This window comes from Streptomyces sp. NPDC058335, assembly GCF_042723915.1.
Classification (GTDB): Bacteria; Actinomycetota; Actinomycetes; order Streptomycetales; family Streptomycetaceae; genus Streptomyces.
This window is the reverse complement of the sequence record NZ_JBHXHX010000023.1, coordinates 1-46747: the sequence shown is the minus strand read 5'-3', so window position 1 is coordinate 46747 and position 46747 is coordinate 1. Positions and strand designations below refer to the sequence as shown.

Annotated in this window: 42 protein-coding genes and 1 pseudogene; 39 read left to right on the top strand and 4 right to left on the bottom strand. The window is 71.2% G+C overall.

Going from position 1 to position 46747, the window contains the following annotated elements:
- Window positions 1-94: 94 nt before the first annotated feature.
- Window positions 95-1756: a hypothetical protein gene (locus tag ACFWJX_RS34090; protein ID WP_383250200.1), complete on the bottom strand. Its 1662-nt coding sequence runs from the start codon at window positions 1754-1756 to the stop codon at window positions 95-97.
- A 187-nt stretch (window positions 1757-1943) separates the two neighbouring features.
- On the bottom strand, window positions 1944-4139 hold the full coding sequence (locus tag ACFWJX_RS34085; RefSeq protein WP_383250199.1) for an elongation factor G-like protein EF-G2: 2196 nt from the start codon (window positions 4137-4139) through the stop codon (window positions 1944-1946).
- A 256-nt stretch (window positions 4140-4395) separates the two neighbouring features.
- Between ACFWJX_RS34085 and pgsA the strand changes: the two are divergent.
- The 22 genes and pseudogenes from pgsA (at window position 4396) to ACFWJX_RS33975 (ending at window position 25682) form a co-directional block, all read left to right on the top strand.
- Window positions 4396-5132, top strand: a pseudogene (gene pgsA / locus ACFWJX_RS34080) (phosphatidylinositol phosphate synthase).
- Window positions 5129-6037 carry a phosphatidylinositol mannoside acyltransferase gene (locus tag ACFWJX_RS34075; protein ID WP_383250198.1) on the top strand — a complete coding sequence of 303 codons (909 nt, stop codon included), beginning with the start codon at window positions 5129-5131 and terminating at the stop codon, window positions 6035-6037. Before pgsA ends, ACFWJX_RS34075 begins: the two are co-directional and overlap by 4 nt.
- Window positions 6034-7200 (top strand): glycosyltransferase family 4 protein, encoded by a 1167-nt coding sequence (locus ACFWJX_RS34070; protein WP_383250197.1) that lies wholly within the window; start codon window positions 6034-6036, stop codon window positions 7198-7200. Before ACFWJX_RS34075 ends, ACFWJX_RS34070 begins: the two co-directional genes overlap by 4 nt.
- A 166-nt stretch (window positions 7201-7366) precedes the next feature.
- Entirely contained in the window at window positions 7367-7912 is a 546-nt protein-coding gene (locus tag ACFWJX_RS34065; protein WP_383250196.1) for a hypothetical protein, read from the top strand.
- Between the two features lie 244 nt (window positions 7913-8156).
- On the top strand, window positions 8157-8297 hold the full coding sequence (locus ACFWJX_RS34060) for a lasso RiPP family leader peptide-containing protein (RefSeq protein ID WP_383250195.1): 141 nt from the start codon (window positions 8157-8159) through the stop codon (window positions 8295-8297).
- A 33-nt stretch (window positions 8298-8330) separates the two neighbouring features.
- Window positions 8331-10166: a lasso peptide isopeptide bond-forming cyclase gene (locus tag ACFWJX_RS34055; protein WP_383250194.1), complete on the top strand. Its 1836-nt coding sequence runs from the start codon at window positions 8331-8333 to the stop codon at window positions 10164-10166.
- Window position 10167: 1 nt separating this feature from the next.
- Window positions 10168-10401 carry a lasso peptide biosynthesis PqqD family chaperone gene (locus tag ACFWJX_RS34050; RefSeq protein ID WP_383250193.1) on the top strand — a complete coding sequence of 78 codons (234 nt, stop codon included), beginning with the start codon at window positions 10168-10170 and terminating at the stop codon, window positions 10399-10401.
- Window positions 10398-10829, top strand: a complete 432-nt coding sequence (locus ACFWJX_RS34045; protein ID WP_383250192.1) for a lasso peptide biosynthesis B2 protein — start codon at window positions 10398-10400, stop codon at window positions 10827-10829. Before ACFWJX_RS34050 ends, ACFWJX_RS34045 begins: the two co-directional genes overlap by 4 nt.
- Before the next feature lie 139 nt (window positions 10830-10968).
- Window positions 10969-11874, top strand: coding sequence for a pyridoxal 5'-phosphate synthase lyase subunit PdxS (gene pdxS, locus ACFWJX_RS34040; protein WP_073493637.1), 906 nt, complete (start codon window positions 10969-10971; stop codon window positions 11872-11874).
- A 4-nt stretch (window positions 11875-11878) separates the two neighbouring features.
- Window positions 11879-12487 carry a pyridoxal 5'-phosphate synthase glutaminase subunit PdxT gene (pdxT, locus tag ACFWJX_RS34035; RefSeq protein WP_383250191.1) on the top strand — a complete coding sequence of 203 codons (609 nt, stop codon included), beginning with the start codon at window positions 11879-11881 and terminating at the stop codon, window positions 12485-12487.
- A gap of 48 nt (window positions 12488-12535) precedes the next feature.
- Window positions 12536-13288 (top strand): YebC/PmpR family DNA-binding transcriptional regulator, encoded by a 753-nt coding sequence (locus ACFWJX_RS34030; protein ID WP_383250190.1) that lies wholly within the window; start codon window positions 12536-12538, stop codon window positions 13286-13288.
- Between the two features lie 117 nt (window positions 13289-13405).
- Window positions 13406-13936 carry a crossover junction endodeoxyribonuclease RuvC gene (ruvC, locus tag ACFWJX_RS34025; protein WP_383250189.1) on the top strand — a complete coding sequence of 177 codons (531 nt, stop codon included), beginning with the start codon at window positions 13406-13408 and terminating at the stop codon, window positions 13934-13936.
- Entirely contained in the window at window positions 13933-14538 is a 606-nt protein-coding gene (gene ruvA, locus ACFWJX_RS34020; RefSeq protein WP_383250188.1) for a Holliday junction branch migration protein RuvA, read from the top strand. The genes ruvC and ruvA overlap by 4 nt, the downstream gene beginning before the upstream one ends.
- A gap of 26 nt (window positions 14539-14564) precedes the next feature.
- Window positions 14565-15659 (top strand): Holliday junction branch migration DNA helicase RuvB, encoded by a 1095-nt coding sequence (ruvB, locus tag ACFWJX_RS34015; RefSeq protein WP_383250187.1) that lies wholly within the window; start codon window positions 14565-14567, stop codon window positions 15657-15659.
- Between the two features lie 187 nt (window positions 15660-15846).
- Window positions 15847-16380: a preprotein translocase subunit YajC gene (gene yajC / locus ACFWJX_RS34010; RefSeq protein ID WP_383250186.1), complete on the top strand. Its 534-nt coding sequence runs from the start codon at window positions 15847-15849 to the stop codon at window positions 16378-16380.
- 136 nt (window positions 16381-16516) lie between these two features.
- The gene (gene secD, locus ACFWJX_RS34005; RefSeq protein WP_383250185.1) at window positions 16517-18271 is read left to right on the top strand and encodes a protein translocase subunit SecD; all 1755 of its coding nucleotides are present in this window, start codon (window positions 16517-16519) and stop codon (window positions 18269-18271) included.
- Between the two features lie 3 nt (window positions 18272-18274).
- Window positions 18275-19390, top strand: coding sequence for a protein translocase subunit SecF (gene secF / locus ACFWJX_RS34000; protein ID WP_383250184.1), 1116 nt, complete (start codon window positions 18275-18277; stop codon window positions 19388-19390).
- Window positions 19387-19935: an adenine phosphoribosyltransferase gene (locus ACFWJX_RS33995; protein WP_383250183.1), complete on the top strand. Its 549-nt coding sequence runs from the start codon at window positions 19387-19389 to the stop codon at window positions 19933-19935. Before secF ends, ACFWJX_RS33995 begins: the two co-directional genes overlap by 4 nt.
- Before the next feature lie 203 nt (window positions 19936-20138).
- The gene (locus tag ACFWJX_RS33990) at window positions 20139-22691 is read left to right on the top strand and encodes a RelA/SpoT family protein (protein ID WP_383250182.1); all 2553 of its coding nucleotides are present in this window, start codon (window positions 20139-20141) and stop codon (window positions 22689-22691) included.
- Between the two features lie 43 nt (window positions 22692-22734).
- On the top strand, window positions 22735-24135 hold the full coding sequence (locus ACFWJX_RS33985) for a protein kinase (RefSeq protein ID WP_383250181.1): 1401 nt from the start codon (window positions 22735-22737) through the stop codon (window positions 24133-24135).
- Window positions 24128-24559, top strand: coding sequence for a hypothetical protein (locus ACFWJX_RS33980; protein WP_383250180.1), 432 nt, complete (start codon window positions 24128-24130; stop codon window positions 24557-24559). The genes ACFWJX_RS33985 and ACFWJX_RS33980 overlap by 8 nt, the downstream gene beginning before the upstream one ends.
- Entirely contained in the window at window positions 24543-25682 is a 1140-nt protein-coding gene (locus ACFWJX_RS33975) for a caspase family protein (RefSeq protein WP_383250179.1), read from the top strand. Before ACFWJX_RS33980 ends, ACFWJX_RS33975 begins: the two co-directional genes overlap by 17 nt.
- An 89-nt stretch (window positions 25683-25771) precedes the next feature.
- Here ACFWJX_RS33975 and ACFWJX_RS33970 read toward each other — a convergent pair whose 3' ends face one another.
- Both ACFWJX_RS33970 and ACFWJX_RS33965 read right to left on the bottom strand, forming a co-directional pair.
- Window positions 25772-27001: a DUF349 domain-containing protein gene (locus tag ACFWJX_RS33970; protein WP_383250178.1), complete on the bottom strand. Its 1230-nt coding sequence runs from the start codon at window positions 26999-27001 to the stop codon at window positions 25772-25774.
- Window positions 27002-27144: 143 nt separating this feature from the next.
- Window positions 27145-27960: a peptidylprolyl isomerase gene (locus ACFWJX_RS33965; protein ID WP_383250177.1), complete on the bottom strand. Its 816-nt coding sequence runs from the start codon at window positions 27958-27960 to the stop codon at window positions 27145-27147.
- Between the two features lie 179 nt (window positions 27961-28139).
- Here ACFWJX_RS33965 and ACFWJX_RS33960 point away from each other — a divergent pair, with 179 nt between their 5' ends.
- From ACFWJX_RS33960 to nusB, 17 genes are all read left to right on the top strand, one after another.
- The gene (locus ACFWJX_RS33960) at window positions 28140-28847 is read left to right on the top strand and encodes an MBL fold metallo-hydrolase (protein ID WP_383250176.1); all 708 of its coding nucleotides are present in this window, start codon (window positions 28140-28142) and stop codon (window positions 28845-28847) included.
- A gap of 13 nt (window positions 28848-28860) precedes the next feature.
- Window positions 28861-30123 carry a histidine--tRNA ligase gene (gene hisS / locus ACFWJX_RS33955; protein ID WP_383250175.1) on the top strand — a complete coding sequence of 421 codons (1263 nt, stop codon included), beginning with the start codon at window positions 28861-28863 and terminating at the stop codon, window positions 30121-30123.
- Between the two features lie 220 nt (window positions 30124-30343).
- Entirely contained in the window at window positions 30344-31003 is a 660-nt protein-coding gene (locus tag ACFWJX_RS33950) for a vitamin K epoxide reductase family protein (protein WP_383250174.1), read from the top strand.
- Between the two features lie 64 nt (window positions 31004-31067).
- Window positions 31068-32423, top strand: coding sequence for a replication-associated recombination protein A (locus ACFWJX_RS33945; RefSeq protein ID WP_383250173.1), 1356 nt, complete (start codon window positions 31068-31070; stop codon window positions 32421-32423).
- A 301-nt stretch (window positions 32424-32724) separates the two neighbouring features.
- Window positions 32725-33339 (top strand): 30S ribosomal protein S4, encoded by a 615-nt coding sequence (gene rpsD, locus ACFWJX_RS33940; protein WP_073497279.1) that lies wholly within the window; start codon window positions 32725-32727, stop codon window positions 33337-33339.
- Window positions 33340-33551: 212 nt separating this feature from the next.
- On the top strand, window positions 33552-33986 hold the full coding sequence (locus tag ACFWJX_RS33935; protein ID WP_383250172.1) for a DUF948 domain-containing protein: 435 nt from the start codon (window positions 33552-33554) through the stop codon (window positions 33984-33986).
- A 10-nt stretch (window positions 33987-33996) separates the two neighbouring features.
- Window positions 33997-34344, top strand: coding sequence for a hypothetical protein (locus tag ACFWJX_RS33930; protein WP_086766749.1), 348 nt, complete (start codon window positions 33997-33999; stop codon window positions 34342-34344).
- Window positions 34344-37016, top strand: coding sequence for an alanine--tRNA ligase (gene alaS, locus ACFWJX_RS33925; RefSeq protein ID WP_383250171.1), 2673 nt, complete (start codon window positions 34344-34346; stop codon window positions 37014-37016). The genes ACFWJX_RS33930 and alaS overlap by 1 nt, the downstream gene beginning before the upstream one ends.
- Window positions 37017-37024: 8 nt before the next feature.
- Window positions 37025-37489: a Holliday junction resolvase RuvX gene (ruvX, locus tag ACFWJX_RS33920; RefSeq protein WP_383250170.1), complete on the top strand. Its 465-nt coding sequence runs from the start codon at window positions 37025-37027 to the stop codon at window positions 37487-37489.
- Window positions 37490-37611: 122 nt separating this feature from the next.
- Entirely contained in the window at window positions 37612-39312 is a 1701-nt protein-coding gene (gene mltG, locus ACFWJX_RS33915) for an endolytic transglycosylase MltG (RefSeq protein WP_383250169.1), read from the top strand.
- Window positions 39312-40142 (top strand): shikimate dehydrogenase, encoded by an 831-nt coding sequence (locus tag ACFWJX_RS33910; protein WP_383250168.1) that lies wholly within the window; start codon window positions 39312-39314, stop codon window positions 40140-40142. Before mltG ends, ACFWJX_RS33910 begins: the two co-directional genes overlap by 1 nt.
- A 180-nt stretch (window positions 40143-40322) precedes the next feature.
- On the top strand, window positions 40323-41507 hold the full coding sequence (gene aroC, locus ACFWJX_RS33905) for a chorismate synthase (RefSeq protein WP_383250167.1): 1185 nt from the start codon (window positions 40323-40325) through the stop codon (window positions 41505-41507).
- Window positions 41504-43147, top strand: coding sequence for a 3-dehydroquinate synthase (aroB, locus tag ACFWJX_RS33900; RefSeq protein ID WP_383250166.1), 1644 nt, complete (start codon window positions 41504-41506; stop codon window positions 43145-43147). The genes aroC and aroB overlap by 4 nt, the downstream gene beginning before the upstream one ends.
- 236 nt (window positions 43148-43383) lie before the next feature.
- Window positions 43384-44301 carry a Pro-rich N-terminal domain-containing protein gene (locus ACFWJX_RS33895; protein ID WP_383250165.1) on the top strand — a complete coding sequence of 306 codons (918 nt, stop codon included), beginning with the start codon at window positions 43384-43386 and terminating at the stop codon, window positions 44299-44301.
- Window positions 44302-44404: 103 nt separating this feature from the next.
- Window positions 44405-45511, top strand: a complete 1107-nt coding sequence (locus ACFWJX_RS33890; protein WP_383250164.1) for an aminopeptidase P family protein — start codon at window positions 44405-44407, stop codon at window positions 45509-45511.
- Window positions 45512-45563: 52 nt separating this feature from the next.
- A complete protein-coding gene (gene efp, locus ACFWJX_RS33885) occupies window positions 45564-46130 on the top strand; it encodes an elongation factor P (RefSeq protein ID WP_073493489.1) in 567 nt (188 codons plus the stop codon).
- Between the two features lie 2 nt (window positions 46131-46132).
- Window positions 46133-46564: a transcription antitermination factor NusB gene (gene nusB / locus ACFWJX_RS33880; protein ID WP_383250163.1), complete on the top strand. Its 432-nt coding sequence runs from the start codon at window positions 46133-46135 to the stop codon at window positions 46562-46564.
- The last annotated feature ends 183 nt before the right edge of the window (window positions 46565-46747 follow it).

The following is a 46747-nucleotide window of genomic DNA, read 5'->3' as shown; positions in this document are numbered from 1 at the left end:
ACACCGGCCCCCGGCACACCGGCCCCCGGCACACCGGCCCCCGGCACACCGGCCCCCGGACCCGTACGAGTGACCCCGCCCCACCGCCGGAGGCCTACGCGTCGTAGGTGTCGGCCTTCTTCGGTGTCAGGTCCTGGATCGCGCCGCTGAGCGCCGAAGAGCGGGAGCTGAACTTCTCGGTGTCCACGTCGTGCTCCTTGAGCACCCTGAGCGCGGCCGTGTGCACCACCCTCAGCACCGGTGTCGCCGCGCGCAGCGCGTCGTCGGCCATGAAGCGGTGCCGCCACGGCTGGTCGGCCCAGGCGTGCCGCAGGCCGAACGGCTCGGGCAGGCCTATGGAACCGCCGAGCCAGTTCAGCAGCGGCGGGTACCAGCTGATCGTGGCGCGCGCGGCCACCCGTACCACCTCGTCCGCGGTGACCAGCGGCAGACTGATCTTGCGGGTCTCCCAGAACCGGACGGTCTTGGCGACCTCCTTCGTGGGAGCCTCGGGCTTGCTGGTGAACAGGGAGTTCACCGGGCCCAGCGCATGGCCGGTGACCTCGATGCGCAGCGTCTCGTGCAGCACGGTCACGGTGATCAGCATGGTGATGATCAGCTGGCCGTCCCACAGCGGCCACTGGACACCGAGGTAGTGCCGGTCGCCGCCGCCGAACTGCTGGTTGTTGCAGATGTCCTCCACGGCCCTCGGCTTGACCTGGTACGCCTCCACGTCGGTGCCCTCCGGCCGGGCCACCGCCTTGGCGTTCTCACCGACCGGCGTGACGATCCAGTGCCGTACCGAAGGAGGCGGGAAACCGCCGGTCTTCAGGCTCTGCCGGTGCAGCAGCTGGAGCTGGTCGTGGATGGCCCGCACGACCGTCCAGCTGCGGAACTCGTGGACGCCCTTGACCGGGTCGACCGGGGTCAGTTCCTCCGCGAGGTGCCAGGCGCCCCAGCGGGTGCCCATGCCGAGTATCCCCTTGGGGCCGGCGTAGAAGACGGAGTTGGACTGCTGCTCGGCGCTCAACCGGGCCAGGGACTGGCGCAGTTGCTCGGCCGCCGTCTGGCTGGGGCTGGTCGGCACCGCCTCGGGGACCTTGGCACCGACGCTGCTGCCGGACAGCAGGCTGTCCCAGCGCTCGCGCAGGTCCTTCGCGGTGCCCTCGCAGATCCGCTTGGCCAGGAACCAGCCGGCCACCGGGGCGACGACCGCACCGCGCGCGTACCACCCGGCCAGGCCGGAGAACGGCATGCGGAGCAGGAAGAGAGCGGCGAGCGCGCCGACGGCCACGAGCAGACCGGTGGCCAGTCCGGAGACCCGCCTGTTGTCCGCCTTCACCATGGTGGCCCGGAGCTGGAAGACCAGCAGCCACACCAGGAGGCCGGGCAGGAACAGCAGACCGCACAGGACCATGACGCCGGTGAGCTTCCGGTCGCGCTCGCGGCGGATCCGGTTGGCGGCCAGGCAGTGTTCGACGACCGCCTGCGGGTCACTGCCGAACGACTGGATGAGCGGCTTCCGTCCGACGCCCAGCATGCGGTCGATCACCGCCTGGGAGAACGCCTCGCCGAGGTTGGGCCGGAAGATCTTGGCCCAGCCGCGGCCGGGGTCGACCGTCGACTGATGCCATTCGTTGTCGGCCTTCTTGATGTCCTCGACGGGGTTGTCCCGGTAGGCGGCCGAGGCCAGCGCGACGGTCGGCGTCTGCCCGCCGTCGCCCTGCTGCGGCACCTGTGGCCCGAAGAAGTCCGCGTAACCGCTGCCCACGGTCATTCCCGCCCCCGATCGCCGCCACTCTCGCTTCTGCGGCCTTCCCGACTTCCGTACTCCGCACACCTGTTGATCAGGTCATCAGCGTATATCCAGGCACGGACATCCGTCGGCGGACGGCCGAAGCCGCCCGCCGTATCGGAGGAACACGTTCCACACCGGCCACTCGAGGGTGGCCGCGCCCCAACCTCTAGCCGTCCTGCTCCTGTTGGCGGATCCGCTCGGCCACCTGCGCCGGCATCGGTTCGTGCCGGGCGTAGGCGCGGTGGAAGCGGGCCGTGCCGTGCGAGAGGGAACGCAGGTCGACCGCGTACCGGCCGATCTCGATCTCGGGCACCTCGGCGCGCACCAGCGTGCGACCGCCGCTCGTCTGCTCGGTGCCCAGGACCCGGCCGCGCCGCCCGGACAGGTCGCTCATCACGGCGCCCACGTACTCGTCGCCGACCAGCACGCTCACCTCGGCCACCGGCTCCAGCAGATGGATCCTCGCGTCGGTGGCGGCCTCGCGCAGCGCGAGCGCCCCGGCCGTCTGGAACGCGGCGTCGGAGGAGTCCACCGAGTGCGCCTTGCCGTCGAGCAGGGTCACCCGGACGTCGACGAGCGGATGGCCCGCGGCGACGCCCTTGGCGGCCTGTGCCCGTACGCCCTTCTCGACGGAGGGGATGAACTGGCGCGGCACCGCGCCGCCCACGACCTTGTCGACGAACTCGATGCCCGAACCGCCCGGCAGGGGTTCCACCTCGATCTCGCAGATGGCGAACTGTCCGTGCCCGCCGGACTGCTTGACGTGCCGTCCCCGCCCGGTGGACCTGGCGGCGAACGTCTCCCGGAGGGAGACCTTGTGCGGGACGACGTCGACCTGCACGCCGTAGCGGCTGCGCAGCCGCTCCAGGGCGACGTCCGCGTGGGCCTCGCCCAGGCACCACAGCACCACCTGGTGGGTGCCCTGGTTCTGTTCCAGCCGCATCGTCGGGTCCTCGGCGACCAGCCGGGACAGTCCCTGCGAGAGCTTGTCCTCGTCGGCCTTGCTGTGTGCCTGGATGGCCAGCGGCAGCAGCGGGTCGGGCATCTGCCACGGCTCCATCAGCAGCGGGTCGTCCTTGGCGGAGAGCGTGTCGCCGGTCTCCGCGCGGCTCAGCTTCGCCACGCACGCGAGGTCGCCCGCGATGCAGTGCGTCAGCGCCCGCTGCTGCTTGCCGAAGGGCGCGGACAGGGCGCCGACGCGCTCGTCGACGTCGTGGTCCTCGTGGCCGCGGTCGGTGAGCCCGTGGCCGGAGACGTGGACGGTCTGGTCGGGGCGCAGGGTGCCGGAGAACACGCGGACCAGGGAGACCCTGCCGACGTACGGGTCGGAGGCCGTCTTCACGACCTCCGCGACCAGCGGGCCGTCCGGATCGCACAGGTCCAGCGTGCGTGGCTCGCCGTCGACCGTGGTGACGCGGGGCGCCTCGCGCTCCAGGGGCGTCGGGAAGCCCCTGGTGACCAGTTCGAGCAGTTCGACGGTGCCGATGCCCTGCCGGGCGCCCTCGGCGGCCGGGGCCGCGGCCAGGACGGGGAAGAACGTGCCGCGCGCCACGGCCCGTTCCAGGTCCTCGATCAGCGTCTTCACGTCGATCTGCTCGCCGCCGAGATAGCGGTCCATGAGGGTCTCGTCCTCGCTCTCGGCGATGATCCCCTCGATCAGCCGGTTGCGGGCCTCCTCGATCCCGGGCAGCTCGTCCTCGCCCGGATCGGACTCCTTGCGCTCGCCGGAGGCGTAGTCGAACAGCTTCCGCGACAGCAGCCCGGTCAGTCCCGTCACGGGCGCGTGCCCGTCCGGGGCCTGCGGGCCGTGCAGCGGCAGGTACAGCGGCAGGACGGCGTCGGGGTCGTCGGCGCCGAAGGCCTCCGCGCAGATCCGCGTCATCTCCTCGAAGTCCGCGCGTGCGGCCTCCAGATGCGTGACGACGATCGCGCGGGGCATGCCGACGGCCGCGCACTCGTCCCACACCATGCGGGTCGAGCCGTCCACGCCGTCCGAGGCCGAGACGACGAAGAGGGCCGCGTCCGCGGCACGCAGACCGGCCCTCAGCTCCCCGACGAAGTCGGCGTACCCGGGGGTGTCGAGAAGATTGATCTTGATGCCGTCCCATTCGACCGGCACCAGGGAGAGCTGCACCGAGCGTTGCTGACGGTGCTCGATGTCGTCGTAGTCGGAGACGGTGCCGCCGTCCTCCACGCGGCCCGCCCGGTTCACCGCTCCCGCGGTCAGCGCGAGAGCCTCCACCAAAGTCGTCTTGCCCGATCCGGAGTGGCCGACCAGCACCACATTCCGTACGGACGCGGGGTGGTCGGCCGCCGTAGCCCTGCCGGCGGCTCCGGGGTGTGTGTTCGCCTTGTCGCCCATTTCTCTGCCTCCCGTGCACGGTGAGGTCATCGGGGCGCGGACACGGCGGCTCCGCGTGCGGTGGCGGCTCCGGCGACGCCCGCGGTCCTTCGAGCTTTCCACTCCCGTCACGGTGCGTCCATACGAAGGACGCGACGAGGCCATCGGCACGGCCGGCGTGCGGGCGGGCGCGCGACCCCGCCGTGACCCGGATGCGGCCGGGCCGTGACCCCGGCCCCGGGTGCCCGACGGTCGCACACCCACGCGCGTGGCTACGATGGGCCAGCCGGTGGCCAGCAGGGGCCGCGCGGCCATACAACCTTCGGGAAGGCCATGCTGAACAAGTACGCGCGTGCATTCTTCACGCGTGTCCTCACACCGTTCGCCGCGTTTCTCATCCGCCGGGGCGTGAGCCCCGACACGGTCACGCTTCTCGGCACCGCCGGCGTGGTCGCGGGCGCGCTGGTCTTCTACCCCATGGGCGAGTTCTTCTGGGGCACGGTCGTGATCACGCTGTTCGTGTTCTCCGACCTCGTCGACGGCAACATGGCCCGCCAGCTCGGCCGCTCCAGCCGCTGGGGAGCCTTCCTGGACTCCACGCTCGACCGGGTCGCCGACGGTGCGATCTTCGGCGGTTTCGCCCTCTGGTACGCGGGCCACGGCGACGACAACGTCCTGTGCGCCGTCTCGATCTTCTGCCTGGCCAGCGGCCAGGTCGTGTCGTACACCAAGGCGCGCGGCGAGTCGATCGGGCTGCCGGTCGCGGTCAACGGGCTCGTCGAGCGCGCCGAGCGGCTCGTGGTGTCCCTGGTCGCGGCCGGGCTCGCGGGCCTGCACGCGTTCGGCGTGCCGGGCATCCAGTACCTGCTGCCGGTCGCCCTGTGGCTCGTCGCCGTCGGCAGCGTGGTCACGCTGATCCAGCGCGTCGTCACCGTCCGCCGCGAGGCGGCGGAGGCCGACGCGGAGACCGCGGCCGGCCGACAGGGCTCCGAGGGGCGTGAGACGGCCCAGTGAGCGCACGTGACCAGCTGACCGACGGGCTGTACGGGCTCGGCTGGAGCACCGTCAAGAAGCTCCCCGAGCCGGTGGCGGCCCGCCTGGGCCGTTCCGTCGCCGACCTCGCCTGGAAGCAGCGAGGCAAGGGCGTGCAGCGGCTGGAGAGCAACTACGCGCGCGTGGTGCCGGACGCGAGCCCCGAGCGGCTGGCCGAGCTGACGCGCGCGGGCATGCGCTCCTACCTGCGCTACTGGATGGAGTCGTTCCGCCTTCCCTCCTGGAGCCCGGAGCGGGTCGCGTCGGGGTTCGAGCCAAAGGACCTGCACCACCTCACCGACGGCCTCGCGGCCGGCAAGGGCGTCGTCCTCGCGCTGCCGCACCTGGCCAACTGGGACCTCGCCGGCGCCTGGGCCACCACGAAGCTGAAGATCCCGTTCACCACGGTCGCCGAGCGGCTCAAGCCCGAGACGCTCTACGACCGCTTCGTCGCCTACCGCGAAGGCCTCGGCATGGAGGTCCTGCCGCACAGCGGCGGCAGCGCCTTCGGCACCCTCGCCCGGCGGCTGCGCGAGGGCGGCCTGGTCTGCCTGGTCGCCGACCGCGACCTCTCCGCGTCCGGCGTCGAGGTCGAGTTCTTCGGCGCCACCGCGCGCATGCCCGCCGGACCGGCCCTGCTCGCCCGGCAGACCGGCGCGCTGCTGCTCCCCGTCACGCTCTGGTACGACGACTCGCCCGTCATGCGGGGCCGCATCCATCCCCCGATCCAGGTACCCGAGTCAGGCACGCGGGCCGAACAGACGTCTGTCATGACACAGGCGCTGGCAGACGCCTTCGCCACGGGTATCGCCGACCATCCGGAGGACTGGCACATGCTCCAGCGACTGTGGCTCGCCGATCTCGACCCCGCGAAGGGACCCTCGTGAGAATCGGCATCGTCTGCCCCTACTCCTGGGACGTGCCCGGTGGCGTCCAGTTCCACATCCGCGACCTCGCCGAGTACTTCATCCGGCTCGGCCACGAGGTGTCCGTCCTCGCCCCGGCCGACGACGACACCCCGCTCCCGCCGTACGTCGTCTCGGCCGGCCGCGCCGTCCCGGTGCCGTACAACGGCTCGGTGGCCCGGCTGAACTTCGGCTTCCTGAGCGCCGCCCGGGTACGCCGCTGGCTGCACGACGGCGCCTTCGACGTGGTCCACATCCACGAGCCGACCTCGCCGTCGCTCGGGCTGCTGACCTGCTGGGCGGCGCAGGGCCCGATCGTGGCCACCTTCCACACGTCGAACCCGCGCTCGCGCGCGATGATCGCCGCCTACTCGATCCTCCAGGCCGCCCTGGAGAAGATCAGCGCGCGGATAGCGGTGAGCGAGTACGCCCGCCGCACCCTGGTGGAGCACCTCGGCGGGGACGCCGTGGTCATCCCCAACGGCGTCGACGTCGACTTCTTCGCCCGCGCCGAGCCCAACCCCGACTGGCAGGGCGGGACGATCGGCTTCGTCGGCCGCATCGACGAGCCCCGCAAGGGTCTGCCGGTGCTGATGGCCGCCCTGCCGAAGATCTTCGCCGAGTGCCCCGACGCGCGCCTGCTGGTGGCCGGCCGCGGCGACGAGGAGGAGGCCGTCGAGAACCTCCCGAAGGAACTGCGCTCCCGCGTGGAGTTCCTCGGCATGGTCAGCGACGAGGACAAGGCCCGCTTCCTGCGCAGCATCGACCTGTACGTCGCCCCGAACACCGGCGGCGAGAGCTTCGGCATCATCCTGGTCGAGGCCATGTCGGCGGGGGCCCCGGTACTCGCCTCCGACCTCGACGCCTTCGCCCAGGTGCTCGACCAGGGCGGCGCGGGCGATCTGTTCGCCAACGAGGACCCGGACGCGCTGGCCGAGGCGGCCGTACGGCTTCTCGGTGACCCCGGGCGGCGGGCCGGCCTGCGCGAACGCGGCAGCGCCCATGTCCGCCGCTTCGACTGGTCGACGGTCGGCGCGGACATCCTCTCCGTGTACGAGACGGTGACGGCGGGCGCGGCGGCGGTCGCGGCGGACGACAGAGGCTCCCCGGGCCTGCGGGCACGATTCGGCCTGGCCCGGAACTGACGCGGGGCAGGCGTGACGACACCGGCCGGGTGATCCGGTCCGTCCGGGGGAGTTCGAGGACGAGGCCCGTTCACGGCCGAGGCGGGGCCCGGGGGGCGGCAGCCCCCGGCAGGCGCCCATGGGAGGCACCCCGGCCGACCCCGCGGAGCGACTAGCCTTGCCGCCCGTGACCGCAACCCTCATCTGGATCCTCGTCGTCCTCGTCGCCATCGGCCTCTACCTGAGCTGGACGGCGGGACGCCTGGACCGGCTGCACGCCCGTATCGACGCCGCCCGCGCCGCACTGGACGCGCAACTGCTGCGCAGGGCGTCCGTCGCCCAGGAACTGGCCACCTCGGGCGTGCTCGACCCGGCCGCCTCGATCGTGCTGTACGAGGCCGCGCACGCCGCCCGGCAGGCCGAGGAGGAGCAGCGGGAGGTCGCCGAGAGCGACCTGAGCCAGGCGCTGCGGGCGGTCTTCGCAGACGTACAGCAGCTGGAGGCCGTACGTGAGGCGCCCGGCGGAGAGGCCGCCGCGCACGAGCTGACGGAGGCAGTCCTGCGGGTTCCCATGGCCCGCCGCTTCCACAACGACGCGGTGGGCGGCGCCCGCAGGCTGCGCGAGCACCGCAAGGTGCGCTGGTTCCGACTGGCCGGGCACGCCCCGTTCCCGCTGGCCTTCGAGATGGACGACGAGCCGCCCGCCGTCCTCACGGGCCGTTCCCGGTCGTGACCGCCCAGGGCCCGAGCAACGGCCGGGAGTCCTTTCCGGCCACCTTCGGCACGGCGAGTCGTGTGCGTGCCGCACCTCCGAACATGATCGTTTCCGCAGATCACGGGTGATGCTCCCGGCGTTCACAGGCGAACGGAGTGGCCGCTGTGAATTGAGTGAAAACCGGGTGGATCACGCGATTCGATCGCACGTACGGTTCACCTGGGTAGCCGACCGGCTGCCCCTGGTAACTGAGGAGGGTGTTATGAACGAGCACACCGAGCTCTCGACCCCCGAGCCGTACGCGCCGCCGACCCTGGTCGAGGTCGGGGAGTTCAACGAGGACACCCTGGGCTGGATCGGCTGGGGCAACGACATCTTCGGTCACTACTCCGGCGGCTTCTGAGCCCCGGTCGTCGGTTCTCGGAGACATGAGCGCATGAGAAGCACCGGGTTCGTGGTCCTGCCGGACACGGCGGCCTCGGCCGAGGCTCGCGCGGCGGCTCCCTGGGAGTCGCCGCGGGAGTTCCCGCACGCCTCGGGGCGGCCGTGGCTGGTCGGCCGGTGGGCATCCGGCGAGATCACGGCCGTGGCCGCGGGCCCGGTGCGCCTGGCGGTGATCGGGGTCTGCCCGGTCACCGCCGCCCGGCTCACCGAACTGGCCGCCCGGATCCGGGCGGTGTCCGACCTGGACGCGCTGGCGGCGAGCCTGCCCGGTTCCTGCCACCTGGTGGCGTCGGTCGACGGCCAGGTGCGCTTCCAGGGCAGTGCGACCGGCCTGCGCCGGGTCTTCCACACCCGGCTGGACCAGGTCGACGTGGCCGCCGACCGCGCCGATGTGCTCGCGGCGATGACCGGTGCCGGCGTCGACGAGACGGCGCTGGCCCTGCGCGTCGCCACCGGGGGATTCCTGCCGCCCCCGCTGGGCGACCGCCCGCTGTGGTCCGGGATCTCCGCGCCGGCGCCGGACCACTGCCTGGTGTGGGAGCGCGACCGGGTGCGGGAGGCACGGTGGTGGCGGCCACCGGCCCCGGAACTGTCGCTGGCCGCGGGCGCCCGAGCCGTCCGGGAAGCACTCGTCTCCGCCCTGCACGACCGCGACCCAGGCCGGGGCCGGCTCAGTTCGGACCTGTCCGGCGGCATGGACTCCACGTCACTGTGCTTCCTCGCCGCCCGGGACGTGCCCGACCTGCTGACGTTCCGCTGGGGCGAGGCGGAGGCCGGCAACGACGACTCCGTCTTCGCCGGCCACGCCATCGGCGCCCTGGACCGCGCCGAGCACATCGTCGTCGCCCCCGGCGACCTCCCACCGCTGTTCACCGACGCGGACGACCCCGTGGACTCCGAGGAGCCCTACCCCTTCGTCCGCACCCTCGCGCGCACCCGTCACACGGCCCGGCTGCTCGCCGACAGCGGATCGCGCCGGCACCTCGCCGGACACGGCGGTGACGAACTGTTCACCCCGTTCCCCGGCTACCTCCACGGACTCCTCCGGCGCCGCCCGCTGACCGCCCTGCGGCATGTCCGCGGCTACGCGGCCCTGAAACGCTGGCCCGTGCTGCCCACCCTGACGGCCCTGGCCCGCCCCGGCGACGAGGCCGCCTGGTGGCGGGCCCAGGCCGACGGGCTCACCGACCCGGCCCCGCCCCGGCGCCGGCCCGCCCTCGGGTGGGGCGTCTGGCCGATGCGGGCACCGGCCTGGGCCACCGGCGCGGCGGTCGAGGCGACCCGTGAGGCACTGCACGACACGGCGAGCCGGGTACGGCCGCTCTCCAGCGACCTGGCCCAGCACCAGCTGCTCCTCGCGATGCGCGCGAGCGCCCCCTGGTACCGGCTGCTGGCCCGGGTGTTCGCCGACGCCGGCGTGCAGCTGGACTCGCCGTTCTTCGACGACCGCGTGGTCGAAGCCGTCCTGTCGGTCCAGGTGCACGAACACGCCGGGCCCTGGCGGTACAAGCCGCTGCTGGCCGAGGCGATGCGCGGCATCGTGCCGCCGGCCGTGCTGGGCCGCTCCACCAAGGGCGAGTTCAGCGACGAGGCCAACAGTGGGCTGCGCCGCAACCTGCCCGCGATCCTGGAGATGTTCGAGGACTCGGCCCTGGCCGCCCACGGACTGATCGACCCCGGTGCACTACGCACCCGGCTGCTCGCGCCCCAGCCGGACAACGCCATCAGGATCGCGCTGGAACCCCTGATCGGCTGCGAGACCTGGCTGCGCGCCGCCACCCGACCCGCCCCCGCTTGGAGGTTCGACGCCCGTGCGTCTTCATCCTGACGTGATCAGCACCGACACCGACGACGGCACGGTCCTGCTCAACGAACGCACCGGCCGGTACTGGCAGTTGAACAACACCGGCGCCCGTGTGCTCCGCGCCCTGCTGGACGGTCGGCAGCCCGACGGCATCGCCGCCGACCTCGCCGACCGGTACGCCATCGACGCCGAGCAGGCCGAACGCGACGTGAGCGCCGTGATCGAGCGGCTGCGCGGCTCGAAGCTGGTGATCTCATGAGCATGCCCGTCGCGCTGGCCGAACGGCGCAGGCTCCCCCCGCACCGCCGCGTGCTGCCCCTGCTGGCCGTGGCAGTCGCCCGCCCGCTGGCCAAGGTCAGGCCCGCCCGGCTGCGTGCCGTCCTGGAGTTCGCCCGCCGCGGCGCGGCACCGGCTACGGCCGTACAGGCGCTCAGGGCCCGCGAGGAGGTCGTGTCCGTCAGCCTGCGCTGCGCCGGGCAGGGCTGCCTGCAGCGCTCCATCGCCACCGCCCTCCTCTGCCGTGCGCGCGGTGCGTGGCCCACCTGGTGCACCGGAGTGCGCACCCACCCCTTCGCCGCCCACGCCTGGGTCGAGGCGGAGGACCGACTCGTCGGCGAGGGTTACCCGAAGGGCCACTACAAGACCCTGATGTCCATCCCGCCGGTGACCCACGACCGGGCCCGCTGACCCGTCGGGAAAGAGGCTGCCGCACCCGGACCGGCCTAAAAGGATCCACCGGCTTGCCATTGGCCCTTGCTGTGGACTGGTCCACTCACGTTTCCTCAGTGCGGTAGAAAACCCTCTTTCCCTTCAGTGAGGTCAACCCGTGTCCAGCACCCAGAACCAGGCCCCCGAGACCGGCACCGCGCGCGTGAAGCGCGGCATGGCCGAGCAGCTCAAGGGCGGCGTGATCATGGACGTCGTCAACGCGGAGCAGGCGAAGATCGCCGAGGACGCGGGCGCCGTCGCCGTCATGGCCCTGGAGCGGGTTCCCGCCGACATCCGCAAGGACGGCGGCGTGGCCCGGATGTCGGACCCGAACATGATCGAGGAGATCATCGAGGCGGTCTCCATCCCGGTCATGGCCAAGTCCCGCATCGGCCACTTCGTCGAGGCCCAGGTCCTCCAGTCCCTCGGCGTGGACTACATCGACGAGTCCGAGGTCCTCACCCCGGCCGACGAGGTCAACCACAGCGACAAGTTCGCCTTCACCACGCCGTTCGTCTGCGGCGCCACCAACCTGGGCGAGGCCCTGCGCCGCATCGCCGAGGGCGCCGCGATGATCCGCTCCAAGGGCGAGGCCGGCACCGGCAACGTCGTCGAGGCGGTCCGCCACCTGCGCCAGATCAAGAACGAGATCGCCAGGCTCCGCGGCTACGACAACAACGAGCTGTACGCCGCCGCCAAGGACCTGCGCGCCCCGTACGAGCTGGTCAAGGAGGTCGCCGAGCTGGGCAAGCTGCCTGTCGTGCTGTTCTCCGCCGGCGGCGTGGCCACCCCCGCCGACGCCGCACTGATGCGCCAGCTCGGCGCCGAGGGCGTCTTCGTCGGCTCCGGCATCTTCAAGTCCGGCGACCCGGCCAAGCGCGCCGCCGCCATCGTGAAGGCGACCACCTTCTACGACGACCCGAAGATCATCGCGGACGCGTCCCGCAACCTCGGCGAGGCCATGGTCGGCATCAACTGCGACACCCTCCCCGAGACCGAGCGCTACGCCAACCGCGGCTGGTAGTCACATGACCGACGCACCTGTCATCGGCGTCCTGGCCCTCCAGGGCGACGTACGGGAGCACCTCATCGCCCTGGCCGCGGCCGACGCCGTGGCCAGGCCGGTCAGGCGCCCCGAGGAACTCGCCGAGGTCGACGGCCTGGTCATCCCCGGCGGCGAGTCCACCACCATCTCCAAGCTGGCCGTCCTCTTCGGCGTGCTGGAGCCCCTCCGCGAACGCGTGCGGGCCGGCGTGCCCGTCTACGGCACCTGCGCCGGCCTGATCCTGCTCGCCGACAAGATCCTCGACCCGCGCTCGGGCCAGGAGACCGTCGGCGGCATCGACATGATCGTGCGCCGCAACGCCTTCGGACGGCAGAACGAGTCCTTCGAAGCGGCCGTCGACATCAAGGGCATCGAGGGTGATCCTGTGGAGGGCGTCTTCATCCGTGCGCCCTGGGTCGAGTCCGTCGGCGCCCGCACCGAGGTGCTGGCCGAGCACGAGGGCCACATCGTCGCCGTCCGCCAGGGGAACGCGCTGGCCACGTCGTTCCACCCGGAGCTGACGGGAGACCACCGGGTCCACTCCCTGTTCGTGGACATGGTGCGCGCCAACCGGGCACCGGAGTCCTTGTAGGATCTCTGGCGTTCACGCAGAGATGGGTTACGCGAAGGAGACAGGCAGATGTCCGGCCACTCTAAATGGGCCACGACGAAGCACAAGAAGGCCGTGATCGACGCCAAGCGCGGCAAGCTCTTCGCGAAGCTGATCAAGAACATCGAGGTCGCGGCGCGCATGGGCGGCGTCGACATCGACGGCAATCCGACGCTCTACGACGCCATCCAGAAGGCGAAGAAGTCGTCGGTCCCGAACAAGAACATCGACTCCGCGGTCAAGCGCGGCGGTGGCCTTGAGGCCGGCGGTGCCGACTACGAGACGATCATGTACGAGGGCTACGGCCCGAACGGCGTCGCGGTGCTCATCGAGTGCCTCACCGACAACCGCAACCGCGCCGCCTCCGACGTCCGCGTCGCCATGACCCGCAACGGCGGCTCCATGGCCGACCCGGGTTCGGTGTCGTACCTCTTCAACCGCAAGGGCGTCGTCATCGTCCCCAAGGGCGAGCTGACCGAGGACGACGTGCTCGGCGCCGTCCTGGACGCGGGCGCCGAAGAGGTCAACGACCTGGGGGAGTCCTTCGAGGTCATCAGCGAGGCCACCGACCTGGTCGCGGTCCGCACCGCCCTCCAGGACGCCGGCATCGACTACGACTCCGCCGACGCCAACTTCGTCCCGACCATGCAGGTCGAGCTGGACGAGGAGGGCGCCAGGAAGATCTTCAAGCTGATCGACGCGCTCGAGGACAGCGACGACGTGCAGAACGTCTTCGCCAACTTCGACGTCAGCGACGAGGTCATGGAGAAGGTCGACGCGTAGCGCTGCCGCGAACTGAGCGGATTCGTCGGGCCGGTGGGACACGTCCTACCGGCCCGACGTCGTTGTCGGTGGCAGCGGATAGCCTGACGACCGTCAGAGATCACGAGGGGAGGGCGCGTGCGCGTACTCGGGGTGGACCCCGGCCTCACACGATGCGGTGTGGGCGTCGTCGAGGGCGTCGCCGGCCGGCCGCTCACGATGCTCGGCGTCGGTGTCGTCCGGACGCCCGCGGACGCCGAGTTGGGGCAGCGCCTCGTCGCCGTCGAGCAGGGCATCGAGCAGTGGCTGGACGAGCACCGGCCCGAATTCGTCGCCGTGGAACGGGTTTTCAGCCAGCACAACGTGCGCACGGTCATGGGCACCGCCCAGGCCAGCGCCGTCGCCATGCTGTGTGCGGCCCGCCGCGGCATCCCCGTCGCGCTGCACACGCCCAGCGAGGTCAAGGCGGCCGTCACCGGCAGCGGCCGCGCCGACAAGGCCCAGGTCGGCGCCATGGTGACCCGCCTGCTGCGACTGAGCGCGCCGCCCAAGCCCGCCGACGCCGCCGACGCCCTCGCCCTGGCCATCTGCCACATCTGGCGCGCCCCCGCGCAGAACCGACTCCAGCAGGCCGTCGCCCTGCACACATCGAAAGGCCGTACGGGATGATCGCCTTCGTGAGCGGACCGGTCGCCACCCTCGCCCCCGACTCCGCGGTGGTCGAGGTGGGCGGCATCGGCATCACCGTCCAGTGCACGCCGAACACGCTCTCCGGACTGCGCATGGGCCGGCCGGCGAAACTGGCCACCTCCCTGGTCGTCCGAGAGGACTCCCTCACCCTGTACGGCTTCACCGACGACGACGAGCGCCAGGTCTTCGAGCTGCTCCAGACCGCGAGCGGGGTCGGCCCGCGCCTCGCCCAGGCCATGCTGGCGGTCCACTCGCCGGACACCCTGCGCAGAGCCGTCGCCACCGGTGACGAGAAGGCCCTGATCGCCGTCCCCGGCATCGGCAGGAAGGGCGCCCAGAAGCTGCTGCTGGAGCTGAAGGACCGCCTCGGCGAGCCGGTCGGTGCCCCCGCCGTGGGCACCCCCGTCACCCACGGCTGGCGCGACCAGCTGCACGCGGCCCTGATCGGCCTCGGCTACGCGACCCGCGAGGCCGAGGAGGCCGTGACCGCCGTCGCACCGCAGGCCGAGGCCGCCGGGAGCCCGCCCCAGGTCGGTCAGCTCCTGAAGGCGGCGCTGCAGACCCTCAACCGAGCCCGCTGACCCCCTACATCCCCGAGGCACACCACATGAACTGGGACGACCCGACCGACACGACCGCCGACGAAGGGCCCGCCGGCCCCGCCGCGGAGCGGTTGGTGGGCTCTGTCGCCGACGGCGAGGACCAGGCCGTCGAGGCCGCCCTGCGCCCCAAGGACCTGGGCGAGTTCATCGGCCAGGAGAAGGTCCGCGAGCAGCTCGACCTCGTCCTGCGCGCCGCACGCGCGCGTGGCGCGACCGCCGACCACGTGCTGCTCTCCGGCGCCCCCGGCCTCGGCAAGACCACCCTCTCGATGATCATCGCCGCCGAGATGGGCGCCCCGATCCGCATCACCAGCGGCCCCGCCATCCAGCACGCGGGCGACCTCGCCGCGATCCTCTCCTCCCTCCAGGAGGGCGAGGTCCTCTTCCTGGACGAGATCCACCGCATGTCCCGGCCCGCCGAGGAGATGCTCTACATGGCGATGGAGGACTTCCGCGTCGACGTCATCGTCGGCAAGGGCCCCGGCGCCACCGCCATCCCCCTGGAGCTGCCGCCGTTCACCCTGGTCGGCGCCACCACCCGCGCGGGCCTGCTGCCGCCCCCGCTGCGCGACCGCTTCGGCTTCACCGCGCACATGGAGTTCTACGAGCCGGCCGAGCTGGAGCGGGTGATCCACCGCTCGGCGAACCTCCTCGACGTCGAGATCGACACCGTCGGCGCCGCCGAGATCGCCGGCCGCTCCCGCGGCACGCCCCGCATCGCCAACCGCCTGCTGCGCCGTGTCCGTGACTACGCGCAGGTCAAGGCGGACGGCGTGATCACCCGTGAGATCGCGGAGGCCGCGCTCAAGGTCTACGAGGTCGACGCCCGCGGCCTCGACCGCCTCGACCGCGCGGTCCTCCAGGCCCTGCTGAAGCTGTTCGGCGGCGGACCGGTCGGCCTGTCCACGCTCGCCGTCGCGGTGGGGGAGGAGCGCGAGACCGTGGAGGAGGTCGCCGAACCCTTCCTCGTCCGCGAGGGCCTGCTCGCCCGCACCCCCCGCGGCCGGGTCGCCACCCCCGCCGCCTGGACCCATCTGGGCCTGACCCCGCCCCGCCCCGCCACGGCGGGAAACGGACAACAGGACCTGTTCGGGGCGTGACGGGGCGGGCATCCGTCCGGGATCGGACGGGGCAATGGCGGTGCCAGGAACCCTGGTGCCATGCTGAGCGTTGTTCACTGCACGCGGACTCGCTTAGACTCCGCCGATGCTGCCCTTGTCGGCAGCGCACATACCCCCAACCATCAGGCCGCTCACCATCGCGGTCGCGTGAAGGAAGTACCGACCCGTGAGTCTCGTGACCATCCTCCCGTTCATCGTGCTCATCGGGGCCATGTTCCTGATGACCCGGTCGGCGAAGAAGAAGCAGCAGCAGGCCGTGGACATGCGCAACCAGATGCAGCCCGGAAGCGGTGTCCGCACCATCGGGGGCATGTACGCGACGGTCAAGGAAGTCAGCGAGGACACGGTCCTGCTCGACGCCGGCCCGGGTGTGGACCTGCTCTTCGCGAAGAACTCGATCGGTGCCGTCCTGACGGACGACGAGTACAACCGCATCGTCCACGGCATCGAGCACGACCTGAAGTCCGACGCCGACGTCGTCCCCGACGACGCCTCCTCCCTCACCGAGACCGACGGGTCCGCCGACGCTGCCGCCGCCTCCGGCGACCAGCCCGTCGACCTCGGCAAGAAGGACGAGGACCTCGGCACGAAGGACGCGGCCGAGGCCGACGGAGAGCCGAAGAAGACCGCCGAGGAGAAGACGGCCGAGGCCGACGGAGAGCCGAAGAAGACCGACGGCGACTCCGACGCGAAGAAGTAGCCACGACCCGGGGCACGCGGGCCCGTCCCGCGTGCCCCGGGCGCGCGCAATCTCGCACATAGGGGATCCCGACACCATGTCATGGCCGTTGCCGCGCTGACCCGGCGCGAGGCGGCCCGAGAGGGAGTACGAGAAGGTGGCAGCACCTAAGAAGGGCCGGAGCGCGAGTGCCCAGAGCAAGCCGTGGCGCTCGCTGGCCCTGATCCTGATCGCCATCGTGGGGCTCACCGGAGGCATGTTCCTCTCCGGTCACACGACTCCGCGTCTCGGCATCGACCTTGCCGGCGGTACGAGCATCACGCTCCAGGCGAAGGCCGACCAAGGGTCCGCGATCAACAAGGCCAACATGGACACCGCGGTCGAGATCATGAACCGCCGTGTCAACGGGCTGGGCGTCTCCGAGGCGGAGGTGCAGACCCAGGGCGACCGCAACATCATCGTGAACATCCCCAAGGGCATCAACTCCAAGGAAGCCCGGGACCAGGTCGGCACCACCGCCAAGCTGTACTTCCGCCCGGTCCTGGCCAGCGAGCCCAGCGGCCCCGCCGCGAGCGCCTCGCCGAGCCCGTCGGCCAGTGGTTCCCCGAGCGCCTCGCCGAGCCCCTCGACCAGCGCCTCCGCGGGTGAGACGGCCTCCTCCTCGACCTCCCCGTCGGCCTCCGCCACCTCCCAGGGCCGCGCCGTCACCGACGCGCTGAAGGCCGACTCCACGCCGTCGCCGTCGGCGAGCGCCTCCGCCTCCGCCAGCCCTTCGGCGTCCGCGCCTGTCGACGAGGCCGCGCTCCAGGCGAAGTACACCTCCCTGGACTGCACCAAGGAGAAGCAGCGCTCCGTGCTCGGCGAAGGCGTCAAGCCCGGCGACACGACCGTGGCCTGCGGCCAGATCGACGGCGCCTGGTACAAGTACCTGCTCGGCCCGGCCGCCGTCGACGGCACCGAGGTCGACGAGGCCCAGGCGATCTTCGACACGCAGGGTGCCGCCGGCTGGCAGGTCAACATGAAGTTCGACTCCAAGGGCGCGAAGAAGTTCGCGGACATCACGGGCCAGCTCGCCCAGAACCAGCAGCCGCAGAACCAGTTCGGCATCGTCCTGGACGGTGAGGTCGTCTCCAGCCCGTACGTCAGCTCCTCCATCGCCGGCGGCCAGGCCCAGATCTCCGGCAGCTTCACGCAGGACGAGGCCCAGGGCCTCGCGAACATGCTGTCGTACGGTGCGCTGCCGCTCAGCTTCGAGGAGTCGAGCGTCCAGACGGTGACCGCCGCGCTCGGCGGTGACCAGCTCCGCGCCGGTCTCCTCGCGGGCGCCATCGGCCTCGGCCTGGTGATCGTCTACCTGGTGGCCTACTACCGCGGCCTGTCGCTCATCGCGATCGCATCGCTGCTGGTCTCCGCCGCGCTGACATACGTGATCATGTCGCTGCTCGGCCCGACCATCCACTTCGCCCTCAACCTGCCGGCCGTCTGCGGTGCCATCGTCGCCATCGGCATCACGGCGGACTCGTTCATCGTCTACTTCGAACGGGTCCGGGACGAGATCCGCGAGGGCCGTTCCCTGCGCCCCGCGGTCGAGCGGGCCTGGCCGCGCGCGCGGCGCACCATCCTGGTCTCCGACTTCGTGTCGTTCCTCGCCGCCGCGGTGCTGTTCCTGGTCACCGTCGGCAAGGTCCAGGGCTTCGCGTTCACGCTCGGTCTGACCACCGTCCTCGACGTGGTCGTGGTCTTCTTCTTCACCAAGCCGCTGATGACGCTGATCGCACGCCGCAACTTCTTCGCGAGCGGCCACAAGTGGTCCGGCCTCGACCCGAAGAGCCTGGGTGCCAAGGCGCCGCTGCGCCGCACCCGCCGTCCCTCCGGTCCTGCCGCCGGTCCCGTCGAGACGAAGGAGGCGTGAGCGATGTCGAAACTCGGCAGCCTCGGCGCCCGACTCCACCGTGGTGAGATCAGCTACGACTTCATCGGTCACCGCAAGATCTGGTACGGCATCTCGATCCTGATCACCATCACGGCCATCGTGGGCCTGGCGGTGCGCGGCCTGAACATGGGCATCGACTTCCAGGGCGGTGCCGTCTTCACCACGGCGAAGAACGGCTCCATCTCCGTCTCTCAGGCGCAGACCGCCGCCGAGGAGGCGTCGGGCCACGAAGCGGTCGTGCAGAAGCTCGGCGACGGCTCGGTGCGCATCCAGATCGCCGGCATGGACACCAAGCAGTCCGACACGGTCAAGGACGAGCTGGCCAAGGACTTCAAGGTCAACCCGGAGTCGATCGCGGCCGACCTGGTCGGCCCCAGCTGGGGTGACCAGATCGCCAACAAGGCCTGGCAGGGTCTGGCGATCTTCATGGTCCTGGTCGTGATCTACCTGGCGATCGCCTTCGAGTGGCGCATGGCCATCGCGGCCCTCATCGCCCTGATCCACGACATCACCATCACCGTCGGCATCTACGCCCTCGTCGGCTTCGAGGTCACGCCGGGCACGGTGATCGGTCTGCTGACCATTCTCGGTTACTCCCTGTACGACACGGTCGTCGTCTTCGACTCCCTCAAGGAACAGACGAAGGACCTCACGAAGCAGACCCGCTTCACCTACAGCGAGATCGCCAACCGCTCGATCAACGGCACCCTGGTGCGTTCCATCAACACCACGGTGGTCGCGCTGCTCCCGGTCGCGGGCCTGCTGTTCATCGGTGGCGGCTTCCTCGGCGCGGGCACGCTCAACGACATCTCGCTGTCGCTGTTCGTCGGCCTCGCCGCCGGTGCCTACTCCTCGATCTTCATCGCCACCCCGCTCGTCGCCGACCTGAAGGAACTCGAGCCGCAGGTCAAGGCCCTGAGGAAGCGCGTCCTCGCCAAGCGTGCCCAGTCGCCCGCCGACGAGGAGTCCACACCGTCCTACGGCTACCACGGGACGGACGAGGACCCGGAGGACGTCGAGACGGCGGTCGTCGGCCCGCGCACCCAGCCCGCGGCCCGCACCCGGGGTCGCGGCCGTCCCTCGGGGAAGCGCCGATGACCGAGATCACCGACATCACGACGCTGCTGCTCAGCCGCATCCGTGACGTGCCCGACCACCCGGAGCCGGGCGTGATGTTCAAGGACATCACCCCGCTGCTCGCGGACCCGGCGGCGTTCACCGCGCTCACCGACGCGTTCGCGGAGATCGCCGGGCGCACCGGCGCCACCAAGGTCGTCGGCCTGGAGGCCCGGGGCTTCATCCTCGGAGCTCCCGTCGCCGTCCGGGCGGGCCTCGGCTTCGTCCCGGTGCGCAAGGCGGGCAAGCTCCCCGGAGCCACCCTCGCCCAGGCCTACGACCTGGAGTACGGCTCCGCCGAGATCGAGATCCACGCCGAGGACCTGACCGCCGACGACCGCATCCTGATCGTCGACGACGTCCTCGCCACCGGCGGCACCGCCGAGGCGTCGATCCAGCTCATCCACCGTGCGGGCGCCCAGGTCGCGGGCGTGGCCGTCCTGATGGAGCTGGGTTTCCTCAACGGCAGGCCCCGTCTGGAGGCGGCCCTGGCCGGAGCGCCGCTGGAGGCACTGCTCACGGTCTGACAGCGCCGTGGCGCATGACCGGCACGGCGCGAGAACCGCCGTACGGCAAGCGGGCGGGCCCGGAGGAATCCGGTGCCCGCCCCTTGTGTTTCAGGGGTGGACCGCTCTCACATCGGTCTGGAGGCGATGCCGGAGCCGGGGATCGCTACGATGGGTGCTCCGGAGCCTGACCGGGGCACCCGGATCGCGCACGAGGAGCCGTCTTGCCAGACGAGGCCCAGCACCTGACCGCCGCCAAGCCCGAGTCCCCCTCGGAGCCCGCGGCCACGCCCGCGTCGCAAGCGCAGAACGACGCCCGCGGGCCGGTCGAGCACGACCGCTCCGCCCCCGTCGAGCAGCCGGCCGAGCAGCCCCGCCCCAAGCCGGCCACGCCCGAGGGCCCCGCCGCCACGTCAGGGGCCCGCCCGGCAGCCACGCCCGCCGCCCGCCCGGCCGCCGCTCAGCCGCCCGCCCGCTCCGGCTCCTCCAACCGCGTCCGCGCCCGTCTGGCCCGACTCGGCGTCCAGCGCGTGAACCCGTACAACCCGGTCCTGGAACCGCTGCTGCGGATAGTGCGCAGCAACGACCCGAAGATCGAGACCGCGACCCTGCGCCAGATCGAGAAGGCCTACCAGGTCGCCGAGCGCTGGCACCGCGGGCAGAAGCGCAAGAGCGGCGACCCGTACATCACCCACCCGCTCGCGGTGACGACGATCCTCGCCGAGCTGGGTATGGACCCGGCCACCCTCATGGCGGGCCTGCTGCACGACACCGTCGAGGACACCGAGTACGGCCTGGAGGATCTGCGCCGTGACTTCGGCGACGTGGTCGCCCTCCTCGTCGACGGCGTCACCAAGCTCGACAAGGTCAAGTTCGGCGAGGCCGCGCAGGCCGAGACCGTCCGCAAAATGGTCGTCGCCATGGCCAAGGACCCGCGTGTCCTGGTCATCAAGCTGGCCGACCGCCTGCACAACATGCGCACCATGCGCTATCTCAAGCGCGAGAAGCAGGAGAAGAAGGCGCGCGAGACCCTCGAGATCTACGCGCCGCTCGCCCACCGCCTGGGCATGAACACCATCAAATGGGAACTGGAGGACCTCGCCTTCGCGATCCTCTACCCCAAGATGTACGACGAGATCGTCCGGCTGGTGGCCGAAAGGGCACCGAAGCGTGACGAGTATCTGGCCATAGTGACCGACGAGGTCCAGGCCGATCTGCGCGCCGCCCGCATCAAGGCGACCGTCACCGGCCGCCCGAAGCACTACTACAGCGTCTACCAGAAGATGATCGTCCGCGGCCGTGACTTCGCGGAGATCTACGACCTGGTGGGCATCCGCGTCCTCGTGGACACCGTCCGCGACTGCTACGCGGCCCTCGGCACCGTGCACGCGCGATGGAACCCGGTCCCCGGCCGGTTCAAGGACTACATCGCGATGCCCAAGTTCAACATGTACCAGTCGCTGCACACGACGGTCATCGGACCCAACGGCAAGCCGGTCGAACTCCAGATCCGCACGTTCGACATGCACCGCCGCGCCGAGTACGGCATCGCCGCGCACTGGAAGTACAAGCAGGAGGCCGTCGCCGGTGCCTCCAAGGTCCGCAGCGACGCGCCCAAGTCGTCCGGCAAGGGCAAGGACGACCACCTCAACGACATGGCCTGGCTGCGCCAGCTCCTGGACTGGCAGAAGGAGACCGAGGACCCGAGCGAGTTCCTGGAGTCCCTGCGTTTCGACCTGTCCCGCAACGAGGTCTTCGTCTTCACGCCCAAGGGCGACGTCATAGCGCTCCCGGCCGGGGCGACGCCGGTGGACTTCGCGTACGCGGTCCACACGGAGGTCGGCCACCGGACGATAGGAGCACGGGTCAACGGCAGACTCGTACCGCTGGAGTCGACCCTGGACAACGGCGATCTGGTGGAGGTCTTCACCTCCAAGGCGGCCGGCGCCGGCCCGTCCCGCGACTGGCTGGGCTTCGTCAAGTCGCCCCGTGCCCGCAACAAGATCCGGGCGTGGTTCTCCAAGGAGCGCCGCGACGAGGCGATCGAGCAGGGCAAGGACGCCATCGCCCGCGCGATGCGCAAGCAGAACCTGCCGATCCAGCGCATCCTCACCGGCGACTCGCTGGTCACGCTCGCGCACGAGATGCGCTACCCGGACATCTCCTCGCTGTACGCCGCGATCGGCGAGGGCCATGTCGCGGCGCAGAACGTCGTGCAGAAGCTCGTGCAGGCCCTCGGCGGCGAGGAGGCCGCGAGCGAGGAGATCGACGAGACGGTCCCGTCCCGCGGACGCGGGCGCAAGCGGCGCAGCAGCAACGACCCGGGCGTGGTGGTCAAGGGCGTCGACGACGTCTGGGTGAAGCTGGCCCGCTGTTGTACGCCCGTCCCCGGCGACCCGATCATGGGCTTCGTCACGCGCGGCAGCGGTGTATCGGTCCACCGCACCGACTGCGTCAACGTCGACTCGCTCTCCCGTGAGCCCGAGCGCATCCTCGAGGTCGAGTGGGCGCCCACCCAGTCCTCGGTCTTCCTGGTCGCCATACAGGTCGAGGCGCTGGACCGCTCCCGTCTCCTCTCGGACGTCACGCGCGTTCTGTCCGACCAGCACGTCAACATCCTCTCGGCGGCCGTCCAGACCTCCCGCGACCGCGTCGCCACCTCCCGCTTCACCTTCGAGATGGGCGACCCCAAGCACCTGGGACACGTCCTGAAGGCCGTCCGCGGAGTCGAGGGCGTCTACGACGTCTACCGGGTGACGTCGGCGCGAAGGCCGTAACCTACGGGCGGACGGCAGGAGCCGACGGGGACGGGGGAGTGGCATGGGCGGTCCTGGACAGGACGGATTAGCGGGCGCGGCGCCGTCGGCGGACGGCCGGTCGGACGTCTCGGTGGAGGCGTCGCCGCCCGCCGTGCCGGTCCTGGTCGCCGGGCGCTACCGACCCGTCCGCCTCCTCGGCCGCGGCGGCATGGGTGTCGTGCACGAGGCGGAGGACACCCGGCTCGACCGCCGCGTCGCCGTGAAGATGCTCACCGCCGTCGAAGGCCTGGCCGGGGACAGCGAGGCCTGGGACCGCTTCCGGCGCGAGGCCCGCGCCCTGGCCCGGATCGACCACCCCGGCGTCGTCACCCTCTACGACAGCGGGGTGCACGACGGCACCCCCTACCTCGTGATGCAGGTGCTCGACGGCACGACCCTGGCGGGTCTGGTGTCGGTCACCGGACGACTGCCGACGGCCGTGGTGTGCACGGTGGCGTTCGGCATGGCGGAGGCCCTGGAGGCCGCGCACGCGGCCGGGGTCCTGCACCGTGACGTCAAGCCCACCAACGTGGGCATCACCCGCAGCGGACGCGTCGTCCTCCAGGACTTCGGCCTGGCCCGGCTGGCCGGCGAGGCCGCCATCACCCGCACCGGCGCCCTCGTCGGCACCCCGCAGTTCATGGCGCCCGAGGCCATGCGCGGCGTCCTGCCGGAGCGCGCCGCCGACTGGTACGGCCTCGGCGTCTGCATGTACCTCATGATCACCGGCGAGCTGCCCTTCGGCCCCACCGTCGACTTCGGCGCCATCATGGAACGTGCCCTCGGTGACGGCGTCCCCCCGCTCACCGGGAACCGCTGGGACTGTCCCGAGGACCTGTGCCGGCTGGTCGACGACCTGTGCCGGCAGGACCCCGCCCTCCGCCGCCAGGACGCCGAGACCATCCGCGACGTCCTCCTGCCCCTGACCTACGGCGGCACGGAGGCCCTGGCCGGTCTGGTGACCGGCCGCGCACGCGAGGACGCCGTACGGGACGCCCGCGCGGTCCAGCGCTTCCCCGAATCCGCCGCCGCGGACGAGGACGTGCCCGAGTACCTGTGGGACGAGGCGGCCGTCCTGCCCGCGCCGCGGGACGCACCGCAGGACCCCTTCCGGCCCGCCACCCTCAGCGACACCACCCGCAGGATCGTGCTCGGCAGCATGACCCCGCAGAGCGCCCTGTCCCGGCAGCGCGAGGCCGTCAACCTGGTGCAGCGCGGCCGGCTCCAAGAGGCGGCGCAGATGCTGGCGGTCGTCGTCCCGGTCTGCCTCTCCACGCTCGGTCCCGACCATCCGACCACCCTGACCAGCCAGTACTGGCACGCGGTCTGCCTGGCAAGGCTCGACGCCGGGCGCGACGCGATCGAACTCTTCTCCCGCGTCAACAGACGCGTGGCCCGACGAACGGACGGACACGATGACTGACCCCGGCCCGGGGATCTCGGCCTCCCTGGACGACAGCGGCACCGAGGACGACCTGCGCTCCCTGCTCCGCTGGCTGCGCGCGGACGAGACCGCCGGCGTGCGGGCCGGCCCCGCCGCGGCCCCGCCGCCCCCGGCAGGCGGCATGGGAACCGGCTTCGACGTGCTCCAGTTCGCCGTCTCCGGCGGACTGTCCGCGGCCTCCCTGGTGGTCTCCGTCCTCCAATGGCAGACCTCCCTGCGCCGTGCCCCGGCCGTCACCCTGCGCCGCGGCGACGTGGAGGTCCAGCTCACCGCGCGGGCGGCCCGCGACGAGCGGACCGTACGGCGCCTCGTCGCCCTCCTCGACGGCGACACCGCCCCCGCCGCCCTGCCCGCCCCGCGCACGCGCACCGAGGGAAGCGGAGGCGATGACGGCACTGCCTGACCCGGCGCGCTCGCGGGCCGTCCTCATCGGCACCGCCTCCTACCGCCACCTGCCCCAGCTCCCCGCCGTCGAGGCCGGCGTCGTCGACCTCGCCGCCGAGCTGTGCGACGCCACCGTGTGGGGGCTGCCCGTGCAGCACTGCACGGTCGTCACCGATCCGCTGAGCCCCCAGACCATCCTCGACCCCGTCTACCAGGCGAGCGAGGAGGCCACCGACACCCTGCTGGTGTACTTCGCCGGGCACGGCATGCGCGACGCCGACTCCGCCGACCTCTACCTCGCCCTCGGCGACTCCCGCGAACACCTCGGCTACACCGCCGTCGCCTACCAGCACCTGCGCACCGCACTGCGCTCCGCCCGCGCCCGCCGCAAGGTCGTCGTCCTGGACTGCTGCTTCAGCGGCCGCGCCGCCCGTGCCCTGTCCGGCAGCGACGTCCTCGCCGCCGAGGCCGCCGTGGACGGGGCGTACGTCCTGACCGCCTCACCCCGCGACCGGATCGCCCTGGCCCCCGACGGAGAGCGCTACACCGCCTTCACCGGCGAACTCCTCACCGTCCTGCGGCACGGCGTCGAGGACGGCCCCGAGCTGATCGACCTCGACACCCTCTACCGCGTCCTGCTGGAACGCCTGCGCGCCAAGAACCGGCCACTGCCCCAGCACTCCCAGGAGAACGGCGTCGGACGGCTGCCGCTCGCCCGCAACAAGTCCCGAGCGGCCCGCCACACCACCCCGGCCGGCCCGGTCCTGGCCGCCGACGTCCGCGCCGCCATGGTCTCCACCGGCCTCGCCGTCGCCCGGCTGCTGCGTGCCGAGGGCAACACCCGCGACGCCCTGCCCGTCCTGCGGCTCGCCCTCCAGGAACAGCAGACCGCCGGCGCCCAGGGCGACCTGCTCACCGTCCAGCTCGAACTCTCCGAACTCCTCGCCGAGACCGGCCAGGTCAAGGACGCCATCGAAGTCCTGGAACTCGCCTTCCAGCAGGTCCACAAGGTGTACGGCCCGGAGGCCGTCCTGGTCTGCCGACGCCTCGCCGATCTGCTCCAGGAGTCCGGCAACCACCTCCAGGCCTGCGAGGTCCTCAAGCACGCCCTGGACATCGGCGAACGGGGCGGTCCGGCCTGAGGCGCCGCGACACGCTCCAGGCAGAACGCCGAACGGCCCGGCCGTGGTCTCCCACAGCCGGGCCGCGAGGCCGGTTCCGACAGGCGGTGTCAGCCGCCGAACTCCTGGAGACCCTTGAGCGCCTGGTCCAGCAGCGCCTGACGGCCCTCCAGCTCACGCTCCAGCTTGTCGGCCCGGGAACTGTTGCCCTGGGCGCGCGCCTGCTCGATCTGGGAGCGGAGCTTGTCCACGGCCGCCTGGAGCTGACCGGTCAGACCCTCGGCACGCGCGCGTGCCTCCGGGTTGCTCCGGCGCCACTCGGCCTCCTCGGCCTCCTGGATCGCCCGTTCCACCGCGTGCATCCGGCCCTCGACCTTCGGCCGGGCGTCGCGCGGCACATGGCCGATGGCCTCCCAGCGCTCGTTGACCGAACGGAACGCGGCCCGCGCCGTCTTGAGATCCGTGACCGGGAGGATCTTCTCGGCCTCCTCGGCCAGCTCCTCCTTCAGCTTCAGGTTCTCCGTCTGCTCGGCGTCGCGCTCCGCGAAGACGGAGCTGCGGGCGGCGAAGAAGACGTCCTGGGCACCGCGGAAGCGGTTCCACAGGTCGTCCTCGTGCTCGCGCTGGGCGCGGCCCGCCGACTTCCACTCGGTCATCAGGTCGCGGTAGCGCGCAGCCGTCGGACCCCAGTCCGTCGAGCTGGACAGCGCCTCGGCCTCGGCGACCAGCCGCTCCTTGACCCGGCGGGCCTCCTCGCGCTGCGCGTCGAGCTGCGCGAAGTGGGCCTTGCGGCGCTTGGAGAACGCGGAGCGGGCGTGCGAGAACCGGTGCCACAGCTCGTCGTCCGACTTGCGGTCCAGGCGCGGCAGACCCTTCCAGATGTCCACCAGCGCCCGCAGCCGCTCACCGGCCGCCCGCCACTGGTCCGACTGCGCCAGCTGCTCCGCCTCCGTGACCAGGTCCTCCTTGGCCTTGCGGGCCTCGTCGGACTGCTTGGCCCGCTGCTGCTTGCGCTCCTCGCGGCGCGCCTCGACCGTCGCCACCAGCTTGTCCAGCCGGGTCCGCAGCGCGTCCAGATCGCCGACCGCGTGATGCGCGTCCACCTGCGCGCGAATGTGGTCGATGGCGACCTGGGCGTCCTTCGCGGACAGGTCGGTGGTCCGCACTCGCTTCTCGAGGAGGCCGATCTCGACAACCAGGCCCTCGTACTTGCGCTCGAAGTAGGCCAGCGCCTCGTCAGGGGAGCCGGCCTGCCAGGAACCGACGACCTGCTCGCCATCGGCCGTACGCACGTACACGGTCCCCGTCTCGTCGACGCGGCCCCACGGGTCGCTGCTCACAGCGCCTCCTCCACATGATGCCTCCGAGGGGCTTCGGCGCCCCCGGGCATCGTCCACAGTTTCGTCACGGCCAACATAGGCGACCGGCGGGTCGCCTGTCCGCATCCAGCACGACCGAAATTGGGCGGTTGACCGCCCTGTCATCAGGACTTGGTGACCGTCGCCTTGTCGATCACCACGGTCGCGTTCGGAGCACCGTCACCGGCGCCCGTGTTCTCGCCCGCGCCGGCGATCTTCTTGAGAACGGCCATGCCGGCCTCGGAGACCGTGCCGAACGGTGTGTAGCTCGGCGGGAGCTGGCTGTCCTCGTAGACGAGGAAGAACTGGCTGCCGCCGCTGTTGGCCTGACCGGTGTTGGCCATCGCGACCGTGCCGGCCGGGTAGACGTTCGCCTTGAGGCTCGCGTCCTTCAGGTTCTCGTCCGGAATGGTGTAGCCGGGGCCGCCGCTGCCGCTGCCCGTCGGGTCGCCGCACTGGAGCACGAAGATGCCGTTGGTGGTGAGCCGGTGGCACTTGGTGTGGTCGAAGTAGCCCTTGCCGGCGAGGAAGTTGAACGAGTTCACGGTGTGCGGGGCCGCCGACGTCTTCAGCGCGACATCTATGTCACCGCAGGTCGTGGCCAGCTTCATCGTGTACTTCGCCGACTTGTCGATCGTGACCGCCGGCTCCTTCTTCCACGTCTGCGTCTTGACCGCGCCCTCGGCGGGCTTCTCGCACGGGTCCTTGACGGCGCTCGGCGAGGGCGACGGGGTCGCCTCCGAGCCGGCGTTCGCCTTGTCGTCGTCCTTGAGGACGCCGGTCGTGTACAGCGCCAGACTGCCCACCAGGATCACGCCGAGGACCGACGCGATCACCGCGTTGCGCGCGCGAGCCTTGCGTCGCGAGGCCGTACGGCGCTGCTGCTGCCGCAAGAACTTCTCCCGGGCGAGCTGGCGCTTGCGCTGTTCCTGGGTGACCACCGGGTTCTCTCCTCATGCGTCTCGTATGTCCACCGGTACGCGTGCGTCCAGTGAGCCGACCGCCTGCGTGTGCCCCGTACCGTATATGGGTTCGCTGAGGAAACGGCAGCGCCGGTAGGCTCTGACCACAGGCGCAGCCGCTCGCAAGCCACCCGTATCGACACAAACGAAGGACGATCGTGCTCATTGCCGGGTTCCCCGCCGGGGCCTGGGGGACGAACTGTTATCTCGTCGCCCCCGCCGCAGGTGAGGAGTGCGTGATCATCGACCCGGGCCACCAGGCGGCCCCCGGAGTCGAGGAGACGCTCAGGAAGCATCGGCTCAAGCCCGTCGCCGTCGTCCTCACCCACGGCCATCTCGACCACGTGGCCTCGGTCGTCCCGGTCTGCGGGGCGCACGACGTCCCCGCCTGGATCCACCCCGAGGACCGGTTCATGATGAGCGATCCCGAGAAGGGGCTCGGCCGGTCCATCGGCATGCCGCTGCTGGGCGAGCTGACCGTGGGGGAGCCGGACGACGTCCGCGAGCTGACCGACGGCGCGAAGCTGCAACTGGCGGGTCTGGAGTTCTCCGTCGCGCACGCGCCGGGCCATACCAGGGGGTCGGTGACCTTCCGGATGCCCGAGATCGCGGACATCCCGTCCGTCCTCTTCTCGGGCGACCTGCTGTTCGCCGGCTCCATCGGACGCACCGACCTGCCCGGTGGCTCCATGGACGACATGCTCGAGTCGTTGGCCCGTGTGGTCCTTCCGCTCGACGACTCCACCGTGGTGCTGCCCGGTCACAATGAGCACACGACCATCGGCCAGGAACGCGCCACCAACCCGTATCTGCGGCAGGTGGCGGCCGGCCAGGGAGCCTCAGAGGCTCCCCGACGAGGAATGTGACGAGAGACCTCCCGTGAGTACCTTCCAGGCCCCCAAGGGCACGTACGACCTGCTCCCGCCGCGTTCTGCGACTTTCCTCGCGGTGCGCGAGGCCATCGCCGGCCCGCTGCGCAACTCCGGCTACGGCTACGTCGAGACGCCCGGCTTCGAGAACGTCGAGCTGTTCGCACGCGGAGTCGGTGAGTCCACCGACATCGTGACCAAGGAGATGTACGCCTTCGAGACGAAGGGCGGCGACCGGCTCGCCCTGCGCCCCGAGGGCACGGCCTCCGTCCTGCGCGCCGCCCTGGAGGCGAACCTGCACCGGCAGGGCAACCTCCCGGTCAAGCTCTGGTACTCGGGTTCGTACTACCGGTACGAGCAGCCGCAGGCCGGCCGCTACCGCCACTTCTCCCAGGTCGGCGCCGAGGCGATCGGCGCCGAGGACCCGGCGCTGGACGCCGAACTGATCATCCTGGCCGACCAGGCCTACCGCTCCCTGGGGCTCAGGAACTTCCGCATCCTGCTCAACAGCCTGGGCGACAAGGAGTGCCGCCCGGTGTACCGGGAGGCGCTGCAGAGCTTCCTGCGCGGCCTGGACCTCGACGAGGAGACGCTCCGTCGCGCGGAGATCAACCCGCTGCGGGTCCTCGACGACAAGCGCCGGGACGTCCAGAAGCAGCTGGCCGGCGCCCCGCTGCTGCGCGACTACCTCTGCGACGCCTGCAAGGCGTACCACGAGGAGGTCCGCGAGCTGATCACGGCGGCCGGCGTCGCGTTCGAGGACGACGCGAAGCTGGTCCGCGGCCTGGACTACTACACCCGCACCACCTTCGAGTTCGTCCACGACGGCCTCGGCTCGCAGTCCGCGGTGGGCGGCGGCGGCCGCTACGACGGCCTGTCCGAGATGATCGGCGGCCCGGCGCTGCCGTCCGTCGGCTGGGCCCTCGGCGTCGACCGCACCGTCCTGGCGCTGGAGGCGGAGGGCGTGGAACTCCGGCTCCCCGCGTCCACCAGCGTGTTCGCCGTACCGCTCGGCGAGGAGGCCCGCCGCGTCCTCTTCGCCAAGGTCACCGAACTGCGCAAGCTCGGCGTCGCCGCCGACTTCTCCTACGGCGGCAAGGGCCTCAAGGGCGCGATGAAGAACGCCAACCGCAGCGGCGCCCGCTACACGATCGTCGCCGGCGAGCGCGACCTCGCCGAGGGCGTCGTCCAGCTCAAGGACATGGAGTCCGGCGAGCAGACGGCGGTCGGCGTCAACGAGATCGTGGCGGAGCTGGAGTCACGGCTCGGCTGAGCACGCGCGTGCGGGGCGCCGGACATCTCCAGGGATGTGCGGCGCCCTTGCGGCGTCCGGGCCCGTGCACGGTGTCGTGTCGGGCGGCTGTCCGGAACCGAACGCGCGCACCAGGTCTCACCTTCATCCTTATGTGGAGTGAACGGTGTGCACGCGCGCGCGTGCGGCACAATGGCCCTGCCCGAAGAAGGTCCAGGTCTCAAGTGACGGAATCGGCGTGATGAGCAAGACGACAGTCAAGGACGTCTCCGCGGAGTCCGAGCCGCAGCGCGCCGAATCGGCCGCGCCCAGGACGGCGGGCGGCAGCCGGGCGCTGGCCCTGCTGCTGGTGATCACCGGCGCGGCCGGACTGCTCGCCGCGTGGGTCATCACGATCGACAAGTTCAAGCTCCTCGAGGCCAAGGTCGAGGGCAAGACCTTCACCCCCGGTTGCAGCCTCAACCCCGTCGTCTCCTGCGGCAGCGTCATGGAGAGCGACCAGGCCTCGGTCTTCGGCTTCCCCAACCCGATGCTCGGTCTCGTCGCCTACGGCATCGTCATCTGCGTCGGCATCAGCCTGCTCGCCGGCGCCCGCTTCCCGCGCTGGTACTGGCTCACCTTCAACGCCGGCACCCTCTTCGGGGTGGTCTTCTGCGCCTGGCTGATGTTCCAGTCCCTGTACCGGATCAACGCCCTGTGCCTGTGGTGCTCCCTGGCCTGGGTCGCCACGATCTTCATGTTCTGGTACGTGACCTCGTTCAACATCCGCAACGGCTTCCTGCCCGCCCCCCACTGGCTCAAGAGCTTTTTCGGCGAGTTCACCTGGGTCCTGCCCGTGCTGCACGTCGGCATCATCGGCATGCTGGTCCTCACCCGCTGGTGGGACTTCTGGACCAGCTGACCCGGCCTGCCAGGGCCTCCCTGCGGCCGTGGGGATTGTCAGTGCGGTGAATTAGGGTTTCAGCGTGGAGCCCGATCTGTTCACCGCCGCAGCCGAAGAACGCCAGGAGAAGGACCCCGCCGGGAGCCCCCTGGCCGTCCGGATGCGCCCGCGCACCCTCGACGAGGTGGTGGGCCAGCAACACCTGCTGAAGCCGGGCTCGCCGCTGCGCCGCCTGGTCGGCGAGAGCGCCAAGGGCCCGGCCGGTCCGTCCTCGGTGATCCTCTGGGGCCCGCCCGGCACCGGCAAGACCACCCTGGCCTACGTCGTCTCCAAGGCCACCGACGCCCGCTTCGTCGAACTGTCGGCGATCACCGCCGGCGTCAAGGAGGTCCGTGCCGTCATCGACGGCGCCCGCCGGGCCGCCGGTGGCTACGGCAAGGAGACCGTCCTCTTCCTCGACGAGATCCACCGCTTCAGCAAGGCCCAGCAGGACTCCCTCCTGCCCGCCGTTGAGAACCGCTGGGTGACCCTGATCGCGGCCACCACGGAGAACCCCTTCTTCTCCGTCATCTCGCCCCTGCTCTCGCGCTCCCTCCTCCTCACCCTCGAACCCCTCACCGACGACGACCTGCGCGGCCTGCTGCGGCGGGCCGTCACCGACGAGCGCGGTCTGAAGGCCGCCGTCGCCCTTCCCGAGGACACCGAGGCCCACCTCCTGCGCATCGCCGGCGGTGACGCCCGCCGCGCCCTCACCGCCCTGGAGGCCGCCGCCGGGGCCGCCCTGGACAAGGGCGAGACGGAGATCGCCCTCGCCACCCTGGAGGAGACGGTCGACCGGGCCGCCGTGAAGTACGACCGCGACGGCGACCAGCACTACGACGTGGCCAGCGCCCTGATCAAGTCGATCCGCGGCTCCGACGTCGACGCGGCCCTGCACTACCTGGCCCGCATGATCGAGGCCGGCGAGGACCCCCGGTTCATCGCGCGCCGCCTGATGATCTCCGCCAGCGAGGACATCGGCCTGGCCGACCCGGGCGCCCTGCCGATCGCGGTCGCCGCCGCCCAGGCCGTCGCAATGATCGGCTTCCCCGAGGCCGCCCTCACCCTCAGCCACGCCACGATCGCCCTGGCCCTCGCCCCCAAGTCCAATGCCGCGACCACCGCGATAGGCGCCGCGCTGGCCGACGTGCGCAAGGGGCTGGCCGGGCCCGTGCCGGCGCATCTGCGGGACGGGCACTACAAGGGAGCCGCCAAGCTGGGGCACGCCCAGGGGTACGTGTACCCGCACGACCTGCCCGAGGGCATCGCCGGCCAGCAGTACGCCCCGGACGCCATCAAGGACCGCGAGTACTACGAGCCGACCCGGCACGGCGCGGAGGCGCGGTACGCGGACGCCGTGGAGTGGACCAGGAAGCACCTCGGTCGCAAGGGGGACTGAGCACCCTGTAAACTCGTCCGAAGTGCTGCGTCCCGTGCTGTCAGAACGGGACAGTCAGCCGGAGTCCGGTCGCTTTCGGACCGGCTCCAGGAGCGTCGCGCACCGTCGAAGGTGTCGCGGGCAGCCCACCACCAGCCGGGGTTCCGGTAAAGGTCGGTGGGCCACTCGCGTGCTGCACGTATGTGCCCAGACCAGGGGAGCGGCTGCCCGACAGGTCCCACGCGGACCCGGCGGGTTTCCCCGGCTGCGGATGCGACCTCCCTTAACTCTGACAAGCCGAAAATTTCGAAAGTGAGAGATCGTGGCCAACCAGCCCCGTCCCAAGGTCAAGAAGTCGCGTGCCCTCGGCATCGCGCTGACCCCGAAGGCCGTCAAGTACTTCGAGGCCCGCCCCTACCCGCCGGGCGAGCACGGCCGCGGCCGCAAGCAGAACTCGGACTACAAGGTCCGTCTGCTCGAGAAGCAGCGTCTGCGCGCGCAGTACGACGTGTCCGAGCGCCAGCTCGTCCGCGCCTACGAGCGTGCCTCCAAGGTCCAGGGCAAGACCGGTGAGGCCCTGATCATCGAGCTGGAGCGTCGCCTCGACGCGCTGGTCCTGCGTTCGGGCATCGCCCGCACGATCTACCAGGCCCGCCAGATGGTCGTCCACGGCCACATCGAGGTCAACGGCCAGAAGGTCGACAAGCCCTCGTTCCGCGTCCGTCCCGACGACGTCGTGATGGTCCGCGAGCGCAGCCGCGAGAAGACCCTCTTCGCGGTCGCCCGTGAGGGTGGCTTCGCCCCCGACGGCGAGACCCCGCGCTACCTCCAGGTGAACCTCCGCGCCCTGGCCTTCCGCCTGGACCGCGAGCCGAACCGCAAGGAGATCCCGGTCATCTGCGACGAGCAGCTGGTCGTCGAGTACTACGCCCGCTGATCCTCCGGCGGCCGTAGGACTTCTGTGTCCGAACCCGCCGTCCCCCCGCCCTTCCGGGCGGGCGGGGCGGCGGGTTCGCGCATGTCCGGGAGCGCCGCGGTGCCCCGGCCCGCGGCCGCCCGTAAATCCGGTTCGGACCGGTACCGGCGGCGCGATAGGCTCGGTGCACAACTTTTCCGATGTAGAGGCACGTTTCAGGGAGCGGGTGCGCAGTGTCCGGTGGAGAGGTGGCCGGCATCCTGGTGGCCGTGTTCTGGGCGATCCTGGTCTCCTTCCTCGCCGTCGCGCTGGCGAGGCTGGCCCAGACGCTCAGGGCGACCACCAAGCTGGTCGCGGACGTGACCGATCAGGCCGTTCCGCTGCTGGCCGACGCCTCCGCGGCGGTTCGCTCGGCGCAGACGCAGATCGACCGGGTCGACGCGATCGCCTCGGACGTCCAGGAGGTCACGTCGAACGCCTCCGCGCTCTCCACCACGGTCGCCTCCACCTTCGGCGGACCCCTGGTGAAGGTGGCCGCCTTCGGCTACGGCGTACGCCGGGCCCTCGGCGGCCGCAGGGAAGACGTGCCCGCCAAGGCGCCCCGACGTACCGTGATCGTGGGCCGGACCGTCCCGGCCCCGCGGTGGGGCAAGCGGAAGAAGGACTGAGACTCAAGCGATGTTCCGCCGTACCTTCTGGTTCTCCACCGGTGTCGCCGCCGGTGTGTGGGCCACCACCAAGGTCAACCGCAAGCTGAGGCAGCTGACCCCCGAGAGCCTCGCCGCGACCGCGGCGAACAAGGCTCTCGAGACGGGAGCGCGCCTCAAGGACCGCGCGGTGGGCTTCGCGCTCGACGTCCGCGACAACATGGCCCAGCGGGAGGCCGAACTGGGGGACGCGCTCGGCCTCCACGCGGACCCCGAACTCCCCGCGCCCCGGCGGTACGCCGCCATCGAGAACAACCGCAGCAAGCCGAAGTACGTCGACGACACGACGCACTCGTACAACCGGAATGAGGACCACTGATGGAGTCGGCCGAGATCCGCCGCCGCTGGCTGAGCTTCTTCGAGGAGCGCGGGCACACCGTCGTCCCTTCGGCGTCGCTCATCGCGGACGACCCGACTCTGCTCCTCGTCCCGGCCGGCATGGTGCCCTTCAAGCCCTACTTCCTGGGCGAGGTCAAGCCGCCCTTCCAGCGCGCCACCAGCGTGCAGAAGTGCGTGCGCACGCCCGACATCGAAGAGGTCGGCAAGACCACCCGCCACGGCACGTTCTTCCAGATGTGCGGCAACTTCTCCTTCGGCGACTACTTCAAGGAAGGCGCCATCAAGTACGCCTGGGAGCTGCTCACCACGCCCCAGGACAAGGGTGGTTACGGCCTGGAGCCGGAGAAGCTCTGGATCACCGTCTACAAGGACGACGACGAGGCCGAGCGCATCTGGCACGAGGTCGTCGGGGTGCCGACGGAGCGCATCCAGCGCCTCGGCATGAAGGACAACTACTGGTCCATGGGCGTTCCCGGCCCCTGCGGCCCCTGTTCCGAGATCAACTACGACCGCGGCCCCGAGTTCGGCGTCGAGGGCGGCCCCGCCGTCAACGACGAGCGGTACGTGGAGATCTGGAACCTCGTCTTCATGCAGTACGAGCGCGGCGAGGGCATCGGCAAGGACAACTTCGAGATCCTGGGCGACCTCCCGAGCCAGAACATCGACACGGGCCTCGGCATGGAGCGCCTCGCCATGATTCTGCAGGGCGTGCAGAACATGTACGAGATCGACACCTCCATGGCCGTCATCAAGAAGGCCACCGAGCTGACCGGCGTCGAGTACGGCGAGGCCCACGACTCGGACGTCTCCCTGCGCGTCGTCACCGACCACATGCGCACCTCGGTGATGCTCATCGGCGACGGCGTGAGCCCCGGCAACGAGGGCCGCGGTTACGTCCTGCGCCGCATCATGCGCCGTGCCATCCGCAACATGCGCCTGCTCGGCGCCACCGGCCCGGTCGTCAAGGACCTCATCGACACCGTCATCGCCATGATGGGCCAGCAGTACCCCGAGCTGGTCACCGACCGCGAGCGCATCGAGAAGGTCGCCGTCGCCGAGGAGAACGCCTTCCTCAAGACGCTCAAGGCCGGCACCAACATCCTCGACACCGCCATCACCGAGACCAAGCAGTCCGGCGGCAGGGTCCTCGCCGGCGACAAGGCCTTCCTGCTCCACGACACCTGGGGCTTCCCCATCGACCTCACCCTCGAAATGGCCGCCGAGCAGGGCCTTTCCGTGGACGAGGACGGCTTCCGCCGCCTGATGAAGCAGCAGCGGGACCAGGCCAAGGCCGACGCCCAGGCCAAGAAGACCGGCCACGCCGGCGTCGGCGCCTACCGCGAGATCGCCGACAAGGCCGGTGAGACCGACTTCATCGGCTACACCGACACCGAGGGCGAGACCACGATCGTCGGCATCCTCGTCGACGGCGTCTCCTCCCCGGCCGCCACCGAGGGCGACGAGGTCGAGATCGTCCTGGACCGCACCCCGTTCTACGCCGAGGGCGGCGGCCAGATCGGCGACACCGGCCGCATCAAGGTCGACACCGGTGCCGTCGTCGAGGTCCGCGACACCCAGAAGCCGGTCCCGGGCGTGTACGTCCACAAGGGCGTCGTCCAGTTCGGCGAGGTGACCGTCGGTGCCAAGGCCCACGCCTCGATCGACGGCCGCCGCCGTACGGCCATCGCCCGCGCCCACTCGGCCACGCACCTCACGCACCAGGCCCTGCGCGACGCTCTCGGCCCGACGGCCGCCCAGGCCGGTTCCGAGAACCAGCCCGGCCGTTTCCGCTTCGACTTCGGTTCCCCGTCCGCCGTCCCGACGGCCGTGATGACCGACGTGGAGCAGAAGATCAACGAGATCCTCGCCCGCGACCTGGACGTGCACGCCGAGATCCTGAGCCTCGACGAGGCCAAGAAGCAGGGCGCCATCGCCGAGTTCGGCGAGAAGTACGGCGAGCGGGTCCGCGTCGTGACCATCGGCGACTTCTCCAAGGAGCTGTGCGGCGGCACACACGTGCACAACACCGCCCAGCTCGGCCTGGTGAAGCTGCTCGGCGAGTCGTCGATCGGCTCGGGCGTGCGCCGTATCGAGGCCCTCGTGGGTGTCGACGCCTACAACTTCCTCGCCCGTGAGCACACGGTCGTCGCCCAGCTCCAGGAGCTGATCAAGGGCCGCCCGGAGGAGCTCCCGGAGAAGGTCTCCGCGATGCTCGGCAAGCTGAAGGACGCCGAGAAGGAGATCGAGAAGTTCCGCGCCGAGAAGGTCCTCCAGGCCGCCGCCGGCCTCGTGGAGTCCGCCAAGGACATCCGCGGAGTCGCCGTCGTCACCGGCCAGGTCCCGGACGGCACCGCGCCGGACGACCTGCGCAGGCTGGTGCTCGACGTGCGCGGCCGCATCCAGGGCGGACGCGCCGCCGTGGTCGCCCTGTTCACGGTCAACAACGGCAAGCCGCTCACGGTCATCGCCACCAACGACGCCGCCCGCGACCGCGGTCTCAAGGCCGGCGACCTGGTCCGTACGGCCGCCAAGACCCTCGGCGGCGGCGGTGGCGGCAAGCCGGACGTGGCCCAGGGCGGTGGCCAGAACCCGGCCGCCATCGGGGAGGCCGTCGACGCCGTCGAGCGGCTCGTGGCGGATTCGGCCAAGTGAGCCATGCGATGAGGAGGGGCCGTCGTCTCGCGATCGACGTAGGGGACGCGCGGATCGGGGTCGCCTCGTGCGACCCCGACGGGATCCTCGCCACCCCGGTGGAGACGGTCCCCGGCCGTGACGTCCCGGCGGCCCACCGTCGGCTCGGGCAACTCGTCCAGGAGTACGAGCCGATCGAGGTCGTCGTCGGTCTCCCTCGCTCCCTCAAGGGGGGCGAGGGCCCGGCCGCGGTCAAGGTGCGCGCCTTCGCCCAGGAGCTGGCCAAGGGCATCGCACCCGTCCCGGTCCGGCTGCTCGACGAGCGGATGACGACGGTGACGGCCAGTCAGGGACTGCGCGCCTCGGGCGTGAAGTCCAAGAAGGGACGTTCCGTCATCGACCAGGCGGCCGCTGTGATCATCCTTCAGCAGGCCCTGGAATCCGAACGGGTGTCAGGCTCGGCACCGGGCGAGGGCGTCGAAGTGGTCATCTGATCGCGATACGGTAACGTTCCGCGCGATGCGGTGGTCTTCGAACAGCGACCGCACAGAAAGAGGCGGGACGGTAGCAGGGCCCACTAGCCGCGCGACCGCCGCCTCGCGGCTCTAGGGGATAGATGACTGAGTATGGCCGGGGCCCAGGCTCCGAACCGTGGCATCCGGAGGACCCGTTGTACGGGGACGGCGGATGGGAAGGGCAGCAGGGCCACACCGGCCATCAGCCTGCCTACGGCGGCCAGCCGCAGCACCAGTACCCGCAGCAGCCGCAGCAGCAGGAGTACGGCGACTGGAGCAACGGCCAGCCACAGCCCCATGATCAGCAGCAGTACGACCAGCAGCAGTACCAGCAGTCCTACGACCAGCAGCAGTACGCCGGCCAGGGGCAGCAGCACGGCCAGCCGAACCAGCAGGCCTACAACGAGGGCGGCTGGGACGGCACCGGCACCCACGCACACGTCCCGTACGCCGCCGACCCCGGTGACCCCTACGGCCAGCAGGCCGCGGCCTACGGTGCCGAGCAGCCCGACTTCTACGGCACACCGGACGCCTATCCGCCGCCGGAGCCGCCCGCACGCAGGCGCGCCGAGCCGGAGGCCGAGCAGCCCGACTGGGACCCCGGTCCCGATCAGGGCGAGCACGCCTTCTTCGCGGGCGGCGGGGCGGACGAGGAGGACGACGAGCCGGAGGGGCGCGGGGACCGCCGCGGACGCGGCGGCAAAGGCGCCAAGAAGGACAGGAGGAGCCGAAACGGCTGCGCCTGTCTCGCCGTCGTGCTCGTGTTCGGCGGCGGACTCGCCGGCGTCACCTATTTCGGTTACCAGTTCTACCAGGACCGTTTCGGTACGGCGCCCGACTACGCGGGTGACGGCAACGGAGACCAGGTCACTGTCGTCATCCCCAAGGGCGCGGGCGGTTACGTCATCGGGCAGAAACTCAAGGAGGCGGGCGTCGTCGAGAGCGTCGACGCGTTCGTCTCCGCGCAGCAGTCGAACCCCGACGGCGAGACGATCCAGGACGGCGTCTACACGCTGCAGAAGCAGATGTCGGCCGCGAGCGCGGTCGAACTCATGCTCAGTCCCAAGAGCCGCAGCAACCTCATCATCGCCGAGGGTTCGCGCAACACGGCGATCTACACACTGATCGACAAACGCCTCGGGGTGTCGGCGGGGACCACGGCGGGCGTCGCGAAGAAGGACTACAAGAGCCTCGGTCTGCCGGACTGGGCACTCGGCCACCCGAACCTCAAGGACCCGCTGGAAGGATTCCTCTACCCCTCCAGCTACGCGGTCTCCAAGGGGCAGAAGCCCGAGGCCGTACTGAAGGACATGGTCTCCCGGGCCACCGAGAAGTACGAGGAACTGGGCCTGGAGAAGAAGGCCACGAGCCTCGGACTGGACGGCCCCTGGCAGTTGCTGACCGTGGCGAGCCTGGTGCAGGCCGAGGGCACCAGCCACGACGACTTCCGCAAGATGGCCGAGGTCGTCTACAACCGCCTCAAGTCGGGCAACCCGCAGACCAACGGCATGATCGAGTTCGACTCCACGTACAACTACGTGAAGAACCAGAGCAAGATCGACCTGACCATCGCCGAACTGCGCAAGTACGACAACCCGTACAATACGTACTATTACAAGGGTCTGCCGCCCGGCCCCATCGACAACCCGGGCGAAGAGGCACTCAAGGGCGCGATCGACCCGACGAGTGACGGTTGGTACTACTTCATCTCGTTGGACGGCACGACCAGCAAGTTCACGAAGACGCTCGGGGAACACGAGGAGCTGGTCAAGGAGTTCAACGCGTCAAGGAACCAGGACTGATGACAGCTCCCCGCAGGGCGGGCGTGCTCGGCTCGCCCATCGCCCACTCGCTCTCCCCGGCACTGCACCGCGCCGCCTACGAGGAACTCGGTCTCACCGGCTGGACGTACGAACGGTTCGAGACCGACGAGAGCGCGCTCCCCGGTTTCCTCACGGACCTCGGGCCCGAGTGGGCCGGGCTCTCGCTCACCATGCCGCTCAAGCGGGCCGTCATCCCGCTGCTCGACGAGATCAGCGAGACGGCGGCCTCGGTCGAGGCGGTCAACACGGTGGTGTTCACCGAGGACGGCCGCCGCGTCGGCGACAACACCGACATCCCCGGCATGGTCGCCGCCCTGCGCGAGCACGGCGTCGAGCAGGTCGACTCGGCCGCGATCCTGGGCGCCGGTGCCACCGCCTCCTCCGCACTGGCCGCGATGTCCAGGGTCTGCGCCGGCGAGGTCGTGGTCTACGTGCGCAGCGGGGCCCGTGCCGCCGAGATGCGGCAGTGGGGCGAGCGGCTCGACGTCGACGTCCGTACGGCCGACTGGGACGACGCGGCCGAGGCGCTGCGCGCGCCGCTGGTGATCGCCACCACGCCCGCGGGCACCACCGACGCGCTCGCCACCGCCGTACCGGAGCGGCCCGCCACCCTCTTCGACGTGCTGTACGACCCCTGGCCGACGGAACTGGCCGCCCGCTGGTCGATGTTCGGCGGCGCCGTCGTCAGCGGCCTCGATCTGCTGGTGCACCAGGCGGTGATCCAGGTGGAGCAGATGACCGGGCGCACCCCGGCCCCCGTGGACGCGATGCGCAAAGCGGGGGAGCACGCGCTCGCCGCCCGTCGGTAGCGAGATCTTCGAATCCGGGACCGCCGGCCGTCCGCCAGATGGACCGGCGGCCGGTTCCGTGCCGCGGACGTGGGAGGATCGGGGGTGGCGGACCAGGGTCGCGCACCCGGTCGCGCCGTTGCCGTACGCGAGGACGCGCGTACGCGGGGCAGTACCAGGCGCGAGGACTGAGGAGCACCGTTGAGCAGGTTGCGCTGGCTGACCGCGGGGGAGTCCCACGGTCCCGCACTCGTGGCGACGCTGGAGGGCCTTCCCGCCGGCGTGCCGATCACCACGGACATGGTGGCGGACCATCTGGCGAGGCGCCGGCTCGGCTATGGGCGGGGTGCGCGGATGAAGTTCGAGCGGGACGAGGTGACCTTCCTCGGCGGTGTCCGCCACGGACTCACCCTCGGTTCCCCGGTCGCGGTCATGGTGGGCAACACCGAGTGGCCGAAGTGGGACCAGATCATGGCGGCCGACCCGGTCGACCCCGAGGTGCTCGCCGGGCTCGCCCGCAACGCGCCGCTGACCCGCCCCCGCCCCGGCCACGCCGACCTGGCCGGCATGCAGAAGTACGGCTTCGACGAGGCCCGCCCGATCCTGGAGCGCGCCTCCGCGCGCGAGACGGCCGCCCGCGTCGCCCTCGGTGCCGTCGCCCGGTCGTACCTGAAGGAGACCGCCGGCATCGAGATCGTGTCGCACGTCGTGGAGATCGCCGCCGCCAAGGCGCCCTACGGTGTGTACCCGACCCCCGCCGACGTCGAGAAGCTGGACGCCGACCCGGTGCGCTGCCTGGACGCGGACGCGTCGAAGGCGATGGTCGCGGAGATCGACCAGGCCCACAAGGACGGCGACACCCTCGGCGGCGTCGTCGAGGTGCTCGCGTACGACGTGCCGGTGGGCCTGGGGTCGCACGTGCACTGGGACCGCAAGCTGGACGCCCGGCTGGCCGGTGCCCTCATGGGCATCCAGGCGATCAAGGGCGTCGAGGTCGGTGACGGCTTCGGCCTCGCGCGCGTGCCCGGTTCGCAGGCGCACGACGAGATCGTCAGCACCCCCGAGGGCATCCGGCGGACCTCCGGCAGGGCCGGCGGCACCGAGGGCGGACTGTCCACCGGCGAGCTGCTGCGGGTGCGTGCGGCCATGAAGCCGATCGCCACCGTGCCGCGCGCCCTGCGGACCGTGGACGTGGCCACCGGCGAGGCGACGCAGGCCCACCACCAGCGCTCCGACGTCTGCGCGGTCCCGGCGGCCGGCATCGTCGCCGAGGCGATGGTCGCGCTCGTCCTCGCGGACGCCGTCGCGGAGAAGTTCGGCGGCGACAGCGTCGCCGAGACCCGCCGCAACGTGCGGTCGTACCTCGACAACCTCCCGATCCGATGAGCGGGCCGCTGGTCGTCCTGGTCGGGCCGATGGGCGTCGGCAAGTCCACCGTCGGGCAGCAGCTGGCCGACCGGCTCGGCGTCGCCTACCGGGACACCGACGACGACATCGTCGCCGGACAGGGCCGCGCCATCGCCGACATCTTCGTCGAGGAGGGCGAGCCCGCCTTCCGGGCCGTCGAGAAGGCGGCCGTGCTGCGCGCGCTCGCAGAGCACGACGGCGTCCTGGCGCTCGGCGGCGGCTCGATCCTCGACGAGGAGACGCGCGGCCTGCTGGCCGGGCAGCGCGTGGTCTACCTGTCGATGGACGTCGAGGAGGCCGTGAAGCGCACCGGCCTCAACGCGGCCCGTCCGCTGCTCGCCGTCAACCCGCGCAAGCAGTGGCGCGAGCTGATGGAGGCCCGCCGGCACCTCTACGAGGGGGTCGCCACGGCGGTCGTGCCGACGGACGGCCGTACACCCGAAGAGGTCACGCAGGCGGCACTGGACGCGTTGGAGTTGACCGCATCCCCCGGGGGGCGACCCCCGGACCCCCGGCCGGAGGACGTCATGGCGAGCCAGGTGACAAGGATCCGGGTCGGCGGCACCGCCGGCTCCGAGTCGTACGAGGTGCTGGTGGGCCGTCAGCTCCTCGGGGAGCTGGGCGGGCTGATCGGCGACCGCGTCAAGCGGGTCGCCGTGATCCACCCCGAGGCGCTCGCCGACACCGGGGAAGCGCTCCGCACCGACCTGGCCGAACAGGGCTTCGAGGCGGTCGCCATCCAGGTGCCCAACGCGGAGGAGGCCAAGACCGCCGAGGTCGCGGCCTACTGCTGGAAGGCGCTCGGCCAGTCCGGGTTCACCCGCACGGACGTCGTGGTGGGCGTCGGCGGCGGCTCGACCACCGACCTCGCCGGGTTCGTGGCCGGGACCTGGCTGCGCGGGGTGCGCTGGATCGCCATCCCGACCACCGTGCTCGCCATGGTGGACGCGGCCGTCGGCGGCAAGACCGGCATCAACACCGCCGAGGGCAAGAACCTCGTCGGCGCCTTCCACCCCCCGGCCGGCGTGCTCTGCGACCTGGCCGCGCTGGACTCCCTCCCGGCCAACGACTACGTCTCCGGGCTCGCCGAGGTCATCAAGGCCGGCTTCATCGCCGACCCGGTGATCCTCGACCTCATCGAGGCCGACCCCGAGGCCGCCCGCACCCCGGCCGGCCCGCACACGGCCGAGCTGATCGAGCGTTCCATCAGGGTCAAGGCGGAGGTCGTCTCCTCCGATCTCAAGGAGTCGGGCCTGCGGGAGGTCCTCAACTACGGCCACACGCTCGCCCACGCCATCGAGAAGAACGAGCGCTACAAGTGGCGGCACGGCGCCGCCGTCTCGGTCGGCCTGCACTTCGCCGCCGAGCTGGGCCGCCTGGCCGGCCGGCTGGACGACGCCACGGCCGACCGCCACCGCACCGTCCTGGAGTCGGTGGGGCTGCCGCTGCGCTACCGCCACGACCAGTGGCCCAAGCTGCTGGAGAACATGAAGGTCGACAAGAAGTCGCGCGGCGACCTCCTGCGCTTCATCGTCCTCGACGGCCTGGCCAAGCCCACCGTCCTCGAAGGCCCCGACCCGGCGGTTCTGCTCGCCGCGTACGGCGAGGTGGCCGAGTAGGACCGACCCACCAGGGGAGGGGGCGTGCCAGAACCCGCGACACCGCCCTCCCAGGGTTGGCCGGTCTTAAGTCCGCAGGGGTCCCATCCGTCCTATTCGCCTTCCGCACCGGGCACTTCACACCGCCCCCGGCCGTTCACCAAAGGACGGCAGGGGGCGGTACCGTTCGGTGGGAAGTGAGGGCCCGCACCCTCGCTGCCAGCGTCAATCGCCTGTACGAGACGGAGTGGCACCGGATGCAGCACGCAGTGGGTTCTCCGCTGCCGCCGCCCCATCAGCCGGGGCACGGACCGGCCGTCGGCTGGTCGCCGGCCGCACAACACCCGGGAGCGCACCAGCCCGGCAGCACTCCGCAGCCCGCCGCCGTGCCCCCGCCGCCGCCCCCCGGCTTCACCGCCCCGCCGCCCTCGGGCCCGCTTCGGCCCGCGCCGCAGCCCCCGGTCCCGCCCGTCCTGCACCCCCCGGCTCCGCAGCACTCTCCGCCCCCGCGGCACGCTCCGGCGGGCGGTGACGTCACCGGCCATGTGCCGCTGCCCCCCGGCGGCCCCGTCGGGATGCCGAGCGCGCCTCCCGCGCCGGCGGCCCCCGACCCGACGGCCACGACGCTCGCGGTGCTGCTCATCGGCCCGGCCGGCGCGGGAAAGACCAGCGTCGCCAAGTTCTGGGCCGACCACCGCCGGGTGCCCACCGCCCACATCAGCCTCGACGACGTCCGCGAATGGGTGCGCTCCGGCTTCGCCGACCCCCAGTCCGGCTGGAACGACCACTCCGAGGCGCAGTACCGCCTGGCCCGCCGCACCTGCGGCTTCGCCGCGCGCAACTTCCTGGCCAACGGCATCTCGTGCATCCTCGACGACGCGATCTTCCCCGACCGCCCGGCCGTCGGACTGGGTGGCTGGAAACGGCACGTCGGGCCAGGCCTGCTCCCGGTCGTCCTGCTCCCCGGCCTGGAAGTGGTCCTGGAACGCAACGCGGAACGCTCCGGCAACCGCCGCCTCGCCGACGAGGAGGTCGCCCGCATCCACGGCCGCATGGCCGGCTGGTACGGCTCCGGCCTTCCGATCATCGACAACTCCCAGCTCGACGTCCCGACCACGGCACGCATCCTGGACGACGTACTGACGAGGGCGATAGCGAGCCCACCGAGCTGGTGATCAGGGGGCGCGGGAGCCGGGGGAGGAAGGCTGTCCCTTCCCATCCACCCCGCTCGGCGCAGCCCAACCGGCACAAACCGGCCATTCCTCCTACGCTCGACTCATGTCAGAGGTGTACGCGGCTCGCCGCAAACGGCTGAGGGAGCGGTGCAGCGCCGGCGGCAGCGCGAGCGCGCTGATCTCCCGCCCCGCCAATGTGAGATACCTCGCGGGTGCGGCGCCCCAGGGCGCCGTCCTGCTGCTGGGCGTGGACGAGGATCTCCTCGTCTGCACAGGCCCGCCCGACGACCGGCCCCACGAGGGCAGGCCCGACGAGGCCCTGAAGGTCCAGGTCCTGTCCCACTCCGGAGGCGACCCCGCCGTGGCCGCCGCGGGCCTCCTCATGGACCGCGGCGGCGACTCCGTCGCGGTGGAGGAGCACCACCTCACGGTGGCCCGTCATCGCGCCCTGCGGTCGGTCGCGCCCCGGCTCCGTCTCGCCGATCTGGGCGGAGCCGTCGAGCAGCTGAGGGTCGTCAAGGACGAGGAGGAGATCTCCTGTCTGCGCATCGGCGCCGAGATCGCCGACCAGGCCCTGGGCGAGCTGCTGGAGTCCATCCTGGTCGGCCGCACCGAACGCCACCTGGCCCTGGAGCTGGAGCGCCGCCTCGTCGACCACGGCGCCGACGGCCCCGCCTTCACCACCTCCGTCGGCACCGGCCCGAACTCGGGGCGGCGTGGGCACCGGCCCACCGACCGACGGGTGGAGGAGGGCGATTTCCTCTCCGTCTGTCTCGGGGCGACGTACCGCGGCTACCGCTGCGAGATCGGCCGTACGTTCGTCATCGGGACCTCTCCCGCGGACTGGCAGATCGAGCTGTACGACCTCGTCTTCGCCGCTCAGCGGGCCGGACGCGAGAGTCTGGTGCCGGGGGCCGCGTACCGCGACGTGGACCGTGCGGCACGCCAGGTACTGGACTCCGCGGGGCACGCCGAGAGCCTTCCGGCACTGACCGGGCACGGTGTGGGACTCGAAATCGAGGAGGACCCGCAGCTGGGTCCCGCGGCCATGGGTAAACTGGACGCTTGCGTGCCGGTCACCGTCGAACCGGGGGTCCACCTCCCGGGCCGGGGCGGTGTCCGGATCGATGACACGCTCGTCGTCCGCCCCGAGGCGGACGGCGGACCCGAGCTACTCACCATCACGACCAAGGAGCTGCTCGCACTATAGGCAGGTGCGTGCCCCCGGGGTCGTCCACGTCAGTCCAGGAGATTCCGCAACCGTGGCTTCCACGAACGACCTCAAGAACGGCCTGGTGCTCAAGCTCGAAGGCGGCCAGCTCTGGTCCGTCGTCGAGTTCCAGCACGTCAAGCCCGGCAAGGGCCCGGCCTTCGTGCGCACCAAGCTCAAGAACGTGCTGTCCGGCAAGGTGGTCGACAAGACCTTCAACGCCGGCGTCAAGGTCGAGACGGCCACTGTCGACAAGCGCGACATGCAGTTCTCCTACATGGACGGCGAGTACTTCGTCTTCATGGACATGGAGACCTACGACCAGCTCATGGTCGACCGCAAGGCCGTCGGCGACGCCGCCAACTTCCTGATCGAGGGCTTCACCGCCACCGTCGCCCAGCACGAGGGCGAGGTGCTCTTCGTCGACCTGCCGGCCGCCGTCGAGCTCGTCGTCCAGGAGACCGAGCCCGGCCTCCAGGGTGACCGCTCCACCGGTGGCACCAAGCCCGCGACCCTCGAGACCGGTCACCAGATCCAGGTCCCGCTCTTCATCACCACCGGTGAGAAGATCAAGGTCGACACCCGTACGAGCGACTACCTCGGCCGGGTGAACAGCTAACCGTGGCTGCCCGCAACACAGCCCGTAAGCGCGCCTTCCAGATCCTCTTCGAGGGCGACCAGCGCGGCGCCGATGTCCTGACGGTCCTCGCGGACTGGATCCGGCTCTCCCGGGCCGACACCCGGCAGCCTCCGGTGAGCGAGTACACGATGCAGCTGGTCGAGGGGTACGCCGAGCACGAGCGGCGCATCGACGAGCTGATCTCGCAGTACTCGGTCGGCTGGACGCTCGACCGGATGCCGGTGGTCGACCGCAACATCCTGCGGCTCGGCGCGTACGAGCTGATCTGGGTCGACGAGACCCCGGACGCCGTCGTCCTCGACGAGATGGTGCAGCTGGCGAAGGAGTTCTCCACGGACGAGTCGCCCTCGTTCGTGAACGGCCTGCTCGGCCGGCTCAAGGAGCTCAAGCCCTCGCTGCGCCGGGAGGCGTGAGAGGTACCGCCGACGCCGGAGGGCCCGTGGACAGCACGTCCGCGGGCCCTCCGGCGTACCCGGTCCCTCGGGTGCCCCGAGGGTGCCCCTCGGGCCCACAGGCCCGTAGAAAGCCGCCGGGGCGGCCGGGACCACTCGGTCCCGGCGCCCCCGCGGTACGGTTCTGCGGTGTCGCCCCGAGCG

Excerpts from the sequence above, each read along its gene's own strand:
- ruvB (WP_383250187.1), top strand. The coding sequence starts at position 14,565 with ATGAACTGGGACGACCCGACCGACACGACCGCCGACGAAGGGCCCGCC.
- secF (WP_383250184.1), top strand. The coding sequence starts at position 18,275 with ATGTCGAAACTCGGCAGCCTCGGCGCCCGACTCCACCGTGGTGAGATC.
- ACFWJX_RS33930 (WP_086766749.1), top strand. The coding sequence starts at position 33,997 with ATGTTCCGCCGTACCTTCTGGTTCTCCACCGGTGTCGCCGCCGGTGTG.
- alaS (WP_383250171.1), top strand. The coding sequence starts at position 34,344 with ATGGAGTCGGCCGAGATCCGCCGCCGCTGGCTGAGCTTCTTCGAGGAG.
- ACFWJX_RS33985 (WP_383250181.1), top strand. The coding sequence starts at position 22,735 with ATGGGCGGTCCTGGACAGGACGGATTAGCGGGCGCGGCGCCGTCGGCG.
- ACFWJX_RS34090 (WP_383250200.1), bottom strand. The coding sequence starts at position 1,756 with ATGACCGTGGGCAGCGGTTACGCGGACTTCTTCGGGCCACAGGTGCCG.
- ACFWJX_RS34030 (WP_383250190.1), top strand. The coding sequence starts at position 12,536 with ATGTCCGGCCACTCTAAATGGGCCACGACGAAGCACAAGAAGGCCGTG.
- ACFWJX_RS34045 (WP_383250192.1), top strand. The coding sequence starts at position 10,398 with ATGAGCATGCCCGTCGCGCTGGCCGAACGGCGCAGGCTCCCCCCGCAC.
- ACFWJX_RS33890 (WP_383250164.1), top strand. The coding sequence starts at position 44,405 with ATGTCAGAGGTGTACGCGGCTCGCCGCAAACGGCTGAGGGAGCGGTGC.
- aroB (WP_383250166.1), top strand. The coding sequence starts at position 41,504 with ATGAGCGGGCCGCTGGTCGTCCTGGTCGGGCCGATGGGCGTCGGCAAG.
- ACFWJX_RS34085 (WP_383250199.1), bottom strand. The coding sequence starts at position 4,139 with ATGGGCGACAAGGCGAACACACACCCCGGAGCCGCCGGCAGGGCTACG.
- ACFWJX_RS33895 (WP_383250165.1), top strand. The coding sequence starts at position 43,384 with ATGCAGCACGCAGTGGGTTCTCCGCTGCCGCCGCCCCATCAGCCGGGG.
- ruvX (WP_383250170.1), top strand. The coding sequence starts at position 37,025 with ATGAGGAGGGGCCGTCGTCTCGCGATCGACGTAGGGGACGCGCGGATC.
- ACFWJX_RS33980 (WP_383250180.1), top strand. The coding sequence starts at position 24,128 with ATGACTGACCCCGGCCCGGGGATCTCGGCCTCCCTGGACGACAGCGGC.
- ACFWJX_RS33910 (WP_383250168.1), top strand. The coding sequence starts at position 39,312 with ATGACAGCTCCCCGCAGGGCGGGCGTGCTCGGCTCGCCCATCGCCCAC.
- ACFWJX_RS34055 (WP_383250194.1), top strand. The coding sequence starts at position 8,331 with ATGAGAAGCACCGGGTTCGTGGTCCTGCCGGACACGGCGGCCTCGGCC.
- mltG (WP_383250169.1), top strand. The coding sequence starts at position 37,612 with ATGACTGAGTATGGCCGGGGCCCAGGCTCCGAACCGTGGCATCCGGAG.
- ACFWJX_RS34060 (WP_383250195.1), top strand. The coding sequence starts at position 8,157 with ATGAACGAGCACACCGAGCTCTCGACCCCCGAGCCGTACGCGCCGCCG.
- pdxT (WP_383250191.1), top strand. The coding sequence starts at position 11,879 with ATGACCGACGCACCTGTCATCGGCGTCCTGGCCCTCCAGGGCGACGTA.
- ACFWJX_RS33995 (WP_383250183.1), top strand. The coding sequence starts at position 19,387 with ATGACCGAGATCACCGACATCACGACGCTGCTGCTCAGCCGCATCCGT.
- ruvA (WP_383250188.1), top strand. The coding sequence starts at position 13,933 with ATGATCGCCTTCGTGAGCGGACCGGTCGCCACCCTCGCCCCCGACTCC.
- ACFWJX_RS33950 (WP_383250174.1), top strand. The coding sequence starts at position 30,344 with ATGAGCAAGACGACAGTCAAGGACGTCTCCGCGGAGTCCGAGCCGCAG.
- ACFWJX_RS33975 (WP_383250179.1), top strand. The coding sequence starts at position 24,543 with ATGACGGCACTGCCTGACCCGGCGCGCTCGCGGGCCGTCCTCATCGGC.